This is a genomic window from Luedemannella helvata (assembly GCF_039528415.1).
GTDB classification, from domain to species: Bacteria; Actinomycetota; Actinomycetes; order Mycobacteriales; family Micromonosporaceae; genus Luedemannella; species Luedemannella helvata.
In genome coordinates, this window is record NZ_BAAALS010000023.1 from 1 (window position 1) to 57,671 (window position 57,671).

44 protein-coding genes and 1 pseudogene (1 of these 45 running past the window's edge) are annotated in these 57,671 nt (G+C 71.8%); 15 read left to right on the plus strand and 30 right to left on the minus strand.

Features of this window, described 5'->3' with window-relative positions; all coding sequences use genetic code 11:
* From ABD191_RS21035 to ABD191_RS21045, 3 genes are all read right to left on the minus strand, one after another.
* Positions 1-182, minus strand: a 182-nt coding sequence (locus ABD191_RS21035; protein WP_344084714.1) for a hypothetical protein, incomplete at its 3' end; no start/stop codon positions are given.
* A 5-nt stretch (positions 183-187) separates the two neighbouring features.
* A complete protein-coding gene (locus tag ABD191_RS21040; protein WP_344084718.1) occupies positions 188-1,543 on the minus strand; it encodes a poly(ethylene terephthalate) hydrolase family protein in 1,356 nt (451 codons plus the stop codon).
* A gap of 797 nt (positions 1,544-2,340) precedes the next feature.
* Positions 2,341-3,318, minus strand: coding sequence for an ArsR/SmtB family transcription factor (locus tag ABD191_RS21045; RefSeq protein ID WP_344084721.1), 978 nt, complete (start codon positions 3,316-3,318; stop codon positions 2,341-2,343).
* A gap of 298 nt (positions 3,319-3,616) precedes the next feature.
* Between ABD191_RS21045 and ABD191_RS21050 the strand changes: the two genes are divergently transcribed.
* On the plus strand, positions 3,617-4,957 hold the full coding sequence (locus tag ABD191_RS21050) for an MFS transporter (RefSeq protein ID WP_344084724.1): 1,341 nt from the start codon (positions 3,617-3,619) through the stop codon (positions 4,955-4,957).
* A 476-nt stretch (positions 4,958-5,433) separates the two neighbouring features.
* Here the strand turns inward: ABD191_RS21050 and ABD191_RS21055 are convergent, their stop codons facing one another.
* The gene (locus tag ABD191_RS21055; protein WP_344084727.1) at positions 5,434-6,918 is read right to left on the minus strand and encodes a glycoside hydrolase family 10 protein; all 1,485 of its coding nucleotides are present in this window, start codon (positions 6,916-6,918) and stop codon (positions 5,434-5,436) included.
* Positions 6,919-7,322: 404 nt separating this feature from the next.
* Between ABD191_RS21055 and ABD191_RS21060 the strand changes: the two genes are divergently transcribed.
* Positions 7,323-8,798, plus strand: coding sequence for an ATP-binding protein (locus ABD191_RS21060; protein ID WP_344084730.1), 1,476 nt, complete (start codon positions 7,323-7,325; stop codon positions 8,796-8,798).
* 19 nt (positions 8,799-8,817) lie between these two features.
* Here the strand turns inward: ABD191_RS21060 and ABD191_RS21065 are convergent, their stop codons facing one another.
* The 6 genes from ABD191_RS21065 to ABD191_RS21090 all read right to left on the minus strand — a co-directional run bounded on the left by ABD191_RS21065 (position 8,818) and on the right by ABD191_RS21090 (position 20,035).
* Entirely contained in the window at positions 8,818-9,006 is a 189-nt protein-coding gene (locus ABD191_RS21065; RefSeq protein WP_344084733.1) for a hypothetical protein, read from the minus strand.
* 231 nt (positions 9,007-9,237) lie between these two features.
* Entirely contained in the window at positions 9,238-10,002 is a 765-nt protein-coding gene (locus ABD191_RS21070; RefSeq protein WP_344084736.1) for a thioesterase II family protein, read from the minus strand.
* Positions 9,999-11,114: a Gfo/Idh/MocA family oxidoreductase gene (locus ABD191_RS21075; protein ID WP_344084966.1), complete on the minus strand. Its 1,116-nt coding sequence runs from the start codon at positions 11,112-11,114 to the stop codon at positions 9,999-10,001. The genes ABD191_RS21070 and ABD191_RS21075 overlap by 4 nt, the downstream gene beginning before the upstream one ends.
* A gap of 2 nt (positions 11,115-11,116) precedes the next feature.
* Positions 11,117-12,217 carry a saccharopine dehydrogenase NADP-binding domain-containing protein gene (locus ABD191_RS21080; RefSeq protein WP_344084739.1) on the minus strand — a complete coding sequence of 367 codons (1,101 nt, stop codon included), beginning with the start codon at positions 12,215-12,217 and terminating at the stop codon, positions 11,117-11,119.
* A complete protein-coding gene (locus tag ABD191_RS21085; protein ID WP_344084742.1) occupies positions 12,214-18,771 on the minus strand; it encodes an amino acid adenylation domain-containing protein in 6,558 nt (2,185 codons plus the stop codon). Before ABD191_RS21085 ends, ABD191_RS21080 begins: the two co-directional genes overlap by 4 nt.
* A gap of 61 nt (positions 18,772-18,832) precedes the next feature.
* Entirely contained in the window at positions 18,833-20,035 is a 1,203-nt protein-coding gene (locus ABD191_RS21090) for a cytochrome P450 (protein WP_344084745.1), read from the minus strand.
* 77 nt (positions 20,036-20,112) lie between these two features.
* Here ABD191_RS21090 and ABD191_RS21095 point away from each other — a divergent pair, with 77 nt between their 5' ends.
* The gene (locus ABD191_RS21095) at positions 20,113-21,360 is read left to right on the plus strand and encodes a glycosyltransferase (protein WP_344084748.1); all 1,248 of its coding nucleotides are present in this window, start codon (positions 20,113-20,115) and stop codon (positions 21,358-21,360) included.
* Between the two features lie 13 nt (positions 21,361-21,373).
* Here the strand turns inward: ABD191_RS21095 and ABD191_RS21100 are convergent, their stop codons facing one another.
* Both ABD191_RS21100 and ABD191_RS21105 read right to left on the minus strand, forming a co-directional pair.
* Positions 21,374-22,582, minus strand: a complete 1,209-nt coding sequence (locus ABD191_RS21100) for a cytochrome P450 (protein ID WP_344084751.1) — start codon at positions 22,580-22,582, stop codon at positions 21,374-21,376.
* 28 nt (positions 22,583-22,610) lie between these two features.
* Positions 22,611-23,765: an acyl-CoA dehydrogenase family protein gene (locus ABD191_RS21105; protein WP_344084754.1), complete on the minus strand. Its 1,155-nt coding sequence runs from the start codon at positions 23,763-23,765 to the stop codon at positions 22,611-22,613.
* A gap of 63 nt (positions 23,766-23,828) precedes the next feature.
* Here ABD191_RS21105 and ABD191_RS21110 point away from each other — a divergent pair, with 63 nt between their 5' ends.
* Positions 23,829-24,794, plus strand: a complete 966-nt coding sequence (locus ABD191_RS21110; RefSeq protein WP_344084757.1) for a ferritin-like domain-containing protein — start codon at positions 23,829-23,831, stop codon at positions 24,792-24,794.
* Positions 24,795-24,802: 8 nt separating this feature from the next.
* Here the strand turns inward: ABD191_RS21110 and ABD191_RS21115 are convergent, their stop codons facing one another.
* The 4 genes and pseudogenes from ABD191_RS21115 to ABD191_RS21125 form a co-directional block, all read right to left on the minus strand.
* The gene (locus ABD191_RS21115) at positions 24,803-25,840 is read right to left on the minus strand and encodes a methyltransferase (RefSeq protein WP_344084760.1); all 1,038 of its coding nucleotides are present in this window, start codon (positions 25,838-25,840) and stop codon (positions 24,803-24,805) included.
* A 22-nt stretch (positions 25,841-25,862) separates the two neighbouring features.
* On the minus strand, positions 25,863-26,555 hold the full coding sequence (locus ABD191_RS21120) for a methyltransferase (protein WP_344084762.1): 693 nt from the start codon (positions 26,553-26,555) through the stop codon (positions 25,863-25,865).
* Between the two features lie 112 nt (positions 26,556-26,667).
* Positions 26,668-26,880 (minus strand): annotated as a pseudogene (locus ABD191_RS29300) (methyltransferase family protein); the annotation flags it as partial.
* Positions 26,877-32,096: an amino acid adenylation domain-containing protein gene (locus ABD191_RS21125; protein ID WP_344084765.1), complete on the minus strand. Its 5,220-nt coding sequence runs from the start codon at positions 32,094-32,096 to the stop codon at positions 26,877-26,879. The pseudogene ABD191_RS29300 and the gene ABD191_RS21125, both read right to left, overlap by 4 nt.
* Before the next feature lie 65 nt (positions 32,097-32,161).
* On the opposite strand from ABD191_RS21125, the gene ABD191_RS21130 reads away from it, so the two are divergent.
* Both ABD191_RS21130 and ABD191_RS21135 read left to right on the plus strand, forming a co-directional pair.
* Positions 32,162-33,118, plus strand: coding sequence for an aldo/keto reductase family protein (locus ABD191_RS21130; RefSeq protein WP_344084768.1), 957 nt, complete (start codon positions 32,162-32,164; stop codon positions 33,116-33,118).
* Positions 33,115-34,425: a condensation domain-containing protein gene (locus ABD191_RS21135; RefSeq protein WP_344084771.1), complete on the plus strand. Its 1,311-nt coding sequence runs from the start codon at positions 33,115-33,117 to the stop codon at positions 34,423-34,425. The genes ABD191_RS21130 and ABD191_RS21135 overlap by 4 nt, the downstream gene beginning before the upstream one ends.
* Here ABD191_RS21135 and ABD191_RS21140 read toward each other — a convergent pair.
* The 3 genes from ABD191_RS21140 to ABD191_RS21150 are packed head-to-tail and all read right to left on the minus strand — an operon-like array spanning position 34,392 to position 38,438.
* Positions 34,392-36,110 carry a carbamoyltransferase family protein gene (locus tag ABD191_RS21140; protein WP_344084774.1) on the minus strand — a complete coding sequence of 573 codons (1,719 nt, stop codon included), beginning with the start codon at positions 36,108-36,110 and terminating at the stop codon, positions 34,392-34,394. The genes ABD191_RS21135 and ABD191_RS21140 overlap by 34 nt on opposite strands.
* A 29-nt stretch (positions 36,111-36,139) precedes the next feature.
* Positions 36,140-37,351, minus strand: a complete 1,212-nt coding sequence (locus ABD191_RS21145; protein ID WP_344084777.1) for a cytochrome P450 — start codon at positions 37,349-37,351, stop codon at positions 36,140-36,142.
* Between the two features lie 7 nt (positions 37,352-37,358).
* Complete coding sequence (locus ABD191_RS21150; protein WP_344084780.1) at positions 37,359-38,438, minus strand: class I SAM-dependent methyltransferase; 1,080 nt, start codon at positions 38,436-38,438, stop codon at positions 37,359-37,361.
* Positions 38,439-38,925: 487 nt separating this feature from the next.
* Here ABD191_RS21150 and ABD191_RS21155 point away from each other — a divergent pair, with 487 nt between their 5' ends.
* Both ABD191_RS21155 and ABD191_RS21160 read left to right on the plus strand, forming a co-directional pair.
* Positions 38,926-39,162: a hypothetical protein gene (locus tag ABD191_RS21155; RefSeq protein ID WP_344084783.1), complete on the plus strand. Its 237-nt coding sequence runs from the start codon at positions 38,926-38,928 to the stop codon at positions 39,160-39,162.
* 2 nt (positions 39,163-39,164) lie between these two features.
* Positions 39,165-39,590: a VOC family protein gene (locus ABD191_RS21160; protein ID WP_344084786.1), complete on the plus strand. Its 426-nt coding sequence runs from the start codon at positions 39,165-39,167 to the stop codon at positions 39,588-39,590.
* A 3-nt stretch (positions 39,591-39,593) separates the two neighbouring features.
* On the opposite strand, the gene ABD191_RS21165 is transcribed toward ABD191_RS21160, so the two are convergent.
* From ABD191_RS21165 to fabG, 3 genes are read right to left on the minus strand one after another with little or no spacing between them, the layout of a single operon-like run.
* Positions 39,594-40,046: a 3-hydroxyacyl-ACP dehydratase FabZ family protein gene (locus ABD191_RS21165; protein WP_344084789.1), complete on the minus strand. Its 453-nt coding sequence runs from the start codon at positions 40,044-40,046 to the stop codon at positions 39,594-39,596.
* On the minus strand, positions 40,046-40,456 hold the full coding sequence (locus ABD191_RS21170) for a FabA/FabZ family ACP-dehydratase (RefSeq protein ID WP_344084792.1): 411 nt from the start codon (positions 40,454-40,456) through the stop codon (positions 40,046-40,048). Before ABD191_RS21170 ends, ABD191_RS21165 begins: the two co-directional genes overlap by 1 nt.
* Positions 40,453-41,205 (minus strand): 3-oxoacyl-[acyl-carrier-protein] reductase, encoded by a 753-nt coding sequence (gene fabG / locus ABD191_RS21175; protein ID WP_344084795.1) that lies wholly within the window; start codon positions 41,203-41,205, stop codon positions 40,453-40,455. The genes ABD191_RS21170 and fabG overlap by 4 nt, the downstream gene beginning before the upstream one ends.
* Before the next feature lie 83 nt (positions 41,206-41,288).
* Here fabG and ABD191_RS21180 point away from each other — a divergent pair, with 83 nt between their 5' ends.
* On the plus strand, positions 41,289-42,401 hold the full coding sequence (locus tag ABD191_RS21180; RefSeq protein ID WP_344084798.1) for an LLM class flavin-dependent oxidoreductase: 1,113 nt from the start codon (positions 41,289-41,291) through the stop codon (positions 42,399-42,401).
* 37 nt (positions 42,402-42,438) lie between these two features.
* Positions 42,439-44,028, plus strand: coding sequence for a (2,3-dihydroxybenzoyl)adenylate synthase (locus ABD191_RS21185; RefSeq protein ID WP_344084801.1), 1,590 nt, complete (start codon positions 42,439-42,441; stop codon positions 44,026-44,028).
* On the opposite strand, the gene ABD191_RS21190 is transcribed toward ABD191_RS21185, so the two are convergent.
* The gene (locus ABD191_RS21190) at positions 44,017-45,102 is read right to left on the minus strand and encodes a methyltransferase (protein WP_344084804.1); all 1,086 of its coding nucleotides are present in this window, start codon (positions 45,100-45,102) and stop codon (positions 44,017-44,019) included. The genes ABD191_RS21185 and ABD191_RS21190 overlap by 12 nt on opposite strands.
* A gap of 103 nt (positions 45,103-45,205) precedes the next feature.
* Here ABD191_RS21190 and ABD191_RS21195 point away from each other — a divergent pair, with 103 nt between their 5' ends.
* Together ABD191_RS21195 and ABD191_RS21200 are read left to right on the plus strand one after the other, a co-directional pair.
* Entirely contained in the window at positions 45,206-46,414 is a 1,209-nt protein-coding gene (locus ABD191_RS21195; protein WP_344084807.1) for a cytochrome P450, read from the plus strand.
* Between the two features lie 14 nt (positions 46,415-46,428).
* Positions 46,429-47,787 carry an NtaA/DmoA family FMN-dependent monooxygenase gene (locus ABD191_RS21200; protein WP_344084810.1) on the plus strand — a complete coding sequence of 453 codons (1,359 nt, stop codon included), beginning with the start codon at positions 46,429-46,431 and terminating at the stop codon, positions 47,785-47,787.
* Here ABD191_RS21200 and ABD191_RS21205 read toward each other — a convergent pair.
* A complete protein-coding gene (locus ABD191_RS21205) occupies positions 47,763-48,605 on the minus strand; it encodes a hypothetical protein (RefSeq protein ID WP_344084813.1) in 843 nt (280 codons plus the stop codon). The genes ABD191_RS21200 and ABD191_RS21205 overlap by 25 nt on opposite strands.
* Entirely contained in the window at positions 48,602-49,939 is a 1,338-nt protein-coding gene (locus tag ABD191_RS21210; RefSeq protein ID WP_344084816.1) for a glycosyltransferase family 2 protein, read from the minus strand. Before ABD191_RS21210 ends, ABD191_RS21205 begins: the two co-directional genes overlap by 4 nt.
* Here ABD191_RS21210 and ABD191_RS21215 point away from each other — a divergent pair.
* The 3 genes from ABD191_RS21215 (at position 49,938) to ABD191_RS21225 (ending at position 52,663) form a co-directional block, all read left to right on the plus strand.
* Positions 49,938-50,576, plus strand: coding sequence for a PIG-L deacetylase family protein (locus ABD191_RS21215; RefSeq protein ID WP_344084819.1), 639 nt, complete (start codon positions 49,938-49,940; stop codon positions 50,574-50,576). The two genes, ABD191_RS21210 and ABD191_RS21215, sit on opposite strands and share 2 nt — an antisense overlap.
* 129 nt (positions 50,577-50,705) lie before the next feature.
* Positions 50,706-52,376, plus strand: coding sequence for an AMP-binding protein (locus ABD191_RS21220; protein ID WP_344084822.1), 1,671 nt, complete (start codon positions 50,706-50,708; stop codon positions 52,374-52,376).
* Positions 52,373-52,663, plus strand: coding sequence for an acyl carrier protein (locus ABD191_RS21225; RefSeq protein WP_344084825.1), 291 nt, complete (start codon positions 52,373-52,375; stop codon positions 52,661-52,663). The genes ABD191_RS21220 and ABD191_RS21225 overlap by 4 nt, the downstream gene beginning before the upstream one ends.
* Positions 52,664-52,793: 130 nt before the next feature.
* On the opposite strand, the gene ABD191_RS21230 is transcribed toward ABD191_RS21225, so the two are convergent.
* The 5 genes in view from ABD191_RS21230 to ABD191_RS21250 are tightly spaced (at most 59 nt apart) and all read right to left on the minus strand, a layout consistent with a single transcriptional unit that may run on beyond the window.
* Positions 52,794-53,990 (minus strand): cytochrome P450, encoded by a 1,197-nt coding sequence (locus ABD191_RS21230; protein ID WP_425560794.1) that lies wholly within the window; start codon positions 53,988-53,990, stop codon positions 52,794-52,796.
* 59 nt (positions 53,991-54,049) lie between these two features.
* Positions 54,050-55,597, minus strand: coding sequence for an AMP-binding protein (locus tag ABD191_RS21235; protein WP_344084831.1), 1,548 nt, complete (start codon positions 55,595-55,597; stop codon positions 54,050-54,052).
* A gap of 36 nt (positions 55,598-55,633) precedes the next feature.
* Complete coding sequence (locus ABD191_RS21240) at positions 55,634-56,380, minus strand: class II aldolase/adducin family protein (protein ID WP_344084834.1); 747 nt, start codon at positions 56,378-56,380, stop codon at positions 55,634-55,636.
* On the minus strand, positions 56,377-57,060 hold the full coding sequence (locus tag ABD191_RS21245; RefSeq protein ID WP_344084837.1) for a 2-hydroxychromene-2-carboxylate isomerase: 684 nt from the start codon (positions 57,058-57,060) through the stop codon (positions 56,377-56,379). Before ABD191_RS21245 ends, ABD191_RS21240 begins: the two co-directional genes overlap by 4 nt.
* A protein-coding gene (locus ABD191_RS21250; protein WP_344084840.1) for a thioesterase family protein crosses the window boundary here: on the minus strand, positions 57,057-57,671 show its 3' portion. It continues 279 nt past the right edge of the window; the window shows 615 of its 894 coding nt (coding positions 280-894); its start codon lies beyond the right edge, outside the window; its stop codon occupies positions 57,057-57,059. Before ABD191_RS21250 ends, ABD191_RS21245 begins: the two co-directional genes overlap by 4 nt.

Here is a 57,671-nt window from a genome sequence, read left to right on the forward strand (position 1 = left end):
AACTCGCGGCGTAGCAACCAACCGAGGAACTGTCCAAGATCCTTGACACAGCTCACCCAGCGCGCTTCACCCAGCTTAAATCGGTATTCATGAACTCCGTAACTCTTTGCAAGCATCCAGAACGCAGGGTGATGGAGATTCGCCTGTTCAGGTCTCTGCGCAGGCTGGTGAAGGGCGATCATGGCCATTACGGGGCCACGAGGCTGAATCGTTGGTTGGCCTGCCCGGAGCAGCTGTACAGCTGGACCTGTGCCCCGTTGGCCGTGCTCCACACGTCCAGGCATCGTCCGGACTGCACGCCAGTGATAGTGCCGTTGGCGTTGATGTTCCACTGCTGGTTGGCCTGCCCGTTGCAGCTGTAGATCTGGATCGCCGCCCCGTTGGCGGAACCCGCCGCATCCAGGCACATGTTGCTGTACACCCGCAGTTGCTTGGTGGAGGTGTACGTCCAGGACTGGTTGGACCCTGTGTGGCAGTCGTAGAGCTGCACCCGGGTGCCGTTGTTCTGCGAAGAGTTGGGTACGTCGATGCAGCGGCCCGACTGGGCGCCGACGATCCGGCCGACCGAGGCGGGTGCACTGGTGGCCGAGGTAGTCGGAGCCGTCGTCGTTGGGGCCGTCGTCACAGTCCCGGTTGATGGCGCAGTCGTGGGCACCGACGGCAGCAACGGGCAGGTGCTGCGGTAGGTGACCACACCACTGCTGTCCAGCAGCGGGCACAGGAACTGGCTGTACCGGGCGTCGTTGTCGACGAACATCTTGAGGAACGGCAGCATGGTCCGGATCAGGACCGGGTTCGACCGTCCGACCATGAACCCATGATCTCCACCGGCGACCTCCAGGTAGGCGCTCTCTGTCGAGGCCGGCAGACTGTTGTACAGGTTCAGCGCGGAGGAGGGGGTGACCACCGTGTCCGCTTGCCCAGAGAAGATCATCGTGGGCACCCGGTCGTTGGCCAGGTTCGACGACGGCGAGAACGGCGCTATGCCGACCGCCGCCTTCAACGACGGGCGCCGGATGGCCGCGCTCAGCGCCCCGCCCCCGCCCATGGAGTGACCGGAGACGGCCAACCGGTTCGGGTCGACCCGGTCGCGCACCGGGCTCTGCTGCGTCAGGTAGTCCAGCGCGGCGAGCAGCTGCGTACCCCGGGCCGTGTCGTAGTCGTTACGGCTGTTGGTCTCGATGCCGATCACGACGAAGCCGTGCGAGGCCAGCCACGGGCCCATCCACGCCAGTTCCGCCGAGAACAACGCGGTATAGCCGGGCGAGATGGCGATGGCCCCGAAAGTGCCCTGACTGGTGTCGGTCGGGTAGTAGATCCTGCCGCCGTTGAAACCGTACCCGGTCGGGACGCTGACCGACGTGTTGGCGAAGGGACCGTTCACGGCCGCCACGCTGGTCCGGGTGGGGTCCGGACCTCGCTGGTACGGGTTGTCGGCGGCCGACGCCGGCACGGTCGCCACCGCTACGGTGACCAACCCGACCGCGGCGACGGTCCCGGCCGTGACGAGCTTGAACAGCCGCCCCCGAAAGCGGCGTGACACTCTGCCAACACTGGTATCCCTTGAGAGCGCGGGACTGGATGCGTTTCCTTGCACCTTCGGTACCTCCTGGTGACGGACGGGGGAGGGGAAGACCTGATTTGTGTCGAGGCTGCTCGCTCCCGAGCAGTTGGATCGGTGAGCGTGGCGGCACAAGCGGCACCGGGCTCACACGGCAGGCGACCGTATCCGCCGCCGAAACCGGGAACGTCCCTTGTGGAGCCCGTGCAAGCTCTCGGGGTAGACGGCCATGCTCTGGTCGGTTGGTGCTGATGAGTTCAAGGTGGCGCTGCTGTGGGTTGGAATCCGTACCTCATGATCGTCGAGTCGATCGGCTCGCAGAGGCACTGCCTCTACCGGTTCGCAGCACCTGGACCAGCGGGTTTGATCGACGGGCATGTTAACGCTCACAACTGTCGATGGCTGATGTTTCCAGAATGTTGCCGATTTATCAAGTGACACATTTAGATGACGTTGATCCACTAATGATGGCGACGCCCAAGTCGGCACACGATCAGTCGGGCACGGCGTCGCGCTCGCCCGAGCCGCATGGGCGGGGCATTCAGTAGAGGTGCCGCTCAAGATCTACGCCAAGTGCCGCCCCGGCTGATCTGCCGGCCAGCCGAACAAGTCCAGTTCACCGGCAGTGCGACGAGTTCTGGCACGGTACAGGCTCATGAACGGCTGATTGTCCTGCCGCCCGGGTGCGCCGGCATCGCTTGACTTCGGCGTACCGGTGGTCTGGGCAGTACTCCTGGAAGGTCTCGTCTGGAACGACTGGAAGTCCTCGGACTGGGACCTCACCCGGCCGTCGTCGATGTTCTGGGCGAGGAACCAGGATCACCAGAGGAGTGGAGGGTGGATTCCTGGCCGGCTAGCAGAACTGAGGCGCCAACCGGCGTGAGTACATGGCTGTGCGACTTTCCATCCCGGCGCCCTTCGATCAGTCCCGCGTGGCGTAGCACGGCGAGGTGCTCGCTGGCCGCGGCCACGGAGATGCCGACGCGGGCGGCCAGCTCCTTGACGGGCCGCCCCGGTCGTTCGGCGACGGTCATCAGCAGGTCCGATCGGGACTGTCCCATCAGTCTGGCCGCTGCGTCGAGGCCGTTCGGATCCATGTGTACGCGGACGAGATCAGCCAGGTCGTTCACGGCGGAGTAGAAAACCAGCCACGGCCGGCTGTGATCCAGTTGCCGGACCAAGATCGGCTGGTCGCTCATCAGTGCCGACGGGACGAAGGTAATTCCGCCCCCGTCGGAGACGTAGCTGCGTGGCACGCGGTCACTGGTGCTGATAGTCAGCCACGGTGACTGCCATCTAATCGACGGATGCAGACGCGTGAGCATGCGGTCGATGTCACCCGACCGGGCGCGGCCCGTCGCGGTCGCAGAGGTGGTGGCGAGGAAGGACTGAATGCGTTGCTGTTTCGGCAGCACGAATCTCGTCGCGGCCTCACTGATCGCCTCGGCCAGCCTGCGTCGGGAACGGAGGTCCGTGCCTATCAATGGCGCGCACCGAGGCGGCAAGCTGCGGGCGGCGAGAACTAATCGAAGCTCATCCCGGTACACAGGGTCCGGGATGGACAGCATCTGGTCGATTGCCACGGCGATGTTCTCGGACGGGTCGACATAGCTGAGGAGGTCCAGTGGCGTCTTGTGCATCGTGAACAGCGCGGCGGCGCATCTGACGAGATCGGAGGCACTCGCTCGCATCTGCCGAGACCATGGATTGAGCTCTCCCATGTGGCTGCGATGGCTTACCACATCGAAGCTGAACAAAGCCTCAGCGAATGGCCCGGCTCCGGGTTGCACCGATATCCGAGCGAGATCACTGGGCGAAAGTCGCAGCCTGATCACATCGAATCTCCTCGAGTGGTTCGGCCGCAACGATCGCGACCGATCCTATCGAACGTTTCGGCTGAGGCCGAAACGATTTTGCTGGATGTGGTGCCGGGTGGTCACAGTGGCCTCATCGGGTTGGGGCACCACGACGACAAGAGCCGGCGATGAGCGCTACGCCGGCTCAGGCCAGGACGAGGCGACCCCGCATGCTGGCCGGACCGCCCACTGGAGATCCATGAGCACGGACAAGGCCAGCCGAGCGGCCACCTTCGGGGAACTCTTTGCCATTCCCGCATACAGATATCTGCTCGTGGCGAACGTATTGTCCTGGCTGGGTGACTACGTGGCCAAGGCGGCGATCACCACCCTGGTCTTTCACAGCACGGGATCAGTCGGGCTCTCCGCGCTCGCTTTCGGGATCACCTACCTGCCGTGGTTGGTCGGCGGCCCACTGCTCGCCTCAATCGCGGAACGGCGTCCGTACCGCAGCGTCATGGTCGGCTGCGACCTCGTGCGAGCCTTGCTCATGGCACTGCTGGCTGTCCCCGGTCTGCCAGTCGGCCTGATTCTCGTGCTGGTCTTTGTCGCTGAGTTGGCCAGCCCGCCATTCCAAGCCGCCCGTTCCGCGCTCTTGCCGCAGATACTTAAGCAGGACCGATATGTCGTAGGCGTCTCGCTACAAGCCAGCTCGGGTCAAGCGGCCCAGGTGGCCGGGTACGCGATTGGAGCCCTGTTGGCGGTGAGCTCGCCCCGGGCAGCGCTGATCGCCAACTCGCTGACGTTCGTCGTGTCCGCCACCCTGCTCCGATTAGGCCTCGGCACGCAGGGCTCCGTCGCAGCGTCTTCCGGAGCCATTCAGCACCTGGGACGCGACACGATGGACGGGTTCCGTGTTGTCTTCGGAAGTCCCGTGTTGCGCGCGGTCGCCGTCCTCGTGTTCTCGGTGATGCTCTTCGCGTCGGTTCCGGAAGGGCTGGCCGCGGCTTGGGCGGTCGAGGTGTCCGAGAGCCGGGCGGATCTCGGCTGGATCCAGGGCGCGATCATGATGGCTGGCCCGCTCGGCTTCATCCTCGGCGGATTGGTGGTTGGCCGACTGGTCCGACCGGACCTGCGCCGGCAGCTGGTGCAGCCGTTCTCCGTCCTGGCTCCACTCGCCCTGGTCCCTGCCTTTGCCGATCCACCCGCGGCGTTACTGGTAACGATGTGCGCCGTCTGTGGCTTCAGCGTGGCCGGAATGATGCCAGCGGCGAACGGGCTGTTCGTGCAGGCACTGCCGCCAGACTACCGAGCCCGCGCCTTCGGCGTCATGCAAGGCGGCGTTCAATTGGCCCAGGGTGTCGGCCTGGTAGCGACGGGAACGCTGGCTGACCGGTACGGAGTCAGCACGGTTGTCGGCGGCTGGAGCGTCGCGGGCGCGTTGCTGCTTGTGCTCATATGGCTCCGCTGGCCGAGGTTGCCGCACGCGGCGCACGCGATCGCCGACAAGGACCTCGTGTCGTCGGGGCGGTCCGCAGGGGGTCAGCTTCAGGCGCCGCCGACACGCACCCGCAAGACCCGGGCGGCACGGGGAACGTGAGCATCTCGGGGCCGGCGCGGCGGTGCGGATGCTGCGGGGCTTGGCACGTTTCGGCTGAGGCCGAAGGGAACTTGCCGTCCTGATCGCCCCTCCACCACAGTGGCGTCAACGGCGCCCATGAGCTCTGGTCGCCACCGGCGGGCATTGGCCCCGCCCGGACCTGTCCGAAGCCCGAACCTGGACAAAGGGAGGTGTTTCCGCATGATGCAGGGTTTTGACTGGAATTGATCGATGACGGCGAGCCCGCGATGGGCTGGAGCGTTTCGAAACCAGCGACCACGGAGGACGCGCCCGCAACGGTGCGCTGAGTCGTGACCGTTCTCGCGGCGGTTGGCGAGCCTGACGGGGACTGCCAGCCGCCGCGAGACAACGCGAGCCCCGCCGGGAGGACGAGCCCGTACCACTCAAGTGTTGCGACGCAGGGCCCGGAGCGGATGCCCCGGGCCCTGTCACTTTCCTGGTGACGCTGGTTTCGGTCAGGGGCTGGTGCAGGAAATGCCGCTCGGCGCCGTGTTGGTACTCCCGCTGACCAGGAAACCGAAGTTGGTCGAGGCGTTCGCGCCGAGGGAGCCGTTGTACTCGGCGTTGCGGACGCTGATGGCGCCGCTGGTGCCGGTGTTGCTGCCGTTCCAGACCTGGGAGAGGGTCTGTCCGCTGGCCAGCGTCAGCCGTACCGTCCAGCCGTTGAGGGTGGACGAGCCGTTATTGGCCACAATGACCTCGCCCTGGAAGCCACCGCCCCAGCTGTTGACCGTGCGGTACGTCGCGGTGCAGGCGCCCGACTGCCCGGTGACGGGCGTACTGGTCGGCGGCGCGCTGGTCGCCGGCGCGCTGGTCGGCGGCGCACTCGTCGGCGGCGTACTGGTGGGAGGCCTGCTGGTCGAGGGCGTACCGCTGGTCGGGGTGGTCGTCCCGGGCACCGTGGTGGAGGCGGCGTTGAGGGCGTTGAGCACCGAGGTGTACGCGGCCTTGGGGTTGCTGTTGCGGTCGAACAGCAGCGGGCTCTCGCTGGAACGCCAGGAGTCGCTGTCCCGCACCCCCCACGTCGTGATGCCGAGGCAACGCGGGACGTTCATGCACGCCTGGGTCAGTCCCTGGTACTGACTGGCCGACGCGTTGGTGACGTCGACCTCGGTCAGGACCACGTCCACCCCGAGGGCGGCGAAGCTCGACAGTGTCGTCTGGAAGTTGCCCGGTAGTGAGCTGCCGCCGGTGAAGTGGGTCTGCAGGCCGACACAGTCGATCGGTACGCCACGGGACTTGAAGTCCTTGATCATGTTGTAGACGCCCTGCGTCTTGGCGTACGTCCAGTTCTCGATGTTGTAGTCGTTGTAGCACAACCCCGTGGACGGGTCGGCGGCGCGTGCGGCCCGGAACGCCGCTTCGATCCAGTCGTTACCGGTGGCCTGGAGGTTCGACGAACGCCGGCTGCCGTTCTCGGCGAATGCCTCGTTCACCACGTCCCACTGGAACATCTTGCCTTTGTAGTGGGCCAGCACGCCGTTGATGTGATTGATCATCGCGGTGCGCAGGGCGCTGCCGCTGAGGCTGCCCCAGAACCTGGGCTGCTGGGCGTGCCAGGCCAGGGTGTGGCCGCGGACCCGCATGCCGTTCTGTACGGCCCAGTTGTAGAGCCGGTCGCCGTTGGTGAAGTTGAACTGGCCCTGATTGGGCTCGGTCGCGTCGGGCTTCATCTCGTTGACGGCCGTCAACATGTCAAACTCGCGGCGCGCGATCGTCTGGAAGCCGGAGTCGCTGAGGCGGTCTGCGCCCATGGCCATGCCGAAGTACCGGCCACTGCGTTCGGCGGCCGCCTTCAAGGTGGTACCGGGCGGACCGCTGAGATCAGCGTGGGCGAGATTGGCAATGGCCACCGAGGACACGGCGATCAGCACGGCGCAGGCACCACCGATCAGCAGTCTGGTGGGACCTCCGGTACGGCGTTTCGGGACGTCGTTCATCTGCGCGCTTCCTCCTCGATGTTCTGGCCCCGGTGCGAATCAGATGGCGAGCACGTCGCGGCCTCGTCCCCGCACTGCGATACGCAGGGAGCGGACCGCTCACAGCGTTGACCAGATAGACGTAGGACGTCCGACGTTAGGTTGATAATCCATCGACGTCAATTACTTGTACGCTCCGGGCCGTCCAGACGGGCGAGCCAGGCTGCCCCACCCGCCCCCACCTGAGCCGCCAGCCATAACGTCAACGACCAGCACCTTTCACCAACCCTGAAAGTTCCTGCTCTTGATCGAGCCGCGGCCACACGACCGGTTCGACCTGCCGGCGCGTGGCTCACCTGGGCGAGCGTCCGCGGCGGTGGCACACTTGGGCGAGCGTCGTGCGACGCGGGGACCGGTGGTAACCGATGGTTGATCAGACACGTCACCAGAACACGCGGGTGGACACCGTCCAGCGTGACGAGTGGCGGCTGACTGTGGTCGACCTCCCGTCGATGCGCGACGCTGCCATCGACCGCGAGGTCGTGGTCCTTGACACCGGCGCCTTCGCCCGACCGGTCCTGCGGGTGCGCATGAGCGTGGGGCCAGGCGGCGTTGTCGAGGCGGCGGTCCGCGCTGGCGCGGACGTGCCCCACGGCCGGTCACGGTTCGCCGTCATCGGCAACGACCCGCTCGGGCTGCTGCTGACCCGACGCGCGGAGACCGGTGACCAGGTCGCGATCAGGGTGCGTGACGGGCTGGAGACGGTCGTCGGTCAGGTGTACCGCCGGTTCGGCTTCCCGGCCCCGACGGCGCCCGTCGACCGGACCTGGGAGCACCGGGAGGTACGCAGTTCGACGGAGCTGACCGATGTTGAGACAGGGCTGACCCTGACCGTGACGAGCCACGCGGTCCCCGGCGACGCCGGCGAACTCGTACACCTGCGGGCAGCCGTACCCCAGGACGCGTTGAGCGCCGCGCACCTGGCGGCGGTGTACGGCGCTGTGGTCACCGTGGCTCGGCAACTCAGTCCCGACGCGCCCGTCCCGGCGAATGTGGAGTTGCGCGTTATTCCGGTAGGCGACAGCGCCGAGCGCCCGGTGACGCTCGATCAGGTGGGCGGGCTGGACGCCGTGGTGGCCCAATTCCGTGAGGTGGCGCTGTCCTTCGCACACCCGGAAGCGATGGCCCGGTGGGGCGCCCAACGACCGCAGGGCATCCTGCTCTATGGCCCGGCCGGCACCGGCAAGACGATGCTCGCCCGGGCGTTGGCCCACGAGATCGGCGGCACCCTCCGGCAGATCCGCACCACCGAGATCCTCGACAAGTGGCTCGGCGCGTCCGAGCGCAACATGAAACGGATCTTTCAGGAGGCCCGCCGCTACCGGCAGCCGACTGTCCTGCTATTCGACGAGTTCGACAGCATCATCAGCTACGCCGGTGCCGGCGACGACTCCGGCAGCCAGGCGGTGAACGCGGTCGCGGGCATCTTCAAGCAGGAGATGAACGACCTGATCGCGCAGAACCCGAACGTCATCGTGGTGGCCACCACGAACTTCCCCGACCTGATCGACGCCTCACTGATCCGGTCGGGGCGTTTCGACATCAAACTGGAGATCCCCGCACCGGACGAGCACGGTCGCGCGCAGATCCTCGCGCATATGATCCGGGACCTCACCGCCGAGCACGCGGCGGACGGCTTCCAGATGTTCGCCGCCGATCTCGACCTGGCCGACCTCGGTAGGCACAGCGCCGGCATGACCGGTGCGGACCTACGCGAGGTGCTGCGGCGCACCCAGATGGCCAAGGCGATGGACGAGGCCCGCACCGGCCGACGACCCGACCCGATCAGCAACGACGACCTGCGCCGAACCATCACCCAGCTGGGCTCCGGTACCAGCTGACCTGCTCGAGGGTGGATCGTTACGCGCGCGACAGGCCGCGGCGGGACTTGTTGGTGGACAGAGTCGAGGCGGCACGCTGAAGCAGCCGCGACACACGGGTGGGGCCCTTCTTCCGCTCGATCCTCTCGCTGATCTTGCGGAGCGCCACCGCACCCACGGGAACCGCAATCGCCATCAGCACCCATCGGCCTACGTACTTCCAGAACATGGCATCTCCTTCAGGACACGGGCTCAGGGAAGCGGTAACTGATCCGTACCCGCCCGCGCATCCCTTCAACCCCGTACCCCGATCCGATCATCGATCCAGGTGCGATCGCGCATCTCACCGTCAATCGACGCGACCGCTTGGGCGGCATCATCCACGAATACGATCAAGCGGCCTGACCAATGCGGATGGAGTTATCGGCACCCGCGGGGATGAACACCGGCCCGCTCCGGCTCACGGCATCAGGTCGCGTTCGACGGCGGTCACCGCGAGCAGCCCGCGACGCACCTCCTCGACGACCGCCGAGCGCTGCGCCATGAGATAGAAGTGGTCACCCGGGAAGGCGCGCAGCGTGAAGTCGGCGCTCGTGTGGGCTGCCCAGCCGGCCATCTCCGTCGCGTTCGTCTCGGTGTCCACGTCGCCGACCATGGCGCTGATCGGACTCGCCAGCGGCCGACCGGGGCGCGTGCGGTAGCCGTCGATGAGCTGGTAGTCGCCGCGCACCGCCGGCAGCGCCGCCGCGCGCAGGGCCGCGTTGTCCACCGCCTGGACATCGGTACCGCCCAGCCGTCGTACCTCCATCCACAACGCGTCGTCGTCGGCCACGTCGACCTTGCTGCGTCGTTGGTGCTGGGGTGGCTCCCGGCCGGAGACGAACAGCCGGACGATCTCGCGGCCGTACGCGTCCTCCAGCCGTCGGGCCACCTCGAACGCGACGGAGGCGCCCATGCTGTGGCCGAACAGCGCCAGGGCCGGATGCCACTGTCCAACCAGCGCCGCCGTGATCCGCTGCACCATGGTGGGCATGTCCCGGATGCACGGTTCGTCCAACCGGTCCAGCCGACCGGGATACTGCACGGCCACCAGTTCCACCGACGGCGGCAGCAGCGCAACCCACGGGCGGTAGAACGCCGCGTTGCCGCCCGCGTGCGGAAAGCACACCAGCCGCACCAGGGCCCCGGGTCGGCGTTGGAAACAGCGCAGCCACGGGTCGGTCATTCGGCGGCCCGGGCCATGGCGGCGAGGCCGTCGCCGAGCACGAACCGGGGCGGATCGGCGCGCAGCAGTTCGGGCGGACCCAGCCGCGCTGTGATGTCCTGCCACAGCTCGCACAGGGTCAGGTGGTACTGCCCACGACCGGCCGCGCCGCCGCCGGCTTCGATCGCGGCCACCAGTTCGCCCAGTGCCCGGGCGACCCCAGCCGACCATACGGAGCCGAAAACGTGCCGGAACCCGGGTGCTTCCGCCGGGCCGAGAACCCGGGCGCTGGGCAGGTCGAGGTGCTCCTCGCCGGAGCTCGCGGGGGCGTCGAAGTGCGGCGCCGCGTCGGTCTCGCCGACCGTGCGCGGAAAGTCCGGGCGGGCGGCCCACACGGTCGGCCCGTGCGTCGACACCAGGGTCAGGTTGCCGGCCTCGGTGCCGACGGTCACCCGGTGCATGAGATGCGCGTAGTTGTCGGGGTCACCGGGATCCATCTGGTTCTGCACCCGCAGGGTCACCGGCACCCCACCGAGGACCCCGTCCAGGCTGCGGAAAGGCACGTCGAGTTGGGTCGCGCGGTACGCCTGCGCGGCGTCGGGGAGGTCCGCGAACGCCCACGGTCGCACGCCGCCCAACGCCTGACCCAGTACGTCCAGCAACGAGTACGCCAACTGGAACCCGCACGCCGCGTCGATGTAGCGGATGGGCTGGCTGCGGGTCAGTTCCGCCACCGCGGCGAGAAACCGGCGCACCGGCTCGACGTGCACGTAGAAGGAGTTGAGGTGATAGACGACGCCGCTCCGCCGGGCCTGGCGCAGGCAGGCGGCCAACTCGTCCTGATGCAACGGGTGCTCCTGCAGCACGTGCAGCCCTCGCACCATGAGGCGCAAGGCCAGGTCCGCCCCCTGGCCGCCGAGCAGGCCGCCCCGGATGACTACGCAGGCGATGTCGACATCGTCTGGTATGTCGTCCGGGCTGGTGTAGTGCGGCACGTCGTAGTGGCGGGCACAGGCACGGGAACGGTCGCTGCCGCCGGACAGGATGCCGGCCAGCTGCACCGGGTTGTCGGGATGCCGGAAAGCCTCCAGGTACACCTGGCCGAACCGGGTGCCGCAGACGACCGCGCGCATGGTCACAGGGTCTCCTCCTCCGTCGCGTCCGCCGGCCCGTCGACGATCTCCAGTCCGGTCACCGTCGGGGTGGTCCGCAACAGGTCAAGTGCGGCCGCCGGGTCGAGCACCTCGGCCGCGTGGTGCACCCCGGCCGGAGCCTCGCCGGACCAGGCAGCGCGGGTGGCGATCGCGGCGAACGCGCCGGTCAGGCCGCTCGCGCCGGTGCCGCGCAGCATGACGCTGAGGCACGGACCGCCACCCGGGCCACTGAGTTCAACCAGGATGATCTGGTACGCCTCCCGGCCGAACGTGTCCAGGTCGGCAGCGCGGCGCACCTCGGTGACGGCGGTGGCCGCGTCCACCGCCACCCGGCTGGCCGCGCGCCGCAGCACGTCGGGCAGGTATCGGCCAGCGACGACGTGGAACCAGGTCAGGTCGGCGAGCTTCAGCTCGGCGGCGACCCGCTCGCTCTCCGTCGACAGGTACGGCGTCGCGGCGACCGGCTCCGGGAAGAACGGCGGCCACGCGTCGTCGACCGCCCGGGCCGCCCCGCGTACCCGCACGCCAGCGCGTACCGCCGCGAACGGCTCCCCGAACCCGTCGCCGGCCAGCAGGTAGTCCGACGCCCCGGCGGGGGTGAACCGGTCCCGACCGCCCACGTACCCCGTCAGCGTGCCGCCCTCGCCCGGCTGGAGGGCGGCAAGGCACCGCGGCAACAGACCGGTGAGACCCGGCAGCATGCCGGCGGACAGCAGGGTCACCGTCCCGTTGTCGTCATCACGCAGGCGTTCGCGCAAATCTTCGTCGCCGGCCGGATCGACGTAGGCGGCGCCGACCGCCCGGGCGGCCCGGCCGACCACGTCGCGGAGCAGATGCGAGGGCCCGGCCGCGTTGAGCACCACGGCGGCGCCGGAGCAGAACCGGTGCAGCGCGCCGGGATCGGTGGCGTCGACGAGCGCCGTGCTCACCCCGCCGCCCAGTTCCTCGGCCGCGCGGGCCAGTCGGTCGGGGTCGCGGCCGCCGAGGCGCAATGGGCCCACTCCCCATTCGGACAGCAACCGGGCCGCCACGGCACCAACGCCGCCGTACCCGCCGAGCACGGCCACGGGGCCGCGGGTCACAGCTCACCCTCGTCGTATTCGCCGTCGGCATCCGCCGCGCACAGCCGGTCCACCACGCCGGCCAGCTCCGCCACCGTGGGCGTGGCGAACACCTGGCCCAGCGTCAGCTCCACGCCGAAGCGGTGGCGCACCGCCGTGACCAGCCGCGTGGCGAGCAGGCTGTCGCCGCCCAAGCGGAAGAAGCTGTGGTGGCGGCCGACCTGCCCGGCGTCGAGCAGCTCCGTCCACACCTCGGCGATGACCTTCTCGGTGTCACCGACGGGCGACTCATCGACATCCGGCCCGTCGCCGATGGCGAGCAGCTCCGCCAGCGCCGTGCGGTCGACCTTGCCGTTCGGGGTGAGCGGCAGCGCGTCGAGGACCGCGACCCGGTCCGGCACCATGTAGGCGGGCAGGTGCGCGCCCACGTGATCGATGAGGGCGTCCACGTCGACGACGGCGCCGTCGGCCGCACGGACGCCGGCGGCGATGCGCCGGGCCGGTCCGGCGCCGACCACGACGGCCACCGCCCGCCCGACCGTCGGGTGGCTGTCCAGGGCCGCCTCCACCTCGCCCAGCTCGATGCGGTGGCCGCGCACCTTCACCTGGAAATCGGCCCGGCCCAGGAACTCAAGGGTGCCGTCGGGCCAGTAGCGTCCCAGGTCGCCGGTGCGGTACCAGCGCTGGCCGGCGTGGGACACGAACCGCTGCGCGGTCCGGACCGGATCGCCGCGGTAGCCGTCCGCCACGGACCGGCCACCGATCCACAGCTCCCCCGGTACCCAGTCCGGGCAGTCGCGGCCGGACGGGTCCACGACCCGGTACGCCTGATTGCGCAGCGGAAAACCGTACGGGATCGACCGCCAGTCGGGGTGAACGTCGCTCACCTCGTACGCGTTGGACCAGATGCCGCCCTCGGTCGCGCCGCCGAGCGCCACCAGCCGGGCCTGCGGCGCCCGCTCGCGCAGGCGGTCCGGCAGATCGAGGCCGACCCAGTCACCCGAGACGAGGGCCAGCCGCAGCGGCACCCCGAACGCGTCGGTCTGCACGTCAGCGGCCACCAGGAACATGTCCAGCAGCGCCGGCACCGAGTTCCACACGGTCACCCCCCACCGGCGGGCCAGGCGCACCCACTGCGCCGCCTCCCGGCGGTCGTCTTGGTCGACCAGCACCACCGCCCCGCCGACGCGCAGCAGGCCGAAGATGTCGTACACCGACAGGTCGAAGTCCAACGCGGACGCCGCGAGCACACGGTCGTCGCCGCCGACCGCGAAGCGGTCGTTGACATCGTCGATCGTGTTGGCGGCCGCCCGATGGCTGACCTGCACGCCCTTGGGTTCGCCGGTGGAACCGGATGTATAGATGACGTACGCGGGGGCGTCCGGATCGACGGGTACCGGCGCGGGCAACGCCGCCGAGGCTGCGGCCACGTCGAGGGCCACCACCCCGTCGGGCCAACCCGCGGCGCTCGCGCGCCCGGCATCGGTGACCACAACCCGGGCGCCCGCGCCCGCGACGATGCGTCGCGCCCGTCCCTCGGGCTGGTCAACCCCGACCGGCACGTACGCGGCACCGGCCGCCAGCACGCCCAGCACCGCCGTCACCTGGTCGGGCCCGCGGGGCAGGGTGACGGCGACCACGTCGCCAGGGCGTACCCCGGACCGGGTGAGCAGCCCCGCGACCCGCAACCCGCCGGCGGCGAGTTCGCCGTAGGTCAGCTGGCCGTGGTCGCCCCAAGCGAGCGCGAGACGGTCGGGCTCGGCCGCCGCGCGGGCGAAGAACCGGTCGTGCAGCCCGTCGTCGGGCACCGGCCCGGCCGTCGCGTTGATCTCGTCACGCACCGCGCGTTGGACGGCGGGCAGCGGGTCGGGAGCGGCGCTCGTCCAGTCGTGGTCGGCCAGCCAGTCCAGCAACGACCGGTAGGCGGCGAACATGGCGTCCAGCACGCCGGGCGCGAACAGGTCCTCGACGGCGTCCCAGTTCACCGCGAGCCCACCGTCGCGCACCATGACCTGGTTGTCCAGCCACACCTGCGGTGTCTGCGAGATCCCCCAGGTCAGCTCGCCGAACGGCAGCGAGGCGCTGTCCAGCCCGGTGGCCAGCCCGATTGCGCTGGTGAAGACGACCGGCATGGCGACGGCCGCCGTGCCGGATCGCCGCGCCAGCTCGCGCAGCACCCAGATCGCGGAGACCGCGTTGTGTTCCATGTCGGTCCACATCTGGCCCTGGAACCGGCGGACCGCCTCGACGAACGCCTCGCCCGGCTGCGGCCGGTGCCCGACCAGCAGCAGGGACGTGAAGTCGCCCAGCACCCGGTCGATGTCGGGGTGCACCGGACGGCGGTTGAACAGGGTCAGGTTCAGCGTGAGCCCGTCCTGGCCGCTCCACGCGGCCAGGATCTCCGCGTACGCCGCGGCGAGCACCGCGGCGGGGGTCACCTCGTGCGCCCGTGCCCGGTCGGTGAGCGCCCGCCAGCGGGCAGGTGCCAGCCAGGCCTCCCGCCGGACGAAGCGCGGCCGGCGCACGATGGCCGGGTCGACGCGCAGCGGCAGCGCCGGTGCGGGCGGCAGCTCGGCGGCCCGCCGGGACCAGTACCGCTCAGCGGCCGCGACGGCGGCGGCGTCCGGTCCGCCGGTCAGCACGTAGTCGCGGAAGGACACCCCCACGTCGGGCAGCGCCAGGGTCGGCTCGCGGTAAACGGCGGCGAGTTCGACGAAGAAGCTCACGATGCTCAGCGCGTCCAGCACGATGTAGTCGAAGCTGAAAGCCAGGCGGGTACGGCCGTCGCCGTACCGGACCGCCCGGATCTCCAGCAGCGGCCAGCGGGCCGGGTCGGGCACCCGGTGCGCCATCGTCTCGCGCAGGCGCGCCAACTCCGCCGCACCGTCGCCGTCCGCCTGCTCGACCGGGATGGTGAACCGCGGCACCGTGGGCAGGATGCGCTGGTTCCCGGCCTCGTCGAAGACGGCCCGTAGCATCTCGTGCCGGCTCACCATGCGGTTCACCGCCGCGGCGAGCCGCGTCACGTCCACATCGGAGCCGTCGAACTCCCAGTACCAGTGCGATCCGACGCCGCCGAGGGCGAAGTCGTCGGCGCGGCCGAGCCAGTACGCCCGTTGCACGTCCGTGGGCGGGAACGGTGCGTGTCGGCCGTCCAGGTCAACCCGCAGGGACGGTGACCCGTCGGTCCCCACGGCGTCGGTGTCGAGACGCAGGCCCGCCGCGAAGTCCCGCAGCGTCGGGGTCCTGAACAGGTGAGACAGCTCGACGCCGACCACGCCCTCCGCGCGCAGCCGGACGATCAGCCTGGTGGCCACCAGGCTGTCGCCGCCGAGGGCGAAGAACGACTGGTCACGGCCGACCGTGGCGACCCCGAGGAGGTCCGTCCACGCGGCCGCGATGAGCGTCTCCAGCCGGCCGCGCGGCGGCTCGGCGGCCCCACCGGGACCGGAGCCGATCAGCATGGTGGCCAGCGACCGCCGGTCGATCTTGCCGTTTGGCGACAACGGCCAGGCGTCGACGACGGCGATCCGGGCAGGCACCATGGGCCGGGGCAGCAGACCTGCCGCGTGCGCGCGCAGGCTTTCGGGATCGGGGGCCGCGCCCGTGGCCGCCACCACGGCGGCAACCAGCGCGCCGTCGTCGGTCACCAGCGCCACCGCGGCCGCGACGTCGGGGTGGGCCACCAGCGCCGCCTCGATCTCGCCGGGTTCGATGCGGTGCCCGCGGACCTTGAGTCGCCCGTCGTCGCGGCCGAGGAACTCAAGGACCCCGTCCGGCCAGTACCGGGCGCGGTCACCCGTGCGGTACCACCGGGTGCCGTCATGGACGACGAAGTGGCGGGCCGTGCGCACCGGGTCGCCCAGGTAACCGTCAGCGACCGAGCCCCCGCCGATCCACAGTTCCCCGGCCACCCAGTCGGGCCGGTCGCGTCCCGCGGTGTCCACTACCCGGCAGCGCTGGCCACGCAGCGGCCGGCCGTACGGCACCGAGCGCCAGTGCGCCGGCACCTCGACAACCTCGCAGACCGTGGAGTGGATCCCCGACTCGGTGGTGCCGCCCAGCGCCACGAGCAGCGCTCCGGGGCTCACGGCGGCCAGCCGGGGTGCGAGGTCAAGGCCGACCCAGTCCCCGCCGACGAGCGCCAGTCGCAGGCCCATCGGTCCATCCCCTGCCGCGGTGAGCAGCATGTCGAGCAGCACCGGCACCGACTGCCAGACCGTCACACCGTGGTCGTTGACGAGTTCGGTCCACCGCACGGCATCGCGCCGCTCGTTCTCCGCGACCAGCACCACGGCCCCACCGACCGAGAGCAGGCCGAAGATGTCGTACACCGACAGGTCGAAGTCCAGCGCCGAGACCGCGAGTACCCGGTCGGCGTCCCCGATCGCGAACCGTTCATTGATGGAGTCGATGCTGTTGGCGGCCGCCCGGTGCGGCACCATGACGCCCTTGGGCTCCCCTGTCGAACCTGACGTGAACAGCGTGTACGCCACCGCGTCCGGCGCGAGGTCGACCGGGCCGGCAAGCGGGTCCGCGGCGGGCGCGTCGAGCGTCAGCGCCGTACCGCCCGGCGGCAGGTCACGATCCCGGTCGTCGGTGACGAACAGCCGGATGCCGGCAGCGTCGGCCATCCGGTCGCGGCGCGCCGGCGGCTGGTCCACGCCGATCGGCACGTAGTATCCGCCGGCGGCGAGCACCCCGAGCACTGCTACGACCTGGTCAGGGCTTTTGGGCAGCAGCACGGCCACCGGCTGGCCGGGACGCAGCCCGTGCGCCCGCAACGCTCCGGCCAGCCGCAGTGCCCTGTCGGCCAGCTCGCCGTACGTGACCGTGCTGTCGCCGGACAGCAGAGCGGGCCGGTCCGGTGCCGTCGCGGCCCGGGCGAAGAAGGCGTGGTGCAGGGTGCGGGCCGGCATGCTCGTCGGATCCTCGCCTGCCCCGCGCGTCACCCGCTGGCCGGCGGGCACGAGGTCGGGCACCGGGGCGTCCCACGCGGCGTCGCCGTCGGCGTCCAGCAGCGCGTCGAGCAGGGAGGTGAAGGCGTGCCACATGTCGTCGACCACGCCGGCGGGGAAGAGCTCGTCGACCACGTCCCAGTTCAGGTAGACGCCGCCTTCGCGCTCGGTGACCTGACAGTCGAGCCACACCTGAGGGGTCTGCGACATCGTCCACACCGGACGTCCGAACAGCTCCCGCACGTCCTCGCTGAACAGCTCGCCCAGGCTGAGCGCGCTGGTGAAGACCACCGGCGCGCCGGCGGGCGCGCGCCCGTGCCGGCGGGCCAGGTCCCGCAGGACCTCCACGCCGGAGTACGCGGCGTGCCCGGCATCGGCGCGCAGCCGCTCCTGCACGGCGGCGGCCCGGTCCGCGAACGGCACGTCGACCGTCGCGTCAATCTCCAGGAGAACGAGGTTGGTGAAGTCACCGACCAGTCTGTCGACGTCGGGGTGGATCGCCTCCCGGTCGTACAGCGGGAGGTTGAGCACGAACCGGCGGGTGGCGCTCCATGCCGCGAGCACCTCGCCCAGGGCGGTGAGAATGACCACCGACGGCGTGAGCGCGTGCTGGCGCGCCCGCTCCGCCAGCACCGCCCACCGTGGGGCGTCGAGCCACAGGTAGCGGCGGCTTACCCGGTGGCCCGACACGGTGCCCGGGTCAACCGCGAGCGGCAGCTCGGGGCCCCCGGGCAGGTCGTCCAGACGGTCCTGCCAGTAGCGCCGGGCGCGGTCGCGGGCCGGCGCGCGGCGGTCCGCCGCGGTTGCCAGGTAGGCCGGATAGGTCAGCCGGATCGGGGGCAGCGGCGCGTCCGGGTCGCGGTAGCACAAGGCCAGCTCGCCGAGCAGGAGCCGGAAGCTGTGCGCGTCCGCGACGAGCATCTCGATGTGTACGTGCACCCGCGTGGCGCTGCCGGGCAACCGGGACAACTGAACGTCGAACACCTCGGCCCGGTGGACGGCGAGCCGCCGGTGCGACAGCGTGTCACGCAGCGCCGACTGGCGGTCGGCCAGCTCTGCCCTGGACAACTCCCGCAGGTCATGGACGGTGAGGCCGGGCCACGGGCTGTCCGGCAGGACCTGTTGACGGCCATCGTCGCTGAACCGGGCGCGCAGCATGGGGTGCCGGGCGAGCAGGGCGCGCACGGCCCGGTCGAGCCGCTCGGGCTCGACTCCCGCACCGTCGAACTCGGCATAGAAGTGGGCACCCACGCCACCGAGCGGCTGCCCGTCTGCGCGGCCGACATGATAGGCGTGCTGCATGGTGGCCAGGGCGAACGGCGCCGCCTCGTCGACCGCGGCGACAGCCGAGTCCGTGGCGGTGGCCGGCGCGGCGGCCGACAACAGCTCCCACCACTGCCGCACGGTGCGCCACTCGATGAGCTCGGCGAACGAGACGTCGGCACCGGCCGCGCGCCATCTGCTGGCCAGCAGCATCACGCTGATGCTGTCCAGGCCCAGGCCGATGAGGTCATCGTCGACACCGACCCTGGCGGGTGGTTCGCCGATCCGGTCCGCGACGGCCGCGCGGATGTCATCAAGGCTGATGGGCACGGCGTCGGCCGCGGAATCCGCCATGCGTAGCTCCGTTCCGTTGCGGCGCTGACAACAATGATTTTATATATCTCGACGCCCGGCGTCAGGCCGCGGTGAAGGTCACCGGCAGCCGGGCGTACGAACGGAAACTGAACTGGCGTGCCCGCACCGCCGGGCCGGCCGGCTCGATCGCCGCGCAGCGGCGGATCAGCCGCTCCACCACCACCGCGGCGCTCACCCGGGCCTGCGCGGCGCCGAAGCAGAAGAAGGTCCCCCCGCCGAAGCTCACGTGCGGGTTGGGCGTACGCAGCACGTCCAGTTGCTCGGGCTCGCGGAAGACCAGCTCGTCGCGATTGGCCGAGCCGAGCATGAGGATGAGCACCCTGCCCGGGCGGATGACACGGCCGCCGATCGTCACCGGCTCGCGGACCATGCGCGGCGTGATCTGCACGGGTGGGTCGAACCGGAGGAACTCCTCGACGGCCACCTCGGCCGCGGCGGGCGCCGCGCGCAGCCGGTCGAACTGCGCGGGATGCTGCGCCAGCGCGGCGCAGCCGGTACCGATGAGGTTGGTCGTGGTGTCCAGCCCGGCGTAGAGCAGAGTGATCACGTTGTCGACCGCGCGCTCGCGCACCGCCGGGTCACCGGTCACCGCCCCGAGGCGCGACAGCAGATCGTCGGTGGGACGGGCGGTCCGCTCGCTCAGGCTGGCGTCGATCACCTCGCGCAGCCGGCGCACCGCGACATTGGCGGCCGCCACCGTGCTCCCGCCCATCGAGGCGACGTCACCGAAGTCGACCAGCGCGTCCACCGCCGCGCGGACCTCCGCCCGGACCTCGGGCGGCAGCCCGATGAGGTCGGCCAGGACGGTGAGCACCACAGGTCGCGCCAGGTCCGCGACGGCGTCGACGCCGGCCGCGTCGAGCAGCGGCGAGAGCGCCGCGTCCACCGCCACGGCCACCTCGGGCCCGCGCCGGCGGCTCGCCGCGGCGCTGAGGTCGTGGGTGAGCACCCGGCGCACGTCCGGGTCGGTCCGGCCGATGTCCATCCGCTGGAAGAAGTCCACGGCCGGGCCGGCGGCCTCGGCGGCGTGGAAGTACGACTCCGGCAGGAAGAACTTGGTCAGGCCCGGGTCGCGAAGCAACGCGCTGACCTCGGCATGCCGGGTCACGCCCCAGGACCGCGGCTCGAACCGGCACAACGGACCGTGCGCACGCAGCCGCGCGTAACTGGGATAGGGGTCGTCGAGTGCGACCGGGGCCATACTGTCGAACCGGGGCGGCGACGAGGTGCCGACGTCTGCCATGGGCCGACTATTCAGGGGACCAACGTGATTCGCAACCCTCTATGAAATACCTCGCTGGTACTGGCAGCATGGGGACGGTGAGTGACAGTCCCCGCCTCGTCCTGGTCGCCGGGGGTTCGCTCGGCGACGCCCTGCCCATGGTCGGCCTGGCGAAACGGCTGCTGGCCGCCGGCGTCGACGTGCTCCTGGCCGCGGAGTCCAGCGTCGAACTGCTGGCCCGGACCGAACGGGTCCCGTTCGCCTCGCTCGGCGAGATCCCGAGGCTCGACGACGACAAGCCCGTACGGGTGCGGCCGGGCGAGCGCACCGGGATGTTCCTGACCCAGACCCGCCGATGGGTCATCGATCCGGTGGCCCGTACGGCTGCCCGCCTGGGTGAGCTTGTCCGCGACGGCGATGTGATCGTGGCGCACCCGATCCAACTCGCGGCGCCGCTCGTGGCCCGCAGCCGCGGTCTGCCCTGGCTCACCGTCAGCCCCGCCACCTGGCTGTTCCCCAACGACGAGCGAATGCCGCTCTATCTGCCGCGACCGAGCCTGGGACGGACGGTCAACCGGTTGGCGTGGCGCCGGTTCGGCCGGCGACTCGACCAACACTTCCTGCGCGACCTGGCCCGCGTCGCGGACGGGCTGGGCGTGGCGGCGCCCACGTCGGTGCTGGAACTGACCGCGTCGCCGCGGCGCACCCTCCTGCTCACCTCCCCCCTGTTCCTCGACTCGCGTCGCCTGGCGCCGCACGTCACCGCCACCGGCCTCGAGGCCTGTGACACGGTCCGGTTGTGGCGGGGCGGTCGCGCGCTCGACGCCTTCCTCGACGCCGGCGATCCGCCGGTCGTCTTCCGTGCCCCGCCGATGCCGGTGCCCGCGTCCCTGCGTGAGGTCGCCGCCGCCACCTGCGACAGGCTCGGCGTACGCGGGGTCTACCTGGACATCTGGGCCACCGAGACCGGCCAGGACGGTTCCCTCTTCGTCGAGCGGTACGCGCCCTTGTCGGTGCTGGCCACCCGGTGCGTCGCCGGCGTGCACTACGGCGGCCTCGGCACCTCCGCGATGTTCGCCGCCGCCGGGCGGCCGGCGGTCATCCTGCCGGCGATGATGGACCAGTTCGAGAGCGCAGGCGTGTTCGCGTCGCTCGGCGCCGCGGTCCGGCTCGACTGGCACCGGCTCACGCCGGCCCGGCTGGCCGCGGCCGTGACGCGGGCGCTGGCCCTGACCGACCGGGCGCGGGCGCTCGGTGACCGGCTCAGCGACGAACGCGGGCTCATCGCCGCGGCGGCCGAACTGGCGGCGGCAACCCGTCTCCTGGGCCGCGTCCGGTCAGGCTGAGCCGCGGGTGGCGTCAGGCCGCCGTCACCGTCACGGGCACGCTGCGGTACGAGCGGATGCTCGCGTGTGGACGCCGTACGGGCGGACCCGCGAGTTCCAGGCTGCGGCACCGGCGGACGAGCCGGTCCAGCACCAGCGCGCCTTCGATCCGGGCCAGCGGCGCGCCGAGGCAGTAGTGGTGCCCGCCGCCGAAGGCGAGGTGCGGGTTCGGCCGCCGGCCTATGTCGAGCCGGTCGGGGTCGGGGAACTGCCGCTCGTCCCGGTTGGCCGACCCGATGAGCAGCACTGCGACCCGCCCCGCGCGGATCGTGACACCGTCGACGACCAGTGGGGCGTGCACGAGACGCATGGACATCTGTACTGGCGGGTCGAAGCGGAGCAGCTCCTCGACCGCGTGGGTGGCCATCTCCGGCTCCGCGCGCAGCCGGGCCAGTTGGTCCGGGTGGTCCAGCAACGCCATAGTGCCGTTGACCACCAGGCTCGTGGTGGTCTCGAAGCCGGCGAAGAACAGGAAGATGGCGTTGTCCACGAGGTCGGCCCGGCTCACCCCGGCCGATTCGGCCTCCAGCATGAGCGACAGCTGGTCGCTGGTGGGGTGGCGCCGACGGTGGTCGAGGTGCTCGCCGATGTAGGCACGCAACCATTCGACCGCCCCGTCGGCGGCGACCCGCTGCTCCTGGGTCAGGGTGAGCTCGCCGAACCCGGTGGCCAGGTCGACCATCCGGGGACGTACCAGCTCCAGGTCGTCGGCGGGCACGCCGAGCAGCGAGCACACGACCGTCACCGGCAACGGCAGTGCGAGGTCGCCGACCAGGTCGAACCCGCCGCGATCGAGCGCGCGCCCGATCAGGTCGTCGACGATGCCGGCCACGCGGTCACGCAGGTCGCGCACGGCCGAGGGGGTGAACGAACGGCTCATCGCCTGCCGCAGCCGGGTGTGCCCGGGCGGGTCCCGGTCGATGAGGATGCGGGTAAAGAAGTCGCAGGCCGGTCCGTCGCCCAGCTTGAGCCGGTGCACGGCCTGCGGGAACTCGCTGCCGAGGCGCTCGTCCCGCAGCAGCGCGGACACCTCGGCGTAGTGGCTGAAGACCCACTGACCGGGCCCGCCGCGGGCGACCGGCCCAGCGGCCCGCAGCCGGGCGTACGCACGGTAGGGATCATCGATGAGGGCGGGATCGTCGGTGTCGAACCGGACAAGCGACGCCACCGGGGATCGATCCACGACAGTCAGTATGAATGAACCTCGACCGTCACCTCAACAACACACCCGGGTCGCCGCCTGCCAGCACCGCGCCCACGGCGGAGAAGAACTCGGTGCCGACGGAGAAGTGCTGGGTCGCGACATGCCCGTCGCGCATCCGCCGCTGCAGCGGCGACCGGTCGTAGACGACCGAACCCCCACCCAGCTGGTACGCCGTGTCCAGCGCCGCCGTCGCGACCGCCACCACGGCCGGGCCGGTGGCGCGCAGGACCGCGTGGTCGAGCGGGCCCATCGGCTCGGGGCGCAACGCGAACCCCCAGGCGCGCGCGGCCTCCGCCCGCAATTGGCCGCGTGCGGCCCGCAGGCGCAGGTGCGCCTCGCCGAGCCGTTGGTGGAATGCCGGGGAATCGGCGAGGCGGCGCGGGCTGAAGGCCGGCCGTTTGCCGCCGTCGGCCAGCGCCACGACGTCGTCCAGGGCGCCCGCCGCGTTGCCCACGACAACCGCCGCGACAAACAGGCCGCCGAGGTCGCGCGCCGGCAGCCGCACCAGCGGGTCGCCGTCGTCGGTCTCGGCGTCGAAGGCGCAGGTGAACTCCTGCCGGCAGGTCACCCGGCTCGCCCGCACGTCGCGGCTCGCGGTGCCACGCAGACCCGCGGTGTGCCAGGTGTCCAGTACGGACACCTCGGCGGCGGGCAGCAACGCGAGGCGCATCGCCGGCACCCCCGTGCCGTCCAGCCGTGGCGCGTTGTCCACGGTCTCCAGGCACTGCAGATAGAACCAGTCGGCCTGCGGTGCGCCGGTCACGAACGGCCATTGACCGCTGACCTGCCAGCCGTCACCGGAGCGTGCCGCGCGCCCCTTGGGCGCCACGGCGCCGGCCGCGAGGAGATCCGGCCCGGCGGCGTAGAGCCGCGCGACGGTCGCTGCCGGGAAGTGGCGCACGATGAGCTGGGCCACCGCGTGCTGGGCCACGGTCCAGCCCACCGACGCATCGGCGGCGGACAGGGCCTCGACGACGGCGAGGACGTCCGGCAGGGCCAGGTCATTGCCACCGTGGGCGGTCGGCGCGAACATCCGCAGGGCGCCGGTCGGCCGCAGCGCGTCCAGGAGATCGGCCGGGATCCGCCGGTCACGGTCAGTCTCCTCGGCCCGCTTGATGATCTCCGGTAGCACATCCGTCACGCGGGTCAGTACCGTCGTCACTGCCGCCCCCTAGCAAACATCGAAAGATTTCCAAACCCCGAGGTGGACGGTAGCCTGGACTGAATGTCCAACTGGATTGTCACGACGTCGCTGCCAGCCAACCTGACGTGGGACTACACACCCGGCGACAGCCAACTCGCCGCCCTGTACGAACGCGCCAAGACCGCCCAGTGGAACGCCACGGTGGACATCGACTGGTCGGTCGACGTGCCGTTCGGCGCCCCCCTGCCCGACGACAGCAGGTTCGGGATGGCGTCCTTCGAGGCGTCCCCCCTGGCCCGGCGCGGCCGCGACAGCTGGGACGCGTTCCGCTGGCAGGTCCAGTCGTGGATGGTGAGCCAGTTCCTGCACGGCGAGCAGGGGGCTCTCATCGTCGCCGCCCGGCTGGTCGAGGTGATGCCCGACCTCGACAGCAAGTTCTACGCGGCGAGCCAGACCGTCGACGAGGCCCGCCACGTCGAGGCCTTCTCCCGGTACCTGCGGGAGAAGGTCGCGGAGCCGTACCCGATCACGTCGCCGCTGGCGGCGCTGCTCGGCGACATCCTGTCCGACAGCCGGTGGGACGTGACGGCGCTGGGCATGCAGATCATGATCGAAGCCCTGGCCATGGCGGCGTTCCGAATGGCCAACTCGACCTTCCACGACGACCTGATCAAGGAGATCACCCGCCTGGTCGCCCGGGACGAGGCGCGCCACGTCTCGTTCGGTGTGCTGTCGCTGGAGAACCTCTACACCGAGATGACCTCGGCCGAGCGCGCCGATCGCGAACTGCTCGTGCTGGAGGCGGCCGAGTTGATGCATCGACGGTTCCTGCTCGGCGACGTCTGGGAACGGCTGGACGTCGACCACGCCGAAGGCGTCGCGTACGCCGCCCGCGACCCGCTCATGGTGCAGTACCGGCAGGCGATCTTCTCCCGGATCGTGGCCGCGCTGGTGCGCATCGGGCTGATGACCGACCGGGTCCGCGACGGCCTGGTGAAACTGGAACTGCTGGGCCCCTCGGCCGGCCGGGTGGTCGCCCGCGGCTGACCGGCACGTCACGGGGACCGCGCCCCGTCCGGCGCCCGCAGCGCGGCCTCGACGATGGGGAACATCGGGGTCTCCACCACCCGGGTCACCGTGAGTCCGTGCCGGTCCAGCAGGTCGATGACCTCCTCGCGGGTACGCGCCTTGCCAGCGAGCATGGCCAGGCTCAGCAGGTCGTAGATCTTGCCGACATCGAACGCGTCGGCCGGTTGGATCACCGGATCGAGCAGCAGCAGCCGGCTGTCCGGTCGCATCGCCGCCCGGACGACGTCGAGCAGGTCGCCCGCGCGGTCGTCGGGCCAGTCATAGAGCACCCGCTTGAGCACGTAGGCGTCCGCACCGGCGGGTACGCCGTCGAAGAAGCTGCCCGCGACCACCTCGCACCGCTCGCCGACGCCGGCCTCCGCCAGCAGCGCCGGCGCCGCCCCGACCGCGTGCGGCAGGTCCAGCAGCGTACCCCGCATGTGCTTGTGGCGGGCGAGCAGCCCGGCCAGGAACGCGCCGTTGTTGCCACCCACGTCCACCACATGATCGAACCGTCCCCAGTCGATGGCCCGCAGCATGGCGCGCAGCTCGAGGCGGGTGCCCGCGCGCTGGATGCCGTCGTAGCGGGCGCTGTCGCGCGGGCTGGTCGCCAGGTAGGCGTAGTAGTCCGTGCCGAAGACGTGCTCGAACGCCGATTCTCCCGTCCGCAGGGTGTGGTCGAACTCGGACCAGGCGCGGAAGTTGGCCGACATGAGGGGATAGGCCTCAGCGAGCGACAACGGGTGGTCGGAGCGCAACAGATCCGCCAACGGCGTCAGCCCGAAGACTCCCGGCTCCACCTCAGTGAAGATCCCCTTACACGCCAACGCCCGCAACACCCGGAACAACGAACCCTCATGAGCCCCCACCACCGCCGCCAGCTCCCCCACCGACCGCGGCCCACCCACCAGACAATCCGCCACCCGCAGATCACACACCGCCCGGATACCGAACGGCACGATGTAATCCGCCAACTCCTGCAACCGGAAAATCGACTCCACCAACGTCGACGGCCGCTCGTTCATGGGCATCCCCCTCTGTCCTGCCTCAGGCGGGAACCGCCTCGAGGATCGCCAGCGTGTCGGTGGGGCGCACGTCCGACACGCGCAGCCCCGCCCTGTCCAGCAGTGCGCGAAGGTCGGTCTCGTCCCGGTCCGGGCCGGCGACCAGGACCAGCGAGTGAAGGTCGAGCAGCTTGCCGACGTGGTAGGTGTCGCCCGGCGGCAGCAGCGCCTCCAACACGATCAACCGACTGTCGGGACGCATGGCGGCCCGCACGGCCGTGAGCACGGCTAGCGCGCGCCCGTCGTCCCAGTCATGCAGGATCGTCTTGAGCACGTACCCGCCGGCACCCGCCGGCACCTCGTCGAAGAAGCTCCCGGCGACGAGCTCGCACCGGTCCTCGACGCCGGCCGCGGCCAGGACCGGGGGCGCCCCGGCGAGCACGTGCGGCTGGTCGAGCAGGGTGCCGCGCAACTGCCGGAAGCGGGTCAGCAGGCCAGCCAGGAACGCACCGTTGCCGCCGCCGACGTCGACGACCGTGCCCAGCGCACCCCACGGGTAGGCATGCAGCACGGTGCGCAGGACGTGGCGGTTCTGGGCGCGCACCGAGGCGTCCACCCGGCCGCTGTCGTCCGGCCTGGCCGCCAGGTAGGCGTAGTAGTCCGTGCCGAAGACGTGCTCGAACGCCGATTCTCCCGTCCGCAGGGTGTGCTCGAACTCGGACCAGGCGGACGACATCGGCGCTGACCAGTGGATAAGCGTCGCCGAGCGACAACGGGTGGTCGGAGCGCAACAGATCCGCCAACGGCGTCAGCCCGAAGACTCCCGGCTCCACCTCAGTGAAGATCCCCTTACACGCCAACGCCCGCAACACCCGGAACAACGAACCCTCATGAGCCCCCACCACCGCCGCCAGCTCCCCCACCGACCGCGGCCCACCCACCAGACAATCCGCCACCCGCAGATCACACACCGCCCGGATACCGAACGGCACGATGTAATCCGCCAACTCCTGCAACCGGAAAATCGACTCCACCAACGTCGACGGCCGCTGCGGTGTCATCGGACGGCGGCCGCGATCTCGTCGGCGCCGGCGCCGCGCAGGGCGTCCGCCAGGTCGACGGCCGAACGCACCACCGTCAGCTCACCGAGGCAGATCCGCTCCCAGGCCGCCACGGGGTCGGCGGAGAAACCTGGCCATACCGGGTCGCGTGGCAGCACCAGCGTCACATCGCCGACGTAGGCGGTCGGCGGGTGGCCGGCCAACTCAGTGAGCAGGCGGCCGTAGGTCGCGACAGCCGGGTCCAGCTCGTCGTCCGCGTCCGCCCCCAGCTCCCGCCGGCACAGGTCTTCCAACTGGGCCGGGTCGGTCACCGGGTACGGCACCGGTGCGGTGCCGGACACGACGAGGCGCTCGACGTCGCGGCCCGATTCCAGCAGTCGGCGCGCCACCTCCAACGCGAGCAGACCATCCAGCCCGTGGCCGACCAGGGTCACCGGACCGGACACGCCGCCGAGCGCGTCCACGCACCCGTCGACCAGCTCCGCCACCGTCGGCGGCCCGTCGGGCGCGGGGACCGACACGGCCAGGGCCCGCACGCCGGCCCCGCAGGCCGCTGCCACCTCGGCGTACGTCGCCGGTTGCGACCACGGCACGAAGACCACCGCGGGGCCATCATTCCCGGACAGCGGCACGAGCGCGGGTTGAGCCGGCGCGTCGAACAGCCAGTCGTGCCCGCCGGCCGCGCTCTCCTGGGCCGCCAGGTGGGCCGCCAGGTCGGCCACGGTCGGCCGGTCCAGGATCTCGCGCAGCATCTGGTCGAAGAACACCCCGGCCGCCTGCGGCACCGACTCGATGAGCCGCCCGGCCAGCTTCGCCGCGAGCAACGAGTCGCCGCCCAGGTCGAAGAAGCTCTGCTCGCGGCCCACGGACGCGACGCCGAGCACCGCGGCCCAGACCGCGGCGATCGCCTGCTCCAGGCCCTCCGCCGGCGCTTCGCCCGCCGGGGTCGGGCCGGTCGGCGCGTCAGCGCAACGCGCCCATGACCGCAACGCCGCTCGGTCCACCTTGCCGTTCGGGGTGAGCGGCAGCTGATCCACGATCTCCAGGCGCGCGGGGACCATGAACGACGGCAGCCGCTCGGACACGTGCCGCAGCACCGTGGTGGAGTCGAGCCGGACGCGATCGGACTTGAACCGGGCGAGTAAGACGGTCATGCCGAGCTCGCCGAGAAACTCGTCGTCAATGCCGGGCAGGCACCGCACGGTGTCCGCCGCGACCCGGTCGAGCTGGTCGAACCAGTCCTGGCGGGTGAGGAACGTCTGGTCGGTTCCCCGCCGGTCGTCGGTGAAGTCGCCGGCAACCTCGTCGAGGCGCACCAGCAGCTCCAGCGACGTCATGATCTGGTAGTGGTCGCGGGTCATCTCGATGGCCACCAGCCAACCGCCCGGAGCCAGCAGCTCTCGCAACCGGGCCAGGGTCCGGCCCACGTCCCGGGTGGTGTGCAGCACGTCGCCCGCGACGATGACGTCGAAGGAGTTGGGTGCCAGGCCCTGCGCCCGGTAGTCCTCATCGAGGTCATAGCGGGCGAAGCGGACTCCCGGCTCGTGCCCGAAACGCTCCTGCGCGCCGCCCACGAAGTAGGCGGACAGGTCGGTAAAGAGGTAGTCGACGCCGTCGGGGCCGAGCTCGGCCAGCATGGCACCGGTCGTGCCGCCGGTGCCGGCGCCCACCTCCAGCACCCGCAGCGGGGCATCGGCCGCCGCGGCCAGTTCGCCCACCGCGGCCGCGGCCACCCGGTTGGCCCAGCGGTTGAACAACGCGTCGGCGTACAGGTCCTCAGACACGTCGAGCCGGCCGTCCGGGAAGAGCAGACGCAGCGGGTCGGTGTCGGCACGCAGCAGGGCCGGCAGGTGCTCGGTGCTGAGCCGGAAGTATTCGACGAGTTCGGTATCGTCGCCCGCCGCCTCCCGCAGCCGGGAGATCGCGTCCCAGGCTCGGTCGAGATCCTCGTCGTCGACCGGCCGCACCAGCCGGTACGTGTCGGCGTCGCGGACCAGTAACCCGTTGTCGGTCAGCGCCCGCAGCCACCGCCGCACGAGCCGGTGATGGGCCGGCGCCACCCGCGCCCCGCGCAGGATCTCGGACAGGTCGTGGGTGGCGCCGTCGGCGAACAGCCCGCCCGCGCACAGCGTCCGGACCATGGCCAGCAGTGCCACCTCGTCGAGGCCGCGCAGGTACGCCAGGTACGACCCGAGGTCAAGCCCGTCGAGCAGTTCGGCGCCGGCGGCCGCGGCGGCCGTCAGGTCGGCGGCCGGTGCCGGCGTGGTCGGTGCCGGCTGGGCGAACGCCACCAGCCGCCGCTGCAACGGATCGTCGCCGTCGACCACGACGGCCGAAGCCGCCACCCCCGGGTACGCCGCCAGCGCGCTGTCGACCTCGCCGAGCTCGATCCGGTGCCCCCGGATCTTCACCTGCAGGTCATCGCGGCCGAGGAACTCGATCGTGCCGTCCGGCAGGTACCGGCCCAGGTCGCCGGTGCGGTAGAGGCGCTCGCCGGTGACCGGGTGGGTGATGAACCGCTCGGCCGTGCGGGCCTCGTCGCCCAGGTAGCCCAGGGCCAGCCCGGTCCCGGCGATGTACAGCTCGCCGGGCACCCAGTCGGGACGCGCGCGGAGCTGGTCGTCGAGGACGTGGAACCGCTGGTTGGCCAGGGGCACGCCGTACGGGATACTGACCGCGTCGGCGGGCACATCGGCGATCGGGTGCCAGATCGACCAGATGGACGCCTCGGTGGCGCCGCCGAGGCTGACCACCTCGATGCCCGGAATCAGCGCGCGCACGGCGGCCGGCAGGGTCACCGGGATCCAGTCGCCGGACAGCAGTGCCAGCCGCACGCCGGGCAGGGCCACCCTCCCTCCGGTCGCCAGGTAGTCGGTGAGCATCTGCAACTGGGCCGGCACGGAGTTCCACACCGTGACGCCGTACTCGGCGATGACCCGGGCCCAGTGCGACGGATCGCCACGGCCGTGCGCAGCCGGCAACACCAGGCAGCCGCCCACCGACAAGGGGCCGACGATGTCGTAGACGGACAGGTCGAAGCCGAGACTGGCCAGACCCAGCACGCGGTCGTCGGGACCGACGTGGAAGCGCTCGTTGATGTCGAGCACCGTGTTGAGCGCGCCCCGGTGGCTGATCATCACGCCCTTGGGGGCGCCGGTGGATCCGGACGTGTAGATGACGTACGCCAGGTCGTCCGGGCCGACGTCAGCCGCGACCGGCCCGGCCTCGGTGGCCGGGGACACCTGGTCGACCGACAGGCTGGGCAGCGGGCCCCGGCCCGCGCCGGTGTCGAGCCAGGACTGCGTGAGCACGGCGCGCGCCGCCGCGTCGGTGAGGATCCGCTCCCGGCGCACGGTCGGCTGGTTCGTGTCGACCGGCACGTACGCCGCGCCGGCCAGCAGCACGCCGAGCACGCTGATGACCTGTTCCGGACCTTTGTCCATGACGACCGCGACCCGGTCCCCCGGCTGGCAACCCGCCCCGACGAGCCAACCGGCCACCGCGCGCGAGCGACCCAGCAGTTCGCCGTACGTGAGCGAGCCGGTCGGCCCGGACACCGCGACGCGGTCCGGGTCGCGCAACGCCGCCCGTACGATCCGGTCGTGCAGCAGGCCGTCCGGCAACGGCGCGGCCGTGTCGTTGACGGTCGCGCGCCGCTGCCGCTGATCGTCGGGCAGCCGCACCGCTTCGGTGCCCGCCCACCCGGCCTCGCTGTCGGCGAGGTCGCCGAGCAGGCGCACGAACGCCGCGAACATCGCGTCCACCATGCCGTCGGGGAACACCCCCTCGCGGACGTCCCAATTGGTCGCCAGCGCGCCGTCGCGCTCGATGTTCTGGCAGTCGATGAGCACCTGCGGCGTCTGGCTGATGCCGTACCCCAGGGTCGCCGTCGACGGGCCCGCGACCGGCGCGGCGCCGGCGCCCGGGGTCAAGCCGATCGCGCTGGTGAACACGATCGGGAACAGCGCCGCGTCGGCGCCGGCGCGCCGGCTGATCTCGCGCACCACCTCGACCCCGGAGAAGAGCCGGTGATCGAGGTCTTGCCACAGCTGTTCCTGCAGGGTGGCGGCTCGCTCGCGCAGCGGTGCGGCGGGGTCCGTCTCGACGCTAAGCAGACTGACCGAGGTGAAGTCGCCGACCAGCCGGTCGACCTGCGGGTGCAGCGGCATCCGGTTGAGCGTGGTGACGTTGAGGGTGAACCGCGGCTGACCGCTCCACGCGGCGACGACCTCGGCGTACGCGGCCAGGACGGCAGCCGACGCGGTCAGGCCGCAGCGACGGGCGGAATCCTGGAACGCGGCCCACCGCGTCGGCTCGATGGTCGCGGCCCAGCGGCGGAACCGCGCCGGCGCGGAGTGGTCGTGGGTTGTGGTGGGCAGCACCGGCGCGGCGGGCAGGTCCGGCAGGCGGTCCAGCCAGTACGTCCGGTCGCGCTCGAACCGTCCGCCCTGGCGCAGTTCCCGCTCGGCGAGCAGGTAGTCCCGGAAGGTGATCTCCAGCGGCTCCCGCGTGACGTCGGGGCGGTCGTACCGGTCCAGCAGCTCGTCGATCAGGAGCCGAATGGACACGAAGTCGCAGATCAGGAAGTCGATGGAAAAGTGCACGAGGTCGCGGTCCGCCAGCCGGGTGACGCGCAGGTCGAACAGCGGCCACTGGTCGGTCGCGTACACCCGGTGGTCCAGGTCCGCGCGGACCGCCGCGAGCCCGGCCGCCGCCTCGGCGTCGCCGACCGACCTCAGGTCGGACACGACCACCTCGTACTCCGGCACGTCCGGCAGGACGCGCTGGGCACCGTCGGCGTCGACCACCGCGCGCAACATGTCGTGTCGGGCCACGACGCCCCGCCACGCCGCGGCGAGCCGCTGCGGGTCGACGCGGGCGAACTCCAGTTCGCCGTAGCCGTGGCAGCCCACGTTGCCGTAGCGGAAGATGTCGCGCCTGCCCAGCGTGTACGCCGCCTGCACGTCTGTCAGCGGGAACGGTTCGTGCCGCTGCTGCGGGTGCGCGCGTGCCTGGACGGCTCCGTTGCGTAGATAGTCGAGCACCTCGTCGCGCCGGGCCCGCAGGGCGGTCACCCGACCCTCCGTCATGATCCCCCGGGGAGCGCGGTACCGGACTGAACCGGACTCCTCCCACAGGCGGACCCCTGCACGCATAAGCTCGTCGACGAACGCATCGACACGCATACGTCGTCCTCCCGTCAGGACCAGGCGCATGACCTGGTACACACTATCTATCTCGATTAATAGATGCCAGGCTTCATCGACGTCGGGGGTACACAGTGGAGTTCCGACAGCTGGGTGGTAGCGACCTGACCGTCTCGGAGATCGCCCTGGGCTCCTGGTTGACCTACGGCGACCGGGTCGACCGGGAGACCGCGGTGGCCTGCGTGCGGCGCGCGTACGACCTCGGCATCACGCTGTTCGACACCGCCAACGTGTACGGCCGTGGCGCCGCGGAGACGCTGCTCGGCGAGGCGCTGGCCGGCGTCGACCGCGCCTCGTACCGCCTGGCCACCAAGCTCTACTTCCCCATGGGGCGCGGCGAACTGGGCCTGTCGGCGACCCAGGTACGCCGCCAGTGCGACGCCTCGCTGAGTCGGCTCGGCACTGACTACCTCGACCTCTACCAGTGCCACCGGTTCGACACGGTGACCCCACTCGCCGAGACGATGGGCGCCCTCACCGAACTCGTCCAGGCCGGCAAGGTGCGCCACATCGGTTTCAGCGAGTGGACCGCCGCACAGATCGAGGCCGCGTACGCGCTCGAGGGCGTGGAACGCTTCGTCTCGAGCCAGCCGCAGTACTCGATCCTCTGGCGCGACCCCGAGGCCGAAATCTTTCCCACCTGCGCCCGCCTCGGGGTGGGTCACATCGTCTACTCCCCGCTGGCGCAGGGCCTGCTCACGGGCAAGTACCGGCCAGGCGTCGCGCCGCCGGCACACTCCCGCGCGGCCGGGCGGGTCACCGCGGGCGCGATGGGCCGCTTTGCGAAGGCGGAGGCGATCGAGACGGCCGAGCGGCTGCGCGCCGTCGCCGACGCGGCCGGACTGCCCATGGCCAGGCTCGCCTTGGCGTGGGTGCTGCGCCAGCCCGGCGTGGCCGCCGCCATCGTCGGCGCCAGCCGTCCCGAGCAACTGGACGAGACCGCCGGCGCGGCCGGGATCCGGCTCGACGCGGCGACGCTGGCCGCGATCGACGCGGCCGTCGCCGGTCCCGCCGTGGCGGACGCGCGGTGAGCACCCCGGTGCACGTCGAGCGGGCGACCATCGGTCAGCGGCTGTTGTGGTTCCTCGACCACTACCGGGGCGGTGGTCGGATCACCTGTCCCTTGATCTGCCGGATCCACGGCCCACTGGATCCCGCGCGGCTCGGTGCCGCGATCGACCACCTGGTGGCCCGGCACGAGGCGCTCCGTACCACGTTCCGAGGTCGCGGCCCCGACCTCGAACAGGTCATCCACCCGCCGGCGCCGGTGCCGCTCGCCCGGCTCGACATCGACGCCGCCGCGGCGGCCGGCGCGCTCGCCGCCTACCTGCGCGAACCCCTGGACACGTCGCGCAGTCCGCTCGGCGCGATGCTGTGGCGCACCGGCGCCGACGAGCACCTGCTCTGCCTCAACATCCATCACCTGGTCGCCGACTCATGGTCGTGCGGCGTGCTGTTCCGCGAGCTCACCACCCTGCTACACGACGGCGCTGGCGGAGGCGACCCGCTCGAGCCGGCCGGGTGGCAGTTCCGACAGTTCGCCACGGCGCAACGGGAACTCCTGGCGGACGGCGGGCCGTCCCGACATCTGGCGTACTGGCGCCGTCAGCTCGACGGCATGCGGCTGCTCGACATACCGCCACCGCCCGCGGCCGGCCCAGCCCGGGGCGCCACCGCGATGGTCGAGGCACCGCTGCCCGGCGACGTGGTCCGGATGTTGTCGGCGCTGGCCCGGGCGCACCAGACGACGCTGTTCGCGGTCCTGCTCGCGCTGTACGTGGCCCGCCTACACCAGCTCACCGGCCAACGCGACCTGGCGGTCGCGTCGATGCTGGCCAACCGGTCGCGCCCGGAGACCCGCAACACCGTGGGGTTCCTGGCGAACATGGTGGTGCTGCGGGTGCGCCTGCCCGTCCAACCGTCCCTGGTCGACGCGGTGCGCAAGACCCGAGCCGTCGTGCTCGACGCGATCCGCTTCCAGGAGCTGCCGTACCAGGTGGTGCCGCAGGCGGCCACCCGCACCGGTGCGGGGCGCGTGGAGGACGCGGTGTTCCAGCTGATGCCCGAACCCATCCAGCAGCGCGCCGAACACCGGGGGCTGACCCTTGAGGGCGTGGTGCCCGAGGTGGCCAGCCGCTTCGACCTGGAGCTCGCCATCGTGCCACGCGACGACGGGCTGCGGGCGATACTGTTCCACCGCCCGGACCGGTTCCCGGCGGACTGGGCGGCGGACCTGGTGGGCGGGTACGCGCGCCTGGCGGCCGCCGCCGCGGCCGCCCCGCACGCACCCCTGGGCCGGCTAGGTCAGCCGACCGGATCCTCCGGCAGATCCGCGTAGCCGCGCGCCACCACGTACCTGTCGAGAACCAGCAGGTCGATGTCCTTGGCCCGGACGAAGGTGGAGACCGCGTCGGCCGCGGTGTACACGATCGGCTCACCGGCCAGGTTGAACGAGGTGTTGGCCACCGCGGGTACCCCGGTCAACTGGCGGAACTCCTCGATCACCTGCCAATACGCCGGGTTGGTCGCGCGCTGCACCCGCTGTGGTCGGGCGGACCCGTCCACGTGGGTGGTGGCCGGCATGACCCGGCGCATGGACGGCGCGACCGAGCTGGCCGCCAGCATGAACGCGGCCGGATCGCCCACGCCCGCCGGGAATATCTCGGCGAGGTGCTCCTCCAGCACGCTCGGGGCGATCGGCCGCCACATCTCCCGACCCTTGATGATGTTGAGGCGCTCCCAGGTGCCCCGGTCGCGTGGGTCGGCCAGCAGGCTGCGGGTGCCCAGCGCACGCTGGCCCACCTCGCCCCGGCCACGCGCCCAGGCCACCACGCCGCCGTCGGCGAGGGTCCGGGCAGCCACCCGGGCCAGGCCCGCCTCGGCCAGCGGCCGGCAGACCAGGCCGGCGTCGGAGATCGCGCGCTCGACGTCGGTAAACGGCGTCGACCAGTACGCGTGGTCCATCGGCACCGGCGTGAACACGCCGCTGTCGCGCGCCTCGACCAGGGCTGCTCCGAACGAGACGCCCACGTCGGTGGGCACCGGCGGCACGTAGACACGGTCGTAGAGCCCGCTGTCCACCAACCTGCCGATCATCGTGCAGTTCATGCCGACGCCACCAGCCAGCACCAGGGTGGGCGCGTCGACGCGGCGGCGCGCCTCGGCGGCCAGGGACAGCACCGCGTCCTCCAGCGCCTGCTGCACACTCGCCGCGAAGTCGGTGTACGACATCGCGTCCTCGCCCTGACGCTCCGTGTACGGGTAATGGCAGGCGAAAGCCGACCGCACCGCGGCCTCGTAGGCCGGCGGGAAGCTCAACGTCATCAGGTCCCCGCCGTTCTCACCGCCGACCTGATCGACGCCGTCGAGGCTCAGCGCGTACCCGTCCGGCAACGCCCGCAGTGGCAGGCTCCCCGACGGGCGCCCGTACGCCGCCAGGCCCATGAGCTTGCCGGCGCCCCACTCGCCGAGCCCGGCCCACTTCGACGCGGAGGCGTAGAAGAAGCCGAGCGACTGGTCGATGGGCCACTCGCGGAGCAGCTCGATACGCCCGTCGCGGCCGTGCAGCAGGCTGGTGCACTGGTTCTCGCCCGCGCCGTCGATAACGATGATCGCGACGTTGTCCTCGCCGCACGCGTAGTACGCGCTGGCGGCGTGCGCCAGATGGTGGCGTACCCAGGTCACCGGCGGCAGTTGTCCTGCCGGGGCGTCGGGGAAGAGCAGGGCACGCAGCCCGACCGGCGAGAAACGCCGCCTTCCCGCCATCCGGGTGAGGTTGATGTCCCAGCCGATCGCGACGCCGGCGAGCGAGTCGAGATCGACGCCGGCCAGCGCCAGGCACTCCTGGATGGCCGCGACCGGCGCCTGGCCGAGCGCGTGCTTGCGCCGGCTCACCTTCTCCTGTTCCACCATCGCCACGAGCGCGCCGTCGCGCAGCAGCGCGGCGGACGAGTCGTGGAATCCGATGTTGACGCCGAGGGTGTATCGGGCGTCCCTCGGCTGGGCTCCAGCGTCGACCGGCATGTGCCGCATCGCCTCCGTTCAGGATCGGATCATCCGATGTGGACCGGGAGCGCGGTCACGCCCCGCAGGGTCAGGGTGCCGCTGCGTCGCGCACGGGTGGCCAGGCTGAGTCCGGGCAACCGCGCGGCGAGTCGGCTCAGTGCGGTCTCCGCCTGCAGGCGGGCCAGACCGGCACCGACGCAGTAGTGTGGCCCGGCACCGAACGACAGTGCCCGCCGCGTCCGGCCGGTCAACCGGAACATGTCCGGCTCGTCGAATGCCGTCGCGTCCCGATGTGCCGCACCGACCAGGGCCATCACCTGGTGCCCGGCCGGGATCGTCACGCCCGCGACATCGACGGGTTCGCGGGTGGTTCGCGCGATGGACTGGATGGGGCTGTCGTAGCGCAGCGCCTCCTCCACGGCGGCGGGCGCCAGCGTGGGGTCGGACCGCAGGCGGTCCCACTGTTCGGGGTGACGCAGCAGCGCGAGGACGGCATTGCCGATGAGGCTGACCGTGTTGTGGTAGCTGTTGACGAACAGGAACACCGCGTTGACCACCAGCTCGGGGAAGCTGAGCGGGCCGCCCGCCGCGGCAAGCGCGCTGATCAGGTCGTCGCCCCCGGCCCGTCGGCGGCGCAGTACGAGTTGGGCGAAGTAGCGTGCGAGGTCGCGCTCGGCCGCCGCCGCGGCGGCGCGGTCGGGGGCGCGCACCACCGGGTCGGGGTCGCCGTTGACGGCCAGCCGGGTCCCCCAGGCCACCACCCGGTCGCGGTCGCCGGCCGGCAGCCCGAACAGATCACCCGCGATACGCACGGGCAGCGGAGCCGCGAACCGCTCGATCAGGTCGACGCCCCCGCCGCCCGGCGCGAGCTGGTCGAGCAGCTCGTCGGCGACCTGGCAGACCCGGGGCCCCAGGTGCGTCACCAAGCGCGCCGGCAGCACGGCACCCAGCACGTCGCGCACCCGGGCGTGGTCGGGTGGGTCGAGCGCCGTGACGGGCGGCGGCATGGCCTGATCGTCGGCGCCGCGGGTGCCGCGCACGGCCGCCGCCGCGGCCGGGTCGCCCCCTCGGGGGTCGTTGCCCAACCGGGGGTCACGCAACAGCCGCGACACGTCCTCGTACCCGCTGACCAGCCACGGGCCGTTCTTGACCCGGTCGACCGGTCGCAGCCGCGCCAGGAACGGGTACGGGTCGTCGTGGTAGGCGGGGGTGGCACACACCGTCAGCAGTGTGTCCCCGTCGATCAACGGCCGCGTCACCACCGGCTCACCCCGTCAGGTGATAGAGCCGGTGGAACCGTTCCTGCACCGGCAGTACCTGGGCGTCGGCGAAGCCGGCCGCGCGCGCGAACCCGCGTACCTGGTCGGGTCGCATGACGGTGCCGGTGCCGGCCGAATCCTCGGCGGCCAGGCAGGCCGGCAGGCAGTGCAGCAGGCTGGTGGCGTACTGGAACCGCTCCACCTCGTCGGCGGGCGCGACGAACGCCGGGGCCACCCGGGCGTCCATGACCAGCACCGAGCCGCCGTCGCGGCGCAGCTCACGGCACGTCCGCAACATCTCGACGGGTCGGGGCACCTCGTGCAGCACGTCGAGCACGCAGACCAGGTCGTACCGGCCGGCCGCGCCGGGATCGGCCGCGTCCCGGGCGTGGAAGCTCACCCGGTCACCGACGCCAGCCTCCTCGGCGTTGCGGGCCGCGTCGGCGGTGGCGGCGGCGTCCAGGTCGAAGCCGTCCACCTGGGCATGGGGGTACGCCTGAGCCAGCGCGATGCTGGCCCAGCCGGCACCGCAGCCGATGTCAGCGATCCGGGCCCCCGGCGTCCGCAGCCGCTGGTGAGCGCCCGGCAGGGCGCGACGCACCCAGCCGGCGAGCTGGTGGGTGAACAGCGCGCGGTTGGCGCCGGAGTGCCCTTCGCGCCAGTCGTCGCCGAAGACGGCGTCGGGCACACCGCCACCGCTGCGGTAGGCCGCCAACAGCTCCGGCAGTGCCCGCGCGACCCCGCCGAGCGGCAGGATCGCCAGTGACGCGAGCGACAACGGATCGTCCGAGGCGGTCAGCACGGTGGCGTGACCTTCGTCGATCGAGTACGTCCGTTCGGGGGCGGGCAGCGTCGCGTCGTCGACGTCGATGAAGCCCGCGACGGCCTGCTGCTCCAACCATTCGCGGGCGTACCGCGGCGCTATCCCGGCGGCGCGGGCCAGCTGCTCGTACGTCGCCGGGTTGCCGCGCAGCGCGGCGTAGAGGCCCAGCCGTAGGCCGAGGTAGGCGGTCAGCAGCTCCTGGGTTGCCAGGCAGGCAAGCCAGAGACGGACCACCAAGGCCCGCGCCCGAACGTCATCGGTCACGTCGCCGGGCCGTCCTGCCGGTGTCCGGGCCACGTCGGAGCGCAGGCAATGGCTGGAACCTGGACCCGCGCGCGCATACGACCCCCGGTTTGTCGGCCGCCGGCGCTCATCCATGCTCAGGACGAGGCGGCCACATCGAGACCCTACGATCCGGGACCGCTCGCACGCAACCGTTCTCATCGATGTACGTGGCCGCTAGACTCCGGCCTCGTGAGTATCCACTCCGGGCGCCTGCTGTGGCTTATGGAGCACTACCGGGGCAGCGGTGACGGCCGCTTCAACGGGGCCCTCGTCTGGCGCCTGCGCGGCGACCTACGGACGGCTGCGCTCGAGCGGGCCCTGGGCACGATCTCCGGGCAGCAGGAGGCGCTGCGCACCACGAGGCCCGTCCGGTCGCGACGGTGGCGCACGGCCGACGACGAACACGTCTTCTGCCTCACCATGCACCACCGGCATCGATCTGGGCGCGGCCAGCGCCGAGAACGTGGTGCCGCAGCGCGACCACCGCACGGCACGTTTCGGATCGCGCGTGGTGGTGATGGATAACGACGACCGCGTCATCATCATGGCCGTCTATGACGACCAGGTCACCGGATGGGTACGCGACCTCGCCCGCGGCTTCGGTCAGTTGGTGGATCGGGTGCTCGGTGACGCCTGGCGTGCCGTCGCGGCCCCGCCGGATCCGATCAGTCATGTCGCGACATCCGCGAAACCTGGAGGATGAGAATGGCACAGCAGACACTGCCCACCGTCATACCGATGCTCGCCTATGAGGACGGACCCAAGGCCATGGACTGGCTGCACAAGGCTTTCGGGCTGGTCGAACAGGCCCGTTGGGTCGACGACAACGGCGTCCTCGGTCATGGGGAGATGTCGTTCGGCGACGGGGTCATCATGATGGCCACGCCCACTCCCGACTACGAGAGCCCGCGGCACCACCGGGAGACGTGCGCGGCGGCGGCGAAGTGGTCGCAGGTGCCCTACGTCATCGACGGCGTGATGCTGTACGTGCCCGACGTCGACGCGCACTGCGAGCAGGCCCGGGCCGCCGGCGCGACCATCCTGGCCGAGCCGGCCGACAGCCCGCACGGACGCACGTACAAGGCGGAGGACGTCGAGGGTCACCGCTGGATGTTCCTGCAGCGCGCCTGACGCTCAGTCGCCCAGCACCGCTACCGGACGCACGACAGCGATCAACGAACCGATGGTGGCGACACGGCGTTCGCCGGCGTAGATCTCGCCGCTGGCGAACGCCGTGTCGGCCACCACCTGGTCCAGGCGCACGTGGTGGCGCAGCACCTCGTCCGGGTACGCCGGTCCGTCGAAGCGGCAGTCGCGGCCCGCGGCGAACATCAGGACCTGGTCGGGACCGGCCAGGGTGCCCACCCGCGAATACCACAACAGCGCGGCGGCCTGGCCGAACGACTCCAGCATGAGCGACACCGGGTACGCGTGGCGGCCCGGCGGCAGGCCGGCGAAGCACGGTTCGGCGGCGTCGATCGTCCGGACCGCGCGCAGCGCCTGCCCGGGATCGAGCCACTCGACCTCGTCCACCAGCACCATCGGCGGGCCGTGCGGCAGGATCCGCCGTACCTGGGCCCGGTCCATCACGCCGGGTCCCCTACCACGACGCAGTCGAGTTTCGCCGTCGCCACCAGCGTCCCGTCGTCACCGACGCAGCGGGACCGCACGGCCACCACGCCGGTCAACGGCCCGGCCCGCATGGTGATCTCGACCAGCAACGTGGCGCCCGGGCGGAGCGGAGCGGCGAACCGGACTGAGGTGACGTGACCGATGTCGAGCACCGTCGGGGGCAGCCCGTGCGCCGCCGCGACCGCCTGGCGCACCGTCTCCAGCACGAACACCCCCGGGTAGACCGGTTGTCCCGGGAAATGCCCGACCAGGTACGGATCGGTCGCGGTGACGGTCTTGCGTGCGTGCACGACCAGGGTGTCGCCGTCGGTGTGGACCCGCACGTCGTCCGTGGCGGCCAACGGCACCGCGTGGCCGCCGCTCACAGGCGGATCCCACCGTCGACCTGGACGACCTGGCCGGTGATGTAGCCGGCCTGCGCCGACGCGAGGAACGCCACCATGGCTGCCACGTCGTCGGCGGCCCCGAACCGGCGCAGCGGGATGTTCTCCAGCGCCGCAGCGCGTTGCTTGTCGCTGAGGCCGGCGGTCATCTCGGTCTCGATGAAGCCGGGCGCCACCACGTTGACCCGGATCCCGTACGGTGCGAGCTCCTTGGCGATGGACCGGCTCAGGCCGATGATCCCGGCCTTCGTCGCGGCGTAGTTCGACTGGCTCGCGTGCCCGTACACGCCGGCGACCGAGGAGATGTTCACGATGGTGCCGGCGCGGCGCTTCATGAACCGGAAGCCGACCGTACGACAGACGTTCCACGTACCCGAGAGGTTGGTGTCCACGACGGCCTGCCAGTCGGCCACGGGCATGAGCACCATGGGGTTGTCCCGGACGATGCCGGCGTTGTTGACCAGCGTGTCGAGCGGCCCGACGGTCCGCTCGGCAGCCGCGACGAACGCGTCCACGGCCTCGTTGTCGCGCACGTCGCACCGGTCGAGGAAGATCGGCACGCCCAGCTTCTCCAGCTCGATCCGGGTCTGTTCGGCGGCCTCACTGGGGGTGGCGTAGCAGCCGGCCACGGCGTAACCGTCGCGGGCCAGGCGGAGCGCGATGGCCCGCCCGATACCGCGCGAGATCCCCGTGACCAGTGCGCGGCCCGACGCCGGTGTGCTCTGCTCCATGGCTGCCCCCTCGTGGCCGGAACGCATCGACGATATCGGGTGTATCAATGGGTCTGTTAGGGTGCCCACGGAAGGAGCGCCTCATGCCGCTGCAGCTGCACTGGTTCCTCCCCGCCCATGGTGACGGTCGCGCCCTGTCCCGCCGGGCCGGCGCCGGGGTCCGCGGCGCGCAACGCCAGCCCGACATCACCTATCTGACGCAGGTCGCCTGCGCGGCCGACCAGCTGGGCTTCGCCGGCATGTTGCTGCCGGCCGGCCTGTTCTGCGAGGACCCGTGGCTGCTGGCCGCGGCCCTGGCCACCCGCACGGAGCGGGTCAGGTTCATGGTCGCGTTCCGGCCGGGCCTGCTGTCCCCGACGCTGGCCGCCCAGATGGCCGCGACCGCGCAGCGGCTCACCGGCGACCGGTTGCTGCTCAACGTCGTCACCGGCGGGGACCCCACCGAGCAGCGCCGCTACGGCGACTGGCACGACCACGACCAGCGTTACGAGCGGGCCGACGAGTTCCTCGCCATCATGCGCGGCGCCTGGTCCGGCGATCCGCTCGACTTCACGGGCGCCCACTATGACGTGCGGGCCGCCGTGACGACCCGGCCGCCGGCCACCCACCCCACCGTGTTTCTCGGCGGGTCCTCGGCGGCCGCGCAGCGGGTCGCTGCCCGCCACGCCGATGTGTACCTGGCGTGGGGGGAGACGCCGCCGCTCCTTGTCGACCTGTTCGACCAGGCCCGGCTGACCGCCGCCGCCGAGGGCCGCGCGCTCGCCTTCGGCACGCGGTTCAACGTGATCACCCGGGACACCGCCGAACAGGCCTGGGCCGAGGCCGACCAGCTGCTCGGCGAGCTGGACCCCGCCATGGTCACCGCTGCGCAGGCCCGCTTCCGGCGGACCGAGTCCGAGGGGCAACGGCGGATGGCCGCGCTCCACGACGGGCAGTTGGATCGGCTGGAGGTCTACCCCAACGTGTGGGCGGGCTTCGGCCTGCTGCGGCCCGGCGCCGGCGCCGCGCTGGTCGGCAGCCACGCCGAGGTGGCCGACCGGATCGTCGAGTTGCACGAGCTGGGTGTTGAACACCTGATCCTGTCCGGTCAGCCGCATCTGGAGGAGGCGTACTGGTTCGGCGAGGGGGTCATGCCCCTGCTGCGCGAGCGCGGGGTGTTCGACCCGCGGCCGGCGGCGGCCGCCGCCCGGACCTGACCGGTAGCGATATCAGCACAAACAGGGGGAGAAAGTCATGCTGACTGGGGCTGTACCGTGGCCAGCTGAATTCGCCGAGCGTTACCGGCGCGCCGGGTACTGGACCGGGGAGACCCTCGCCGATCTGCTCCGCGAACCGGCCCGCACCGCGGGCGACCGGCCCGCCGTGGTCACCCTGCGCCAGCGGGTCAGCTACGCCGAGCTGGACGCCTGGGCCGACGAACTGTGCGGCGGGCTGTGGCGGCTGGGACTGCGCGCCGGGGACCGCGTGGTGGTGCAGCTGCCGAACGGACCGGACTTCCTCGCCCTCCTGGTCGCCCTGTTCCGGTTGGGTGCCGTGCCGGTGCTGGCGCTGCCCGCGCACCGGCTCGCGGAGATCGGTTACCTGTGCGCGCACACCGGGGCGACCGCGCTGGTCATCCCGGACGTGCTGGCCCGCTTCGACCATCGTGAGCTGGCCCGCGAGGTCAGCGCCACGGTGCCGGAGCTGCGCCATGTGCTTGTCGCCGGGGCTCCTGGCGAGTTCACCGCCCTGGCGCAGGTGCGGGCCGAGCCCGTGGACCTGCCCGGGCCGGACCCGGACGAGGTGGCGCTGCTGCTGCTGTCGGGGGGCACCACCGGCCGGCCCAAGCTCATCCCGCGCACCCACAACGACTACGCGTACCAGCTCCGGACCACCGCGGCCGAGATGGGCTTCGACGCGTCGGGGGCGTACCTGGCGGCGCTGCCGGCGGCGCACAACGCGGCGCTGGGCTGCCCCGGCGTGCTCGGCGCGCTACGGGTCGGCGCGCCGGCCGTGCTCGCCGCTAGCCCGAGTCCCGACGAGGTGTTCCCGCTCATCGCGCGGGAGGGGGTCACGCTCACCACCCTCATGCCGGCTTTCCTTCCACTATGGATGGAGACCGCTCCGATCTTCCAGGCCGACCTGTCCAAGCTGACGGTGGAGGTGGGCGGCGCGGCCCTGGATCCCCGGCTCGCGGCGCGCGCCGAGGAGGCGCTGGGCTGCACGCTGACCCGCTGGTTCGGCATGGCCGAAGGACTGTTGTCGTTCACCCGACCCGATGAACCCGCGCAGTTTCGGCACACCACCGAGGGTCGACCGATGTCCGCCGACGACGAGCTGCGCGCCGTCGGCGAGGATGGCCGGGACGTGCCGGCGGGCGAGGTGGGTGAGCTGCTCGTACGCGGGCCGTACACCCTGCGCGGGTACTACCGGGCGGAGGAGCACAACCGGACGGCGTTCACCTCCGACGGCTTCTACCGCACCGGGGACCTGGTCAGGCTGCTGCCCGACGGCGCGATGGTGGTGGAGGGCCGGATCAAGGACGTGGTCAACCGGGGCGGCGAGAAGGTCTCCGCGGTCGAGGTCGAGGAGCATCTGCGTGCCCACCCGAAGGTCGCCGACGTGGCCGTGGTGGCGGTGCCGGACCCAGGGCTGGGTGAGCGGTCCTGTGCGTTCGTCGTGGCCACCGACGGCGAACCGGCGCTGAGCGAGTTGCGCGGCTTCCTCACCGAGCGTGGCCTGGCCGGCTACAAGCTGCCGGACGCGCTCATCCTGGTCGAGGACTTCCCGTACACGCCGGTCGGCAAGGTGGACAAGGCGGCGCTGCGCGCCTCACACGAGTGAGACCCAGGGAGCACGCCGTCCCGCGCCGCCCAGCTCGATCGGGCGCAGCCGGCCACCGCCCGGGTCCACCCGTAGGAACGCCCAGCTCGCCGACGACGCGCCGAGCGCGGCGTAGTGGTCGGCGACCTGCTCGACGAGCGCCCCGACCGGCGTGTCCCCCGCCGCCGCGATCGCCTCGGCGGTGCCCAGCACCAGGGGCGAGTCGGCGGTGGTGGGGATCTGCGAGGTGAGTGTCACCGTCACGTCGCAGTCCGCCTCCCGCGCCCACGCCGACAACTCCTCGGCGAGCAGCAGGCCGTCCGGTCCGCGCAGCAGCATCGTCGCCAGGTGGGCGCTGCCGCCGTCGCGCAGGTGTCCGGGCAACTGGTGCAGCACCCGGCGGGCCACGTCGAAGCCGTCCGGCCCGCCGGCGCCGGCGACCGGGAACGGGTGACCGGGCGGCACCGGCATGAAGGGCACGTTCGCGACCACGTGGTCGAACCGCTCGTCGGCCACCGGGGCGTACAGGTCGCCCGCGCGCACCCGTACCCGGTCGGCGACACCGTTGACCGCGACGTTGAGCGCGGCTACGGCGGCCGCCTCCCCGGTCAGCTCCACCAGGGTGGCGGTGGCGCACCGGGCGAGCGCGGCCAACCCCTGGAAGCCGGGGCCCGCGCACAGGTCCAGGCAGGAGCCGCCCGGTCGGTACGTGGTGTGCATCGCCAGCGCGAGCGAGTCGGGTCCGAAGTAGGCCGACGCCTGGGCGGGGCCTGGGGGCTCGGCGAACAGCCACACCCCGTACGGGCGGAACAGCGACAGCCCGGCCAGGGAAGCGTGATCCCCGTCGACACGGGCGGCTCCGGCCGCGACCAGCGGTGGCACGGCGGCCGCCACGTCCGCGGGCAGGTCCGCCACCGGCACGGCTTCACCGAGCAGGAACAGGTCCACCAGCGGCCTAAGGTGCCCGTTGAGCCGGTGGACCTCGCGCGCCCAGCGGTCACGTCGGGTCGCGTGCGGCGCGAACGCGGCGAGGAACGCGGCCAGGCCCTCGCGTTCGAGCGCGGCGGTCAGGCGGGCGAGATCAGAACTCTCCAACGCACACACCTTTCGTGGTGACCCGGCGGCCGGTACGGTCCAACACTAGTGGTGTACATCGATTGATCGATGGCCGGGCGACTCGGGGGCGATCGTGACCAGTGTGGGTAGAGTTCTGCCGCCGCGCTTCGCTCATGACGATCCGACCGTCGTCGTCGATCCGTACCCGCACTACGCGCAGTTGCGCGCGGCCGGGCAGCTGTGCCGGTTCGGTCCGGGACAGTGGGGGGTCACCCGCCACGCCGATGTGTCGGCGCTGCTGCGCGACCGGCGGCTCGCGCACGGCTTTCCCGAGGAGTACCGGCGCTTCGCCATCGGCGACGGCCCCGCGACCGAGTTTTTCGGCGGCATCAGCATCGTGCGTGACCCGCCCGAGCACACCCGGCTCCGCGCGCTGATGAGCAAGGCGTTCAGCCCGGCCCTGGTCCGCCGGCTCTCCGACCACCTCACCGGCATCGTCGACGAACTGCTCGAACCGGCCCTCGACACCGGGATCCTCGACGCCGCCACCGATCTGGCCTATCCGCTGCCCGTCACGGTCGTGTGCGAACTGCTCGGCGTGCCCACCGCCGACCGCGACATCGTCCGGCCGCGCGCCGCCGACCTGGCCCGCGGCTGGAGCACCGAGGTCGCCGAGGCGGACCGGCCCCACGTGCACGCGGCCGTCGTGTGGCTGCGCGAGTACCTCGGGGCATTGCTGGAGGAGCGCCGGCACCGCCCCGGCGACGACCTGCTGTCCCGGATGCTCGCCGCCGGGTCCGGCGAGGACAGCCTTTCCCAGCAGGAGATCGTGGACAACGCGGTGTTCCTGTTCTTCGCGGGCTTCGAGACCACCCGGAACATGATCGGCACCGGCTGCGCGGCCCTGCTGCGCCATCCCAACCAGCTCGCCCGGCTGCGGGCCGAGCCCGGGCTCGCGGCCAGCGCCGTCGAGGAGTTCCTGCGCTACGACGCCCCTGTCCAGGGGGCCGGCCGGATGGTGCTGTCGCCGATCGAGATCGGCGGCCACACGGTGCGGGCCGGTCGGGTGCTGGTGCTGCTGCTCGGTTCGGCCAACCACGACGAGAGCGTGTTCGAGCGGGCCGACCGGCTCGACGTCGGCCGCTCCCCCAACCCGCACGTGTCCTTCGGCGGGGGTACGCACTTCTGCCTGGGCGCCGCGCTGGCCCGGGAGGAGGGCCGGGTGGCGTTCGAGCGGCTCCTGCACCACTTCGCCACGATCGAGCCCGCCGGCGAGCCGGTGCGGCGGCTGACCGCGTCCGGGAACATCCGCGCGTACGACAGCGTGCCCATGCAGGTCCGACCACGGTAAGGAGAAGATCCCCGGTGCACCTGAACGTGCTGAGCCAGGCTGTCCCATCCCCGCTGTTCGAAGGGTTGTGGCGGCACCCTGACGACCGCAGCGCCACCGGGTACCGGACCATGTCGCACTGGACCTCGGTGGCCCGCAAGCTGGAGGCCGCGTGCGTCGACGCGCTGTTCTTCGCCGACATCCACGGTGTCTACGACGTCTACGGCGGGTCCGCCGCCGCGTCGGTGCGCCACGCCCACCAGGTGCCGGCGATCGACCCGGTGCTCCTGCTGCCCGCTCTCGCGGCCGCCACGGAGCAGTTGGGCTTCGCGGTGACGTACTCGACCTCCTACCACGCGCCGTACCAGTGTGCCCGGGTCTTCTCCACCCTCGACCACCTGACCGACGGGCGGGTCGGCTGGAACATTGTCACCTCGGACCTGCGACTCGCTGCCTCCACGGGGCTCGGCACGTACATCCCGCACGACGAGCGCTACGACCGTGCCGACGAGTACGTCGAGGTGGTGCGAGCCCTGTGGGAGCGCAGCTGGGACGCGGGTGCGGTGCGTCACGACGCCGCGGCGGACGTGTTCACCGACCCGGCCGCGGTGCGCGCCGTCACCCACCAGGGACGGTGGTTCACGGTCGACGCGGCCCACCAGTGCGAGCCGTCGCCGCAGCGGACGCCGGTGATCTACCAGGCGGGCGCCTCCGACCGCGGCACCACCTTCGCCGCCCGCCACGCGGAGGTCGTCTTCGTCACGCTCAACAGCGCCAAGCGCGGCGCGGAGACGGTCGCGCGGCTGCGCCGGCGGGCCGAGGAGCACGGCCGCGGGCCCGACGCGCTGCGCATCCTGCAGGGCATGCCCGTGCTGCTGGGCCGCACCGACGAGGAGGCCCGCGAGCGGGCGGAGCAGTTCACCGCGCTCAGCAGCCCGGGTGGCCTGCTGGCCAAGTGGTGCGGCTGGGTCGGGGTGGACCTCGCCGCCCATCCCGACGACACCCCGATCGCGGAGATCCTCACCGAGGACGGACGATCCGTGGTCGGCTTCCTGGCCAGTGCCGCGCCCGACCGCGCATGGACGGTCGGGGACGTGCGCGACTTCATCGCCACGCCGCGCCGACCGCACCGTTTCGACCGGCTCATGCTGTTCGGCACCCCTGAACAGGTGGCCGACCGGATGGAGGAGTACGTCGAGGTCGCGGGCGTCGACGGGTTCAACCTGTTCCCGTGCCCACCCTCGTCGGGCATCGACGACATCTGCGACCTGCTGGTGCCGGAGCTGCAGCGCCGCGGCCTGTTCCGCAAGGCGTACGACCCAGCTGAGACGACGCTGCGGGAGCGGTACTTCGGCGCCGGCCGGCGCGACTACCTGGGGGCCAGCGAGCGGTAGTGCTCCCACAACTGCCGGTACGGGATGTCGCCGCCCTCGCGCCGGACGCGTTCCCACTGGCCGGCCCAGTGCACCAACAGGACGGAGGGGTGGTTCGGCGGCGGCAGCACCTGTCCGCCGGACACCTCACCGAGATCACTGCCCGCCCAGACCTCCTGCGGCATGGTGCGGTCGCGGGTGCGCAGGGCGATGGTGAACAGGCTGCTGTACCGCCCTCCCGAGGTGACGATCAGATAGTTCAGCAGTGGCTGCTCGGAGCACTCCAACGCCATGTGCGGCGCCAGCGCCAGCGCCTCGGTGGGATCCGCGCACACCCGGTCGGCGTCGAGCACGCCACGGCGCGACGCCAGGAACCCGGTACTGGCGGCGTAGCGGATCTGCCAGGCGGTCAACGCACCGGTGTCCATGATGGAGTCGCGCCAGACGAAGCGGCGGATACCGGGGATGTCGGAGTGCGAGGCGACCACGTCGTAGTCACTGAGCAGGTCGAGGGCGAAGTCCACCGGGCGGAGCACGACGGTGTCGCAGTCGACGTAGACGAACTCGTCGTACCCGCCCGACCAGAGCGCCACCTTGCGGTACTGGCCGAGAACCTCGCCGTGGAACCGGCGCGACAGCTCGTCGCAGCGACGCAGCATCGCGAGATCGGACCAGATGGTGAAGTCGTACCGGTCGGCCAGCGCCGCCACCCGTGCCACGTCGTCAGCGAAGGGCACGAGGCACAACGGCACGTCCGGGTTGTGCTGCCGGAAGCTGTTGAGGAACGCCACGGCCTGCTCGTACACACGGTCGTTGGCCAGGAAGTACACGCCCCTCATCGCGCGCCCGCCACGGTCGGGGCGGCCGCGTCGGCGAAACAGACCACCTGCCGGCCGACGCGCCGGGCCTCCGCGAGAAGCTGACCGCCCCACCGGTCCCACACCCCGGCCAGCCGGGACGTGATCACCACCAGGTCGAAGGCCCGGTCGGGGAGGCCGGTGCGCAGCCCCACCGCGTGCAGCGGCGTGTGCCCACCCGCGGCCGGCAGCCGGCTCAACGCCTCCGCGTCGAAGTCCACCAGGACGGTCGGCGGCCAGCCGGCGGGCACCACGCCGCCGGATCCGAGCACGCACATCCGCTCCGCGGCCGGCAGGCCGGTCAGGTCAGGCAGCGGATCGAGGCCGCGCACCCGGAGCGTCCAGGCCCGCAGCGCCGCGTGGTCGCGTTCGAACTCGCGCAGAATGTTGCGCCCCCGCGCGCAGGCGTAGAGCTCCACGTCCGGGTGGCGGTGACGGGCGAGGAAGACCTCGATGTTGCGGGCCGCGCCGGTCTCCAGCGCGGCCAGGTCGGGGCGGTCGGGCCACTCGATGCCCCACGCGTCGCGGGAGGCGACCAGGCGCGTGCCCGCACGGTGCAGCCGGTACCCCAGCTCGACGTCCTCGTACCCCCAGCCGCGGAAGTTCTCATCGAAGCCGCCGACCGCGCGGAAGTCCGTCGCGCGCACCGACATGTTCAGGGTCCAGCACAGGATCCACGGCCCCGCCAGGCCGGTCAGGTCCCCATCGGCGGGAAGGACGTCGTGCCGCAGGTCGAGCCCGCGCGGTCCCGCACCGATCGCGGCCGCGACCTCCTCCGGTGACCGGGTGCGCAGCAGTTGCGCCAGGTCGGGGAAGGGCCGGAACTTGTGGGTGCCGAACGCGTAGCCGAGCACGCTGCGGGCCGGCCCGGCGCCCGCGTGGGCCGCCAAGTGCGCGGCGAGCAGGTCGGGTCCAGCGATCACACCGCAGTCGAGGAAGACGATCAGCGGCGCGCCGGCCAGCCGGGCACCGGCGTTGCGCACGCCGGACACGCAGTAGCCGTGCGCGGCGATGTCGGCCTCGTCGCGGTCGAGCCGCGCGTACCGGAGAGTCAGGTCCGGCTCGAAGGCGGCCACGACGGCGGCGGTGTCATCGGTCGACCCGTCGTCGGCGATCACAACCTCGAAGCGGTCCCGCGGCAGCCGCTGCCCTGCCAGGGCACGCAGCGTATGGTGCAGCCGCTCGGCGCGGTTGTGGGTCGGAATGACGACCGACAGGTCGGGTTCCACCACCGGCACGTCGCCAGCATAGCGACGGTCGTCACTGCCCGCCATCTCGACAGCGGCCACGGTGGCGGGGATATTGACCGGTGACATGAGTGGACTGATGGTGTTCTCGACGCATCTGGACGACGCCGTGCTGTCCGCCGGCGAGGTCATCGCCGCGCACCCGGGGGCGGTCGTCGTGACCGTCTTCGCCGGCCTACCGGCCACCGGCACCCGGGGACGCTACGACGCGGCCACCGGTCTGGGCGATGGACACCGGGCGATGTCCAGCCGCCGCGACGAGGACACCGCCGCGCTGGCGACGCTCGGCGCGTACCCCGTGCACCTGGACTTCCTGGATCGGCAGTACCGCCACCCCAGCAGCGACGAGGAGATCGCCGAACGGTTGCGCTCGCTCGTCACGGCCCACCGGCCCACGACGGTGCTGGGCCCCGTCGGCCTGGTCCACCCCGACCACCGGCAGGTGGGCCGGGTCTGGCCGGCGGTGGCCGCCGGGACGGACACCCTGGCGTATGAGGACATGCCCTACCGCCGGCAGTTTCCCGCCACGGACGACGCGGTGCGGGCGTTCGTCGCCGCGCACGGCGCCACCGCCCATCCCCCCACCGGCGGCGACCGGGCCGCGAAGGAGCGGGCCATCGGGGCCTACGTGTCGCAGCTGGCGACGGTGCTGCCGGAGCTCTGCCTCGGGCCGGAACAGCTGTGGCGGCTGCCCGCGCGCCCGTGACGACGTCCATCGAAGGGTTTCATCCCACGATGGTGTTCGATATCCTTGACCGACAACGCGCATCATGATCGCGTCGCACACGGGAGCTCGGTGGCATCGACGGGGAATACACGCGTAGGCCGGACGCCTGTGCTTGCCTGGCTCGCCCAGCCCAGTCCGGCCCGGGGCATCCGGTTCGCCGGCCCGGGCGAGCAGTGGGACTTCTGGTCCTATCAGCGGCTCGCGGGCCTCACTCATCGGGTCGCCGGGGCGCTGGTCGAGGCCGGCGTCGGCCCGGGTGACGTGGTGAGTCTCGTCGGGCGGGGTGGGCCCCGTTTCGTGGCGGCGTTGTTCGGCGTCCTGCGTGCGGGCGCCACCGTCTCACCGCTGGCGCCACCCATGGTGTTCGGTGACGCGGGCGGCTACGCGCAGCATCTGCGCGCGGCGCTCGCCGCAGCCGCGCCACGGGTCGTCGTCACGGAGGTCGATCTCGGCACCGCGCTGCCACCCGGCTACACCGCGCTGCGCCTCGACGAGCTCACCGAGGGCGCCCTCGATGAGCGGACCCTGGCCCGCGAGGACCCGGGCGCGGCAGCGGGCCGGCAACCGGCGGCCGTCGCGCTGCTGCAGTTCACGTCGGGCTCCAGCGGGCGCGGCCGGGCGATCCGCATCGCGCACGACGCGTTGGCCGCCAACGTGGCGGCCATCCGCGCCTGGCTCGGCATGCACGGCCAGCACGCCACCGCGTCCTGGCTGCCACCGCACCACGACATGGGGCTCACCGGCTGCCTCATCACGCCCGTCGTGGACAGTGGCGACCTGTGGCTGATGTCGCCCGAGGAGTTCGTCCACCGCCCGCTGCGCTATCTCCGCTGCCTGGGCCGCTCCGGCGCCGCGCACACGGCCATGCCCACCTTCGGGTTGGCCCACATCGTCCGCCGGGTGCCGCCCCGCGACCTGGTCGGTCTGGACTTCACAGGGGTACGCGCCCTCATCGTCGGCGCCGAGCGCGTCGACGATGACGCGGCGCGGCGGCTGCTCGACCTCCTGGCCCCCCACGGCCTGCGGCCGCAGGCCCTCCTTCCCGCGTACGGGCTGGCCGAGGCGACCCTTGCGGTGACCGGGCAGCCCGTCGGCGATCCGTGGACGGCCACCCGGTTCGACCAGGCCAGCCTCGTCCCCGGCCACCGGGTCCGACCGGGCGTCGACGCCGACGACCCGACGCTGGTCGGCTGCGGGCAGGCGCTGCGGGGCGTCCGGGTCACGGTCACCGATCCGGCGGGCACACCGGTCGCCGACGGGACGGTCGGTGAGATCACCGTCGCCGGCGACGGTGTCGGCGACGGGTACGCGGACTCCGACGATGCCCCGTCCGCGTCCCTGACCGCCTTCGTCAACGGCTCCGTACGCACCGGCGACGCGGGCTTCCTGTACGAGGGGCAGCTGTTCGTGCTGGGCCGCCTGGGCGACAGTCTCAAGATCCGGGCCCGTACGGTCTTCGCCGAGGATCTGGAGGCCGCGGTGACGGCCCACGGCGTGCCGGGCCACCGGTTCGCCGCGGCGTTGGGCGTGCGTACGGGCCGGCACACCGTCGTAGGGGTGCTCGAGCGGCCCCGCGACGGATGGCTCGCGACTGCCGAGTCGGTGCTGCGTCGGCGCACCGACGGGGCCGACGTCGTCATCGTCGACGCGCCGCCCGGCACGATCCCGCGCACCTCCAGCGGCAAACCGCGCCGCCGTCAGCTCTGGCAGACGTTCCTGGCGGACGAACTGACCGGGTCATCAACCGTGCCAATCGACACAACCCAGGAGAGCGCATGAGCGAGGCATCGTCGACGCAGGTGGACGGCCGGACCGAGGACGAGATCCGGGCGGAGGTCCGGACCATCGTGCTGGAGCTCGCCCCCGAGGCGAAGGAGACGGCGCCGGATGACGCACGCCTGATCGAGGACCTGGCGTTCCACTCGCTGGCGCTGCTCGAGCTGGCGTTCACACTGGAGGACCGGTTCGATCTCGACCCTATCGAGCAGGAGCGGGCGCAGCAGATCAGCACCATGCGCGACGTCGCGAACCTGGTGATCGAGGAACTGCGAAACCGACCCGCCTGATGCCCTAACAGCAGCCCGCGCCACCGCCGGCACCGTGCACCGCCCGCTGCACGCCGTGGGAATGGTCCTGGACCTCTCGACGAAGCGCACCGGGCCGGCCGGCACGTACAGCTGCTCTTCGAGCCGGCGGTCAGCTCGCCAACCGCACCGGCAACGCCTTGAGGCCGTTGACGAAGTTCGACTCCAACCGCGTGGGCACGCCCCGCAGCTCCACGTTCGCCAGATGCGGACGCAGCGCGGTGAGCAGCGCCCGCGCCTCCAACCGCGCCAGGTTCGCGCCGAGACAGAAGTGCGGCCCGATGCCGAAGGCGAGGTGCGGATTGGGGTCGCGGCCCAGATCGACCTCATCCGGTTCGGCGAACACCGCCGGGTCCCGGTTCGCCGCCGCGTAGTAGAGCACCACCTTGTCGCCCGCCGCGATCGGCTGCCCGGCCAGCTCCGTGTCACGCGTGGCGGTGCGCCGGAACTGCATGATCGGCGTAACCCAGCGCAGCAGCTCCTCCACCGCCGACCCGATCAGCCCTGGGTCCTCGACCAGACGTCGGCGCTGATCGGGGCGCTCGGCGAGCGCGAGAATCCCGTTGGCCAGCAGGTGCCGGGTCGTCTCGTTGCCGGCCACCACCAGCAGCAGCCAGAAGTTGCAGAACTCCCTGTCGCTCAGCCGCCGCCCCTCCACCTCCGCGTTGGCGAGCAGGCTCACCAGGTCCTCCCCCGGCGCGGCGCGCCGACGCACCGCCATGCCCAGGGCGTACTGGAACGCCTCGGCGAACGTACGGCGGTAGATCTCCACATCGCCGCCACCGAACTCGGGGTCGTCGAAGCCGACCAGGTGGTTGCTCCACCGGTAGAGCAGGTGACGGTCGCCGCGCGGCATGCCGAGCAGGTCCGCGATCACCAGCAGCGGCAGTTCCGCCGCGAGATCGGCCACCGCGTCGATCTCCCCCTTCGCCACGGCGGCGGCGACCACGTCGCGGGCGTGGGCGTGCACCGTGTCGGTGAGCCGGGCCACGGCACGGGGGGTGAACACCGACGTCACCACGCGGCGGATGCGGCTGTGGTGCGGCGCGTCCATGTTGATCAGTAGCTGTCGGGCCTGGTCCAGGTCCGCGCGGGTGGCCGGGTCCACGAGGAACGCACCCCGCGCGGCGGACGAGAAGTCCTCGGGACGCCGCGATGCCTCGATCACCGCGGCGTGGCTGAGGACCGCCCAGTACCCGCTGCCGCGGTGCACCGTGCGCCCCGCCGAACTGTGTCGCGGCAGGTCGGGCTCCGGCGTCCAGCGCACGGGCGCCTCCCGGCGCAGGCGCGCGAACGTCGCGTACGGCATCGCGTGGCCGAACGTTGCCGGGTGGGCGATGTCGGCCCGGTCGTCGAGTGCCGGCGTCGTCACGTCGCCACCTCCAGGTACCCCTCGCGGAGGGCCTGTTTGCGCAGTTTCCCCGTGGGTTCGCGGGGCAGCTCGTCGAGCACCTGGTACACGCGCGGCACCTTGAACCCGGCCAGCCGCGCCCGGCAGTGCCGGTCCAGCTCGTAGGTCACCCGGTCGGGTGGCAACCGGTCCACGTCGACCTCGACGACCGCGAGCACCCGCTCGCCGTACTCCTCGTCGGGAATGCCCAGCACCGCCACGTCGCGTACCCCCTCATGGTCGAGCAGCACCGATTCCACCTCGGCCGGATAGATGTTCACGCCGCCGGACAGGATCATGTCGGTGTCCCGGCCGGTGAGGTACAGGTAGCCGGCCGCGTCGACGCGGCCCCGCTCCCCGTAGGTGAAGACGCCGGGCGCGAGGTGCGCGGCCGCGGTCTTCTCGGGCGCGTTGTGGTATGTGAAGTCGCGGTCGGGTCGGCGACGGATGAACACCCGACCCTCAGTGCCGACCGGCACCGCCGCTCCGTCCGCGTCGACGATGAGCACCTCGGTGCCGGCGATGGTCCGCCCGACGCTGCCGGGCCGCCGCAGCCACTCCACGCTGTCGATGAGGCTGACCACCCCGCCCTCGGTGGCCGCGTAGTACTCCACCAGGCAGAGCCCCCACCACGCCAGCATCCGCCGCTTGACGTCCTCGGGGCACGGCGCCCCGCCGTGCCACACCCGCCGCAGGCTGGATCCGTCGAACGCGGAGCGCACCGGCTCCGCCAGCCGCAGCAGCCGCACGAACTGGGTCGGCACGAGATGGCACGTCGCCACCTGCTCGGCGTCGATGGCGGCCAGCGTGGCCTGCGCGTCGAAGCGCTGCCGCAGCGTCAACCGGGCGCCGCGCAGCAGCGGCAGCAGAGAGAAGAACAACTGCGCCGAGTGGTACCAGGGACCGACCAGCAGCGCGGTGCCCTCGTCCGGCACGCCCAACGTCGAGCCGGCGAAGGACAGCAGGCTGTGCACCCGCCGTACGGGCGCACCCGTGCTGAAAAGGCCGTTCAGGACGCCCTTGGGCTGTCCGGTCGTGCCCGAGGTGTAGAGCATGGTGGACCCGCAGACCTGCCCGTCGGGCTCGCCTGTCGACGCGTCGGCCAGCAGCGGCTCCACGGCCTGGCAGCCGCCCTCGTCGCGTACCCCCATCACCAGCGGCAGCGCCGCGGACCCGGACCGCGCGACGGCCCGCCCCACGGCGGGGGCGGTCGCCGGGTCCGCGATGACCACCCGCGCGCCCGAGTCCCGCAGCTGGTAGGCGATCTCGTCGACGGTCAGATGCCAGTTGACCGGGACCGCGGTCAGGCCGGCGTGCAGGCAGCCGAGCAGCGCCTCCATGGTCGTCACCCGGTTGCCCGCCACGATCGCCACCGCGTCGCCCGTGCGGAGACCGACGCCACGCAGCGCGTGCACCCACTGGTTGACGCGCGCGTTCAGCTCGCCCCAGTCGCGCGTGTCGCGCTCGTCGGCCAGCGCCTGGTCATGCGGCCGCGCGGTCACCGCGGCGGGGAGCAGGACGGCCATCGGCACCTCCTTCCGTCGGCAGGCCCGGCTCCGGCATCAGTCGAGCAGGTCCGGCTGGCGCCGGACGATGTCGGCGTAGAGGGGGCGGAAGTTCAGCCGCGCGATCGCGGGGGTGCCGATGGTGCCGCGGGCCGAGCGGGCCGCGTCGGCGTCGATGAGCCGCGGCCGACCGGCCGCTTCGGCCAGCAGCTGCACCTGGCAGGACCGGTCCATCGAGGCGAACCACCAGGCCGTCTCCTCGACGCTGGCACCGATGGTGAGCAGGCCGTGGTTCCGCAGCACCAGGGCGATGTTGCCGGTGAGCCGGTCCGCGATCCGCTTACCCTCGTCGGTGTCGAGGACCACCCCGGTGTACTCCTCGAACACCTCGTGGCGCTCGAAGAACGCGCACGCGTCCTGGGTGATGGGGTCCAGCGGGCGGCCCAGCGCGGCCCACGCCCGGCCGTAGAGCGAATGGGTATGCGCGACCGCGACGACGTCCGGGTGCCGGGCGTGCACCTGCGAGTGGATGGCGTAGCCGGCCGGGTTCACCGTGCCCGCGCCGGACACCACCGCGCCCTCGTGATCGACCAGCAGCAGGTCCGACACCCGCACGTGACCGAAGTGGACACCGAACGGATTGACCCAGAAGTGGTCCGTCCGGATCGGGTCGCGCGCCGTGACATGACCGCCCGAGCCTTCGTCGAAGCCCCGGTCGGCGAAGATCCGCAGGGTCGCCGCGAGCCGCTGCCGGCGGTGCAGCCGCTCCTCGTCGGGCGTCCGCCGGGGCCGGGAAGTGCTCATCCGCAGCCGCCGGCGGTGTCCGTGTCGAAGGCGACCTGACCGGTCGGGGCGGCGACCGGGGCCGCCGGGGCCGCCTGGGCCCAGACCTCCAGGAACCCGTCGAGACGGTCGTAACCCCAGAACCGGTGCCGCCCCCACTTCAGGTACGGGATACCGAACACGTCGTCGTCGTACGCGGTGGCCAGGCAGTCGACCGCCTCGGCCCGGATCGCCTCGTCGTCGGGTGCGCCGACGGCCAGCGCCGGGTCAAATCCCGCTGCCTCGGCAGCCCGGCGCACCACGTCGGGCGCGCAGATGTCCTCCCCCCGACCCCACCGGGCCGACACGATCTCGTCGTAGAACGCGCTCGCCCGGCCCTCCCGTCGGGCGGCCAGGAAAGCCAGGTGCGGCAGCTCCCACCAGCAGTCCACGTCGATCGGCCAGGCCATCGCCACGCCGAGCCGCTGCGCGAGCCGCTTCGTGTCGAACAGCAGGTACAGGTGCTTGGCCCGGCTCATCTGCACGTAGTGGAACTGGGCCCCGCGGGCCTTGAGCGCCCGCTCGGTCACCTCGTCGGGATCCCAGTACGGCAACCACTCCAGGCTCGTATCGGCGTCCGGCACGGCGGCCCGCAGCCGCTGCACGGTCAGCCAGCTGTACGGGCTGCGGAACGAGAAGTACAGCCGCGGCGGCCGCTTCACGGCGTACCCGCCCCGGTCAGGGCCGCCACGACCGCACCGTCGAGCGTGGCGAGCGCGCCGGCCGCCGGACCGCGGCTCACCGCGTACCCGTGCAGGATCCGCGCCGTCGCGACCGGCACCCGCTCACCGTCGCGCTCCACAAAGCAGTCCATCCGGGCGTCGAACATGGTGTCCCGCACAATGTCGTCGACGACGAAGGTGGTGTGCACGACCTCTTCCATGTGCGCGGCGGCGAGCACCCGCACCCGCGCGCGCGACACCACCGGAATCCAGCCGGGCTCACGCAGCAGGAGGCCGACCGACAGACCCCGGTCGGCCAGGAACCGGTCCACCACCTCCTCCAGCGCGCGCACATATCCGGAGTGCTGCACCCGGTCGGAGAAGTGGCAGTAGAAGTACGGTGCCCGCCACGACCAGCTGAACGCGTCGGCCGGCACGTCGGTCGGTGCCCCGACGCCGTCCAGCCGGGTCACCGGCTCAGGCAGCAGCGCACCGACCTCGGCCGGCAGCGGCGCCGACCCGGGCGGCTCCGACTCGCGGACCAGCGCGATCGTCACCTTGCCGCGCAGTACGGACACGGCCCGGTCGCCCCGGGTGGCGTGCAGGGTCAC

Excerpts from the sequence above, each read along its gene's own strand:
- ABD191_RS21235 (WP_344084831.1), bottom strand. The coding sequence starts at position 55,597 with ATGGCCGTCCTGCTCCCCGCCGCGGTGACCGCGCGGCCGCATGACCAG.
- ABD191_RS21050 (WP_344084724.1), top strand. The coding sequence starts at position 3,617 with ATGAGCACGGACAAGGCCAGCCGAGCGGCCACCTTCGGGGAACTCTTT.
- ABD191_RS21125 (WP_344084765.1), bottom strand. The coding sequence starts at position 32,096 with ATGCGCCTGGTCCTGACGGGAGGACGACGTATGCGTGTCGATGCGTTC.
- ABD191_RS21225 (WP_344084825.1), top strand. The coding sequence starts at position 52,373 with ATGAGCGAGGCATCGTCGACGCAGGTGGACGGCCGGACCGAGGACGAG.
- ABD191_RS21240 (WP_344084834.1), bottom strand. The coding sequence starts at position 56,380 with ATGAGCACTTCCCGGCCCCGGCGGACGCCCGACGAGGAGCGGCTGCAC.
- ABD191_RS21140 (WP_344084774.1), bottom strand. The coding sequence starts at position 36,110 with ATGCCGGTCGACGCTGGAGCCCAGCCGAGGGACGCCCGATACACCCTC.
- ABD191_RS21070 (WP_344084736.1), bottom strand. The coding sequence starts at position 10,002 with ATGACCGACCCGTGGCTGCGCTGTTTCCAACGCCGACCCGGGGCCCTG.
- ABD191_RS21115 (WP_344084760.1), bottom strand. The coding sequence starts at position 25,840 with ATGAACGAGCGGCCGTCGACGTTGGTGGAGTCGATTTTCCGGTTGCAG.
- ABD191_RS21065 (WP_344084733.1), bottom strand. The coding sequence starts at position 9,006 with ATGTTCTGGAAGTACGTAGGCCGATGGGTGCTGATGGCGATTGCGGTT.
- ABD191_RS21075 (WP_344084966.1), bottom strand. The coding sequence starts at position 11,114 with ATGCGCGCGGTCGTCTGCGGCACCCGGTTCGGCCAGGTGTACCTGGAG.
- fabG (WP_344084795.1), bottom strand. The coding sequence starts at position 41,205 with ATGGAGCAGAGCACACCGGCGTCGGGCCGCGCACTGGTCACGGGGATC.
- ABD191_RS21185 (WP_344084801.1), top strand. The coding sequence starts at position 42,439 with ATGCTGACTGGGGCTGTACCGTGGCCAGCTGAATTCGCCGAGCGTTAC.
- ABD191_RS21110 (WP_344084757.1), top strand. The coding sequence starts at position 23,829 with ATGTCCAACTGGATTGTCACGACGTCGCTGCCAGCCAACCTGACGTGG.
- ABD191_RS21230 (WP_425560794.1), bottom strand. The coding sequence starts at position 53,990 with ATGCCGTACGCGACGTTCGCGCGCCTGCGCCGGGAGGCGCCCGTGCGC.
- ABD191_RS21120 (WP_344084762.1), bottom strand. The coding sequence starts at position 26,555 with ATGTCGTCCGCCTGGTCCGAGTTCGAGCACACCCTGCGGACGGGAGAA.
- ABD191_RS21060 (WP_344084730.1), top strand. The coding sequence starts at position 7,323 with ATGGTTGATCAGACACGTCACCAGAACACGCGGGTGGACACCGTCCAG.
- ABD191_RS21165 (WP_344084789.1), bottom strand. The coding sequence starts at position 40,046 with ATGGACCGGGCCCAGGTACGGCGGATCCTGCCGCACGGCCCGCCGATG.
- ABD191_RS21055 (WP_344084727.1), bottom strand. The coding sequence starts at position 6,918 with ATGAACGACGTCCCGAAACGCCGTACCGGAGGTCCCACCAGACTGCTG.
- ABD191_RS21160 (WP_344084786.1), top strand. The coding sequence starts at position 39,165 with ATGGCACAGCAGACACTGCCCACCGTCATACCGATGCTCGCCTATGAG.
- ABD191_RS21090 (WP_344084745.1), bottom strand. The coding sequence starts at position 20,035 with ATGGCAGACGTCGGCACCTCGTCGCCGCCCCGGTTCGACAGTATGGCC.
- ABD191_RS21085 (WP_344084742.1), bottom strand. The coding sequence starts at position 18,771 with ATGGCGGATTCCGCGGCCGACGCCGTGCCCATCAGCCTTGATGACATC.
- ABD191_RS21205 (WP_344084813.1), bottom strand. The coding sequence starts at position 48,605 with ATGAGGGGCGTGTACTTCCTGGCCAACGACCGTGTGTACGAGCAGGCC.
- ABD191_RS21180 (WP_344084798.1), top strand. The coding sequence starts at position 41,289 with ATGCCGCTGCAGCTGCACTGGTTCCTCCCCGCCCATGGTGACGGTCGC.
- ABD191_RS21215 (WP_344084819.1), top strand. The coding sequence starts at position 49,938 with ATGAGTGGACTGATGGTGTTCTCGACGCATCTGGACGACGCCGTGCTG.
- ABD191_RS21210 (WP_344084816.1), bottom strand. The coding sequence starts at position 49,939 with ATGTCACCGGTCAATATCCCCGCCACCGTGGCCGCTGTCGAGATGGCG.